Origin of the sequence: Saccharothrix obliqua (assembly GCF_019375475.1) — a bacterium.
Classification (GTDB): Bacteria; Actinomycetota; Actinomycetes; order Mycobacteriales; family Pseudonocardiaceae; genus Actinosynnema; species Actinosynnema obliqua.
This window is the reverse complement of the sequence record NZ_JAHXGQ010000012.1, coordinates 57,672-115,342: the sequence shown is the minus strand read 5'-3', so window position 1 is coordinate 115,342 and position 57,671 is coordinate 57,672. Positions and strand designations below refer to the sequence as shown.

The following is a 57,671-nucleotide window of genomic DNA, read 5'->3' as shown; positions in this document are numbered from 1 at the left end:
ACCTGCCGGCCGACCACATCGTCCAGGTCCACCTCGCGGGGCCGAGCGACCACGGCGACTACCTGCTCGACACCCACGACCGACCGGTGCCCGACGAGGTCTGGCCGCTCTACGAGCTGGTCCACCGCCGCACCGGCGGGGTGTCCACCCTGCTGGAGTGGGACGCCGACATCCCGCCGTTCCCCCGACCTGGTCGCCGAGCCGGCGAAAGCCGCGGACGTCCGCGCCGGGCGGCGCCCGGCGGGAGACCGCGCCCATGGCTGCACCTGGACTTCGCCCTGCTCGACGCCCTCGACGCCGCCGACCACGGCCACCGCCCCGCCGTCCCGGCCACCGCCGACACCTACTACGCCGTGGCCCGCACGCACTACCGCGTCCGGGTCCACGTCCTCGAACCCTGGCAACACGCCTTCCTCAGCCACCGCACGGACAACCGCGACCTCCCCCGGTTCCAGGCCTCATCACCTGGCTCCCCCTGGCCGTGGACGCCGGCATGGCGACCGCCGTCCTTGACGAGTAGGCGGAACCCCGCGCTCGACGTCGCCACCGGTGACGACGTCGAGCGCTGCCAGGAGATCAGCACTCGGCCAAGGCCCTGCCCCACCCGCGTCGGCGGGGTGGGCCGGAGCGAGAACGCCCCCAAGACCGGTTTCCCCGCACCGACGGGGGTCCGGGCGACGCTCCGGCTTTGAGGACAAGCCTCAATGGCGTTCCAGGCAGCCGTGTCCCCGCGCGGCGTAGATCAGGGATGAGCCCTCGGCCAACTTGACCGTCAGCTTCCCGCAGACGAACACCCTGCCGGTCGAGTTGATCGTGATGGTGCCCTCCCCCGCGTACGGCACTCGCGGCCGGCAGTCGAAACCGCCGACCTCCAAGCTGGGCCCGTCACCCACGGGACCGCCGTAGGCGCAGTGCACGTGTCGAGGATCGGCCTGCGCGGTGGTCGCCAGGCCGGTGACCAGGACACCGGCGGCGAAGGTCGTCATCAGGCTCTTCGTCAGGTTGCGCATGGGTCTCTCCTCCGAGGTGTGCATCGCCCGCGGACCGCTGCCCCGCGGGCGTGGCGAATCCGGGCCCGGGTACCCCTTGGCCGGGCGATGCCGACAGCTCCGCGGCGAGTACACCCGACCGGGACGGCGGGTTCACCCGTTGGACAACGGCCGCCGGCCAACGGCGAAGCCCGCGGTCAGGGGGCTGCCGGGCACGATCCGCACCACCGCCGTCATCGCGTGGCAGGGTGATACGGTGATCCACATGAGTGGCATCTAGGAACTCTCGGGTGTGAATGACCGGCGTCGTGACGGAGCGGCGCGGGTTTGCGCCGCCTTCGCGGCGACTCCCCCTCGCGCTGTTCGCGCGAACCCGAGAACCGGAGCCACTTCACCATGTCCTTCCCCACGCCTGGTCCCCGCGTGCCCGAAACCGCCCGGTCGCGGTGGCTGACGCTGACCCTGCTCGCCTTGTTGCAGTTCCTCATCGCGGTCGACGTCACCGTGGTGAATATCGCGTTGCCCGCCATCGGTGACGAGTTCGACGTCGACGCACGTCACCTCACCTGGGTGGTCACCGGCTACACCGTCGTCGGCGGCGGCCTGCTCATGGTGGGCGGCCGGATCGCCGACCTGTTCGGCAGGCGCCGGACGCTGCTGGCGGGCGCGGCGTTGTTCGGGGTGGCCTCGCTGGGCGCCGGCCTCGCACCGGCCCTGCCCCTGCTGGTGCTCGCCCGGTTCGGTCAGGGCGCGGGCGAAGCACTCGCCCTGCCGGCCGCCATGTCGATCCTCGCGCTGCTGTTCCCCGAGGCGCGGGAGAGGTCGCGGGCGCTGAGCGTCTGGGCCGCGGTGGCCAGTTGCGGCCTGGTGCTCGGGTTCCTGCTGTCCGGGCTGATCACCGAGCTGCTGCACTGGCGGTGGATCTTCCTGGTCAACCTGCCGCTGGTCGTCGTCGTGGTGTGTGGTTGCCTGGTGCTGCTGCGCCCCGACGGGCCGGTGACCCGCACGCCGGTCGACCTGCCCGGCGCGGCGCTGCTCGTCACCGCGCCGCTGCTGCTGATCTTCGGGGTCATCCGGTTCGGCGACCAGGACCCGGACCTGCTGCTCGCGGGCGCGGCGGTGGTGGCCGGGCTGCTGTGCGCCGCGGCGTTCCCGCTGGTCGAGCGGAGGGCCGCGCACCCCCTGGTGCCGCTGTCCTTCTTCCGCCACCGCGACCGCGTCCTGGCCAACGGGGCGACCGCGTTGTTCAGCGCGGCGCTGTCCACGTCGTTCTTCCTGCTGACGCTGCACCTCCAGGAGCAGCGCGGCCTGTCGCCCATCGCGGCGGGCGCGGCGTTCCTGCCGCTGGCGGTGACCCTCATCGGGGCCACCGTGGTCGTGCCCGGCATCATCGCCCGGCTGGGGTTCACGTGGACCGCGGTGCTCGGCATGGCCACCGCGGGACTGGGCATCGGCGTGCTCGCCCTGGTCCCGGACACCTCGGCGCTCGTGGTCTCGGTGCTCCCCGGCACGGTGCTCGTCGCGTTCGGCATGGGCGTCGGGTTGGTGGCGTTGCAGAACGCGGCGCTGCACGGCGTCACCGATGCCGACGCGGGCATCGCCTCCGGGGTGCAGCGCTGCGCCGACCAGCTCGGCGGCGCGAGCGGCGTCGCCCTCTACGTCGGGGTCGGCTTCTCCCCGTTGCTCGGACCGGGCACCGACCCTTTCCTCGTCTCCTACGGATTCGCGCTCGTCGGCATCGTCCTGGTCATCGCCACCGTGCCGGTGTTGTCGCGGCCTCGGTCACGGTGAGGCGGATCGGCACGCCGATGACCGGCGTGCGCGGACCGGTGGTGAGCAGGTCCAGCGCGGCGTTGTACACGCCCGGCCGCAAACCCGTCGCGTCGACGGTGACGTGCACCTGCCCGGTCGTCCCCGGTGGGATGGCGGCCGGTGACGCGGGCGTCGTGAGCCACGGCAGGTCGGTGTGCACCGGGGACGGCGTCTGGAACAGGCTGACGTTCGCGGGTCCCTGGCTCGGGAACGGGCCCGCGTAGCGCGGGTGGGTGTACACCCAGACGTTGCCCGACGCGTCGGCCTCGATGCCACCGGCGTTGTAGGGGCTCGCGATCGGCGCCCAGCCCAGGACGTCCCCGGCCTGGCAGCTGGTCGGGTTGATCAACTCGATGCGCCCCCTGCGGTCGTTGTAGTTGCCGGTCGCCTCGTAGACCCAGAGGTGGTCGTGGGGCCCGAGGGCCGCGCCCGCCGGGTAGTAGTTCGGGTCCCACCGGCTGAACCTGATGTCGCACGAGGAAACCAGCGCGCCCGCGTCGGCGTGCGAGGCGCCCTTGACGGTCCACACCGTCCTGTTGTCGATCAGGTGGAACACGTCGGTGCGCGGGTTGTGCGCCAGGCCGCTGCGACCGCCGACGACGTGGGGCACGGTGGTGAGGTGCGTGCTCACCTCACCCGTGTTCGGACGCACGCAGTGGATGACGGCGCCGCCGTCGAACGTCGACTCGTTGACGTAGCAGAGCTTGTCGCCGACCACCGCGGGGTCCGCCGGGTTCTCGGTGTCGGGCAACGTCGTGCGGTCGCGCACGACGCCGTCCGGGGTGAGCCGGACCAGTTGGTGTGCCGAGGGCACGGTGATCCACACGTCGCCCCCGAGTTCGGCGACGCCGGAACCGCCCTCGACACCGGCGGCCCTGGGGTCCCAGGAGCGCAACGTGCCGGACGTGCCGGGCCGCGGCGGCGTCGAGCCGCCGTCGACCTCCCTGGCCGACCAGGTCCCGGCCGAGGTGCCGGTGTTGCGCACCGACGCCGACCCCGTCGCCCTGCCGCCGGCGGGCACGGTGATCTCCAGCGTGCCCGCCGGTGGTTCGAGGATGGGCGACCTGATCGCGAGGTCCGCCGTGACCGCGCCGTGCTCCGAGGTGGACCCCGGTGTCAGGACCTCGGTCGCGTAGCCGGGCGCGCTCACCGTGACACGCGGATCGGTCGCCGCGACCTCCAACTGGTAGCGGCCTTCGTAGTTGGACGTGGCCGTCGCGGTCCGGCCGCCGGTGGTCGTGCTCAGGACGATGTCGGACTGCGGTTTGCCGGTGTTGGCGTTGGTGATCACGCCGCGGGCGATCGCGGTGCCGGGCACGTGCAGCCGCACCGCGGCGGTGTCCGACAGCTTGTTCTCGTTGTCCGACCACACGACGGCGCTGGTGCCCCCGGCGTTCTCGATCCCGACGAGGGCGGTCGCGCCGCGTTCGGCGGCCTGGTCGAGGCCCCGGTACTGGAGCAGGATCACACCGTTCTCGCCGAACACCAGTTCCGCGCTCAACCTGCTGCCGGGCACCGACTTGAGCGTCACGTCACGCCATTCGACGATGTAGCGGCGGTTCGGCGCGACGCCGTCGGTCCCGGTCCAGACGCCCGCCTGGTCGTCCACGACGAGGTCGTCCCAGAACGCGTACACGGCGGCGTTGGGCCGGTTCGGCGCGGGAATCCGCTTGGGCGGCTGCACGTCGCCGTCGTTGATGAAGCTGAGGTAGCCGTCGACCTCGTGCACGGCGTCGCGGTACGTGGTGCCGTAGAACGTCAAGGGGAACGGCAGTTGGAGCACTCGCGCGTCGAAGTCCCCTTTGAGGGTGGTCTTCGTCGTTCCCTCCACATAGGACGGAGCAACGGCGGTCGCGGTGTAGCCGTAGGTCTCGGTGCCGGTCGCGGGCGCCGCGATCGCCGGCGCGGCGAAGGCGACCAGGGCCAGGGCGGTGGCGGCAGGCAGGTGGCGCATCACGCACTCCTGTCGAAGGGGTGGAGTGGCCGATCCCACCTACCGTGCCGAGTGCGCACCCCTGTGCACAAGGCACCTGACGGACGCCACGCCGCCGCCGAAAGCACAGCACGACTGTGCCGGTCGCGATCCAAGACGCGAGGACCCCGCGGAAGTCCCGGGCACGTGAGCCGGACTCGGATCGGTCCCGCTCGGTTCACGGGCGGCGGAACCGGGTCGCTATCGTCCCACCACAGGTAAATCCGACGGAGGTGGCTGTGGGGCGGAGACCCGGGTGGCGGCACGTACGCGTCATCGGCTTCGTCGCGATCGGTTCCGTGACCACACTCGTGTTGTTGCCCATCGCGATCAACGTCGGCACCGGCGGGACCGCGCCCGGTCTCCTGGGCGACTACCAGGGCTGGCTCTGGCCCGCGGTCGCGGTGCTCACCGCGCTCACGGTGGTCTTAGGCGCATGGGAGCGGTTGCGCGAGCGCGACAAGCCCAGATTACCGGGCAAGTGGAATCACCCGGCGAACCGCGCGGCGGCTCTCGACCGGGTGGAGGCGTGGACCAGGCGTCGCCGCGCCGGCTCGCTGGTGGTCCGCGTCCAGGTCGAGCTGGAGCTGTCCGCGGAACCTGACATGATTGTGCGGCCGGTGGACTGGGTGGACGACGTCGACAAGCCCGGCGTCGATGCCTACGGCAGCGGGCAGGTGGCCGCGTTGTTCGAGGACACGCGCCACGAATTGCTGATCCTCGGCGCACCCGGCGCCGGCAAGAGCACCCTGCTGCTCGACCTGTGCCTCGCCTTGCTCGCCGGCGCGCGCGACGATCCGGACCGCCCCGTGCCGGCGGTGGTGGACCTCGCCTCGTGGTCCGTCTCGGGGTACCGCCGCCGCGCGGAAGGCCGCGAGCCGGCGGAGTTCGGGAACTGGGTCGTTCACCAGGTGGCCAAGCGGTACGGCATCCCGGCCGGCAACGTCTGGGCCTGGCTGAAGAACCAGCGGATCGCCTTGCTGCTCGACGGGCTCGACGAGGTCTTGGCGGAGCATCGCAGCCGGTGCGTGGACGAGATCAACGCCTTACGTGCGGAGTTCGGGGTCCAGGTCGCCGTGTGCTGCCGCATCCAGGACTACGACCGGCTGAAGAACAGGCTGGAACTCTACGCGGCGTTCCGGATCGAACCCCTGAGCCGTTCCCGGCTGCTCGACTACTTCGACTCGGTGCGGCCGGCCCTCGACGGCGTGGAGGCCGCTCTCGACCACAACAAGGCGTTGTGGGACTTCGTCAGCACGCCGCTGATGCTCAACATCATGGCACTCACGTACAGCCGATCCCTGTCCACCTCCACCCACGGGCACCGGCGGCTGTTCGACGACTACATCGTGGAAATGCTGGTGCGGCGGCGAACACCCGACGCGCCGTTCACCGATCAGCAGGTCCTCCGGGCGTTGCGGTTTCTCGCCCGGCTCGCCGGGAAGTCGTGGAGCGACGTGGCCACCCGCCGACGTCTCGGGCACCGGGCGGGGTGGCTGGACTTCGTCCGAATGGACTCGATCATCGCCACCTACACCTGGTTCGTGCCGACTCTCCTGATCGGGATGAGCGCAAGCAGTGCGGTAGTGGTCGGCCTCCGGTACGGGGCGTGGCCCGCAGTTGCCGCTAGTGGCTGCCTCGCGTTGCTGCTGTGGATGTCCGACCCGGCGATCTGGGCGGAGCTGCCGGTCGGCCCGCGGTCGGCGGTCAGGTGGCGCGAGCTGGTGATCGGCCTCGGTGCGGGCCTGGCGGTCGGCGCACCGGCGTGGATCGCGGCGGACTGGTTCGAAGGTCTGCCCTCGGTCATGCCGCCTGTCCTGGTCTACGTGCTCGTCGTGCTCGTTTCCCTGGTGTTCGCCGGGTTCAATGCGGTCACGATCGGCATGTCCACAGGCAAGACCTCGCTCCCGTTGATGTTGTTGACGGGTCTGGTCACCCTGCCGGTGGTGGCGATCATCCGCGACGGCATGTCACCGGAGATGTTCGGCAGCATCGCGACCGGACTGGTCCTCGGCCTGGCGTTCGTGGCCGTGGGCGTCGCCTGCGGAACGCCGTGGCCGGAGATCAAGGTCCTGCACGACATCCGGCCGGGCACCTGGTGGGGCTTGGCCGTGGTGGCGGTCATGTTGCTCGGCGGGGGCACCGGCCTGGCGCTCGCGTGGATCGGCGGCGCCCGGTTCGACGGACCTCCGGTGCTGACGCCGGTGACCGGCTTGCTCATCGGCATGGCACCCGCCCTCCTGCTCGCCACCAACACCCCACCGCTCGACGCCTTGGCGGACGCCCTGGCGTGGCTCTTCGTCAGACCTCTGGCCGCGACCGAGTTGCCCTGGCGCCGAACGGCCCTGCTGAGGTTCGCTGCCGAGCGGATCCTGCTGGTCCAGGACGGCCGCGAGTACCGGTTCGTGCACCGCCTGATCCGCGACCACCTGGCCGAGTGCGATCCGGTCGAGCTGGACCACCGCGTCAGTCGGCGGCTGGCCGATGACCTGTCCAGTCGGTGATCCCTCCGCGAAGATGTAGCGAGTGGGATGGGACGCGCTCAAGCAGTGGGGTGATGACGCGGTTCGCGTCGAGCCGCTGACCGGCGGGGCCGGTGTCAACGAGGTGTGGAGCGTGCGCGTCAACGGGCACCTCGCGGTCGGTCGTCTCGGCCGACGCGGTAACGCCGACCTCGCCTGGGAAACCGACCTGCTCCGCCACCTCGACCGGGCGGGAATGCCCGTGCCGGTGCCGATCCCGACCGCGGACGGTCGGCACTTCGCCAACGGCCTGGTGGTGATGACCCACGTCGAGGGCGGACCACCGGAGTCCAAGGCCGACTGGCGTCGCGTCGCCGCGGCGCTCCGCCAACTGCACCGGCTCACACACGGCTGGCCCCAACGCCCGGGATGGCGATCGTCAACCGACCTCCTGCACGCCGAGACCGGCACAAGGGTCGACCTCAACGCGATGCCACCCGAGGGCGTCGCCCGGTGCCGAGCGGCGTGGGGGCGGGTCGCCGGTCGGCCCACGTGCGTCGTCCACGGCGACCCCAACCCGCGCAACATCCGCATGACCGCGGATCGCGTCACGTTGATCGACTGGGACGAAGCGCACGTCGACGTGGCCGACCTCGACCTGGCCCTGCCCCACAACGCCGCCGACCTCGACGACAGGGCGTACGACACGGCCGCCCAGGCACGAGCCGCCTGGGAAGCCGCCGTGTGCTGGGACCCCACCGGGACCGACGAGTTCGCCGTCAGGCGGCTCGCCGAGGTCCGGGCGGTCTGAGTCCCACGAGAATTGCGGCGTCCTACCGGGGCCTCGTCCGGTCGGGCTATGGTGTCCCCGCCGGGGGGCGTTTCCGCAAGGCGTCGAACAATGATCCGCACTATTGCGGAACTGGTGCGAAGTCGTATCCGGAAGAGGTGCGGTGAGGAATCCGCGACGGTGGTGGCAGGAGGTCGAGGCGGACGACTGGGCCGCGTTCGCCACGTCCGACGACCTGATGCGAGAGCAGTTCACGGCGCTCCTGGCCGCATTGGAGGAACTCTCGACGCGCGGGCCCATGGCCACGCTCGCGGACATCTCCGCACAGGCCAGGGCAGTCGGTTACCACGACCCCATGCCGGAAAAAGTCCTCCGCGAATCGTTGGACAAGTTGGCGACATGGGGATTCGTCGAACCGTTCCGGGACTACGCCGCACCGGTCCGCAGCCTCCAGGGCTTGATCGGCAGGCAGGAGGCGTGGGCGCTCACCCGCAAGGGACGTGGCATCGTCGCGGCAGTGCGCTCGGCCGTGGTCGACGCCCGGCGTGCCCTCCAGTTGCCCAGCAGGCTGCTGGACGGCGTGGACGGCACGATCCGCGCGTTGCTGGAGCACGCCGAGACCGACCCCGGTCGCCTGCCCGTGGACCTCGATGACGTGCGCACGCGGACCGACGAACTCCGGCGCGTCACCGCCGACTTCTACGACGCGCTCGCCCGCATCGTCCAGTCCGACGTCACCGACGACAGCGTGTTCGGCGACAACCGGGACCGCGTCATCGAGGCGCTGCGGCAGTTCCCCCGCGAGTACGAGCGGGCCCTGAAACGGGTGAAACGCGCGTTGGAGGACCTCGAAGCCGCCGGACACCACGCCATCGCAGAAGACGCCGTCGCCCACGCCGGCCTGGTCGACGCCGCCGAGCAGCAGGGCTGGGTGGCGGACCGGGTGCGCAGGCTCGCCGACTTGGCGGCGTGGTTCCACCAGGATGGCGGCGTGCACCGGTTGATCAGCTCGGCCACCGGCGCGGTGCACACGCTGCTGGTGGCCATCGACCGCCGCTACACGGCCCGTCGCCGGGGCTCCGACCTCGGGCACGACTTCCGGCTGCTGGCACGCGGCCTCTACCGCCAGCCGACCGACGAGGAGGCCCGTCGCGTGTACGCGGCGGCTTTCGGCGACTGGCCGGCGTGGCACGCGGTGCCCCGGCTGGTCGAGGAGGACGTGGCGCACGGCACCCTCACCGACGCGGGTCCGTGGAGGCACCAGGTCGAGGTGACGCTGCGCGAGCACGAACGTCACGGTCCGGCCGGCGGTCGACCGCGCAAGCTCGCCGACACGAGCCGGGACCGCGCGGCGGCCGAGGCCGAGGCGGCGGCGGAAGCAGCGCAACGCAGGCACCTCACCGCGTTGCTCGCCACCGACGGCGAGGTGGCGTTGGACCACTTCACCGGGTACGCGTCCGCCGCCGTGGTGGTCCTGCTGCGTGCGGTGGAGGTGGCGCTCGCCCAGCTCGACCCGGACACGGGTATCGGCCAGGCGTACGCGGACGGGGCGAGCGCGCGGGTGCTCGTCCGGGTCGGCATACCTGGTCGCACCGTCCGCGTACGGCTCGCGGACGGTGTCCTGGCCGCACCGGACGTGCGGGTGCGCGTGATCCCGTCGGGCGACCGCGACGTCCACAAGATCCAGGAGGGCGGTGTCGCGTGACCACGACCCGAGCACTGGCACCGGAACTGCGCGAGCCCGCCCGCCGGTTGGTCGCCACCGGACGCATCCGGGCCGAGACGGACGCCGAGTCGTACCGCGCCGCCATCCGGGGGCGGCGGCAGCTGACCGACTTCTTCCGATCGGAACTCGGCTGGGAACTGGAGATCGTCGAGTCGGCGGAACTCGTGCGGCTGCACAAGCGCCGGGCCGACGTGCCCGCCGGGCGAGGCCCCCGACTGCGTCGTGATGGCCGTGAGGCGCACCTGGCGTCGAAGGAAGTCCTGGCCCTCGTGGCGCTCGTGTGCGAGCAGCTGTGGCGCAGGCCGAGGATGAGCCTGCGTGAACTGATGCAGGCCATCGCCCAGGTGTGCGCCGCGGAGGAGCCGACCGGTGGCCTGCCGCGGTTCAAGGTCGTGGCGACCGACGGCACCGGGAAGGCCGATGCGCGCACCAGCCGGCTCAACCTGGTTGACGCCCTCAAACTCCTGGTCGCCGAGGGTTCGATAGCGGTGGACGCCGACCTGGAACGGATCGCCGGGCAGGACGACGGCGACCTGGTGGTCAGCGCGTCGCGGGAGCGGCTGGCCATGAAGTTCTCCTCGCTGTCGCCCGCCCTCCTCGGTCTGGACGCCTTGGAGCCGGAGCGCCACGTCGCCGCGCTGTCCGCCGACGTGCTGACAGACGACGTGACGGCGCACGACGAGCCGACGGTCGACGACCGGCGGTTGCTCGCGATGCGCCGCCTGATCGACGACCCTGCCGCGGACCCGCTCGACGACCCGGCTCCGATGCCCTACCTGCACACGCCCACCGGTCGCGAGCGGGCGCTGGAAGTCGTCGCCGCCCTGGGTTTCTCCACGACAGCGCGTCGTGACTGGTGGGAGGTCACCGACCCCAGCGGGGTCGGCACGCTCGTCGCCTTCCCCAATGGTCGTCGCAACGAGCGGCAGGCCGCGCTCGCGCTACTAGACGCCGTGAACCGACGACCCGATCCCCGATCGGCGCTGGGCATCGCCGAGATCGTCGAACTGTTCGAGCACGTGCGGACGACACTGCCCCGCTGGGCCGCGGCCTACGAGCACCGGCTGCCCGCCCTCGCTCGCGCGGCGGCGGCCGAACTGGTGGCGGTGGGGCTGCTCGTCCCGTTGCACCACGACACCTGGCGGCCGACACCGGGTGTCCACCTCTGGAAGGTCAGAGTCCAGCAGAACGCCGCGGAACCGACCGAGGAGCCGACCGACCGATGAACACCACCAAGAACCCGGTCGGTGGGCTGGATGCCGTGCGGGACCTGCGGACGGTCGGCGTGCCGGCCGTCGAGCAGCGCTGGCAGCCGGCCAGGGCGGGTGTCGTCAACTCCTGGGCGTGGTCCAACGAAGTCCTTGTCTTCGCCGATGGGTGGATGACCCTGACCGGCCCCAACGGGTCGGGCAAGTCGCTCACCGCGTCGATGCTCATCACCCTGTTGTTGGACGGGGACACGTCGCAGACCGCGTTGTCGGTGTCGGGCAAGGCGGCGGGAACGTTGACCAGCAGGCACACCGACCGCAACGAGCGCGAGGACCGCACCGGGGCGTGGTGGCTGGAGTACGGCCGCCACGACCCGGGGACCGGCGAGACCTCGTACCTCACCACGGGTTTGTGGTTACGCGCCGTCGGCGGGAACCTCCAGCGCGCCTTCTTCATCAGCCCCGGCCGGGTCGGTGAGCAGCTCGTGCTAGAACGCGACGGGAATCCCGTGCGGATCGACAACCTAGCCGCTCAACTCGCGGCCACCGACGGAACACTGTTCACGTCGGCCCAGGCGTTGCGCTCGAAGGCGGCCAATCACCTTGCCGCGGTGAACGACGAGCCGGGCTACCGGAACGCCGTGCGCACCACCCTCTTCGACCCGCTGGACGAAGTGCAGTTCGAGGCCCTGATGGGCGTGCTGCGCAGCCTGCGGAGCCTGCGCACGGCCGAAGCGATCCCACCCGCGCAGATGCGTGCCGTGCTCACCGAGGCGCTGCCCGCGCTGGACCCGGACCGGTTGACGGTCATCGGCGAGGCGATGGAGCGCATCTCCGAGTTGGAGACCCAGCTGGCGGACATGCGTGACGAGGCCAGGCAATTGGCCGCCACCGACAAGCGCTACCAGCGCTACGTCGCAGCGCTCGTCGATGTGGAAGCAGCGCAGCTCACCGCGGCCAACACCGAGTTCGACGCCCAGACACGTCGCACCCGTGAGGCCACCGCGAAACTGGAAACCGCGCAACACCGGCAGCGGGAAGCAGCCGAGCAGCTGAAACTCCTGAACACCCGCATCTCCACCCTCGAAGGCCGTCTTGAAGCGGCGAACACCGCCTTGCGCGACCACGCCGGAGCGGAACTCCCGCACATGGAACGCCGTGCCGCGGAACTCGCGCGGGACGCCGAACGCGCCGAGGATCGCGCGGAAGGCGCCACCGCCGATGCCGATGCCGCGGCCGAACAGGCAGCGGAAGCGACGATGACGGCCGCGGAAGCCGGGGATCACCTGGCGACCCTGTCGGACGAGCTGCGTGCCACCGCCCGCGCCGTGGGTGCCGACTCCGCTCTTGAGCAGCTGGTCGCGACGACGGCCCTGCTCCGCACCGGCCACACCCAGATCGCGGAAGCGGACGTGGTGCGGACGTGCGCGACCCCGGTGGCCTGGTCGGAGGCTCGTGTCGCCCAGGTCGACAGCGTCGACAACGCGCTCAGGGAACACATGACGGCACAGCGGGGCGAACGGGCGGTGGCGGAGGAGTTGCGCCGGGCCGAGAGCCGGGACGACGAGGCACGCGTCAAGGCCGAGGAGTCGGTTCGCCTGCGCCGCGAGGCCGAGTCCGCCGTGCTGGAGTCGATCGCCGAGTGGGAGGTCTCCGCCCGGCACCTCGGCCGGGTGCCCGGCGAGCTGGTCGAGCCCGGTGACGGTACGCGGCTTCCCCTGGACGTCGACCGCATCACCGCCTGGCTCGCCTCGGCCGCCGACGACGCCCGCGCCCGGATCGACCTGGTGGGTCGACGCCAGGCCGCGGCAACGGCCGGTGCGCTGGTCGCCGAAGCCGTCCGCGCGTCCCGACGAGCAGGTGACGAGCACGACCGCGCTGTCCGCTCGGTGGAGGTCGCGAAGTCCGCTCTGCTCGTGGCACGGGAACAGGTGCTGGCCGAGGAGACGAGCGCGGAGGGGGAACGTGTCGCAGCCGACGAAGCACACCGGAGAGAGGTCGACGCGGCTCGGCAAGAGGTCGACGCAGCGGCAGAATCCGCCGCGGCGGCCGCCGCGGGTGCCCGCCGGGCCGTCACGTCGTGGGTCGAGCAAGCGCACCGGTGGCGCGCGGCTGCCCGTTTCGTGCACGCGGTCGACCTGCCCGCAGCGGACGACTTCGACGTCGATCCCACCGTCGTCCGCTTGGCGGTCGTGCAGGCGCACGCCCAGTCCGGGATCGGGCTCGGGCACGCCGTGGTCGAGTCCCGGCACGCCGTCGAGCAGGCCGAGTCCGCCGTCACCGCCCTGACTCGGGAACTGGTCGACGCCCGTCGAGCCGCCCCGGTGCCGCCGGCCTCTCCGTGGCGTGACCGCCGGCCGGAGGACGGCGTCCCGCTGTGGGCGTTGGTGGACTTCGCCGACCACCTCTCACCGGAGGAGGCGGACCGGCTGGAAGGCGCGCTCCTCGTCGGCGGGCTGCTCGACGCGCTGGTCACGCCGGACGGCCGGGCAGTCGCAGGCGACCTGGTCATCACCGCCGACCAGCCGGTGTCCGGCCGTGCGCTCGGTGAACTGCTCGTCGTCGAAAGCTCTCCGGCGATCCCGGCTGAACGCGTTCGGGCACTGCTCCAGGCCATTCCGATCGGGGACGGCGTCGAGCACGGCCGGTTGCGCACGGGTGTCCTGACCGCCACGGGGCCCGCCGGCTACCGGACGAAGTTTATCGGTCGCACCACTCGGGAACAGGCTCGCCTGAAGCGGGTCGATGAGCTGGAGACCGCGCTGGCTGCCGCGCGGCACGACGCGGACGCCGCCCGTCGGGAACTCGCGTCCCGGGAGGCCGACGTCCTCGCCGCGGCGGCCGAACGCGACTCGTTCCCGTCGCACGAGGAACTGGTGGCCGCACGCCTCAAGGCCGAGCGGCAGCACCGGGTCACCGAAACAGCGCGAGGCGAGGCGGCCAACCGGATCGCACGGGCCGAGCTGACGAGGCAACGGGTTCTCGCCGACCTGGACGCCGCCGCGGCGAGGCGGTCGACCAAGATCGCTGCCGCCGAACAACACCTGCGGCACAACGAGGACATCGCTGCCCAGTCCCGGCGCGAGGTCGAGATCGCGGAGCAGGTGGTCGCTGAGCGCCGAGCCGCGGAGGACGAGACCTCGACGGCCCTCGCCGCCTCCGAAGAGGCGCAACGGGAGGCCGACGCCGAGCGCGCGTCCTTCCCCTCGATGTCCGGTATCCGGTCGGCGCTCATGGTCGAGGAGCGTTGTGCGGAGGACCTGCGCCGGTCGCAAACCGCCGTCATCGAGGCGACCGACCGCCACCACGAGGCGGGGCGCGCGGTTCACGAAGCACTGCGCGAACTCAACCACCGGGCCACGTTGCCGGACGGCACGCTGCTGCCGACCGAGCGGACCGCCTTGGCCGCCCACCGCACCACCGCGGCCAACCTCGGGCACCACGTGGCGCTGTGGGGGCAGGCGGCGATCCGGGTGATCGGGCTGTTCCGCCAGGCCGCTCGTGCCGACGGCCTCGCGCGACAGCGGGCGGAGGTCCTGGCCAGAGCCCGCACGGAGGCGGAGGAGGCGCGGCTGACCGCCGTCCGCGAGGCTTCCGCCGTGGCCGAGGCCCGCGAGTTGTACGGCGCGGAGTACGAGCAGTTGCGCGCCACCCGGGAACAGATCACCGACCACCTCGCCACGGCCAAGAAGGACGCCGAGGCCGTCGGCGAATCGGGGCGTCGGGCAGGGGAGGCAGCCGCCGCCATGCGAGCCACGCTCGACGGGATCGCCCCGCAGCGGGAGGCCGCCGAACAACGGCGCGACACCAGGCTCCGGCAGTTCGGCGCGCTCGTGGACGAGGGGTTCGCCGAACTGCCCGATGACCTGCCCCGCACCTCGACGGGCGGACCCGCGCACCTCACGGCCGCGCTCCAGTGGGCGAGGCGCCTGCTCGCCGACCACCCCGCGACCGGCGACCGGCTCGGCGCGCTGGTGCAGGCACGCGGCCGTGCCCTGGCCCAGTTGGAGTCGAGCGTGCGCACGACCAGCACCGCGCTGGCGCGGTTCGACCGGCAGGTCGTGCTGGTCACCGTCGACGGCACCGAGTGGCGGCGCGCCGTGGTCGCCGATCCGGGTGCGACCCGGGGCGAGGACCTGCACGTCGCGGTGGGGAAGCTGGAGGCGACCGCCGAGCAGTTGGAGGACGACCTCCGCGACGACGTCAAGCGCACCCTGAAAACCAGCCTGTTCACGGAGCTGCGGCAGGACATCCAGCTCCGCCTCCAGGCCGCCGCGGAGCTGGTCCGCCAGATCCGCAGGACACTCGACGGCGTCCGGACCGGGGTCGCCCGGGTCGGTGTGCAGGTGGAGTGGAGCGTCAGGGAGGACGAGGACGCCCGGCGGATGGTGGAGCTGATCTCGCAACCGCAGTCGGACGACATCTTCGAGGACATGTACACCGTGCTGAGGCAGCGGATGAACGAGAAGGCGGGCGACTCCTGGAAGGACCGGGTCGCGCACACCTTCGACTACCGATCCTGGCACGACTGGAAGATCCAGGTCACCCACTCGTCGTTCGCCGATCAGCGGCAGGAGAGGTTCCGCGAGGTGACCGCGCGGTCCAACCCGCTGGATTCGCTGTCCACCGGCGAGCGCAGGCTGGCGACCATGCTGCCGCTCCTCGCCGCGGCGTGGTCCATGTACTCCGGCGAGCGCTACCACGGCCCCCGCTGGGTGTCGATCGACGAGGTCGACGCCGCGTTCGACGAGCCCAACCTGCGTCAGGTGCTCGCGCTGCTGCGTTCGTGGGAGTTCGACCTGCTGGCGACCGCGCCGTTCATCACGCCCATGCTCAAGAAGGAGAGCGGGCAGGTGGTGATCCACCAGGTCGTGACCGCGGGGAAGCACCGCGTCACCGTGCCGTGGTTGTGGACGGGGCATGGCGAGGCCGAGCCGCTGACCCTGGAACTGAGGGCGTGATGGCGGCCGACCTCGGCGTCCTGGCCGCCGATCGGGACCTGCTCCCGTTGTGGGCCGCCGTCCACAAGCGACTGTGCGCCGGTCGCCGTCCCGGGACGATTGCGCGTGTCCGGGTCGAGGGGTTGCCGAGCCGCGGGCTGGCCGTCTTGAGGGGCTGGGTCGACACCACGACGCGCCGTCGACGCGACCGGTCCGCCGTGGTCTCGGCCAACGGTGTGACCGTTGTCCCGTTGCGCGAAGTGCTGTCCGCTTTGGAGCTGTCGGCCGACGACCTCCAGCGGCTGGTGGAGGAGGCGGTGGGACGGCCTGTTGTCGACCGGGCAGCCGCGCGACGAGCCGCGTCGGCACAACGCCGAGACCTGTGGTCCGACGCCGAGGCGGCACTCCCCTCGTTGCCGGGCCTGGTGGGCAGGATGCGCGCTGCCGGGACGGACGACGAGGCGGCCGTGCGGCAGCTGATCGCGGCCCTGGCGAAGGTGGTGCCGCTGCTGCCCAGAAAGCCGCCGACCAGTCTGGCCAAGCTGTCCCACGACTGCGCGGGCGATCCTCACTACTTCGACCTGGACCGGCTGCCCGGCACGCGCCTGGTCGCCGCGGTGGCGGAGCTGACCGGCGTGCCCGAACCCCGACGGCCCGACCTGGTGCGGGCGATGCTCGCGCAGGCCGGGATCCTCGCGGACCGGCTGTCCGCCACGGTACTGCTCCACCAGGTGCGCGTGCGCGGGACCGGTCCGGTCGACCGGAGGCTCGGCGACGCGACAACCCCCGTCGCCCTCACCCTCCTGGACTTGACGGTGCACCCGCCGACCTTCGCGCCGCAGGTGCTCACCGTGGTCGAGAACCCGTCCGTGCTGGAAGCGGCCATGGTCCACGACAGCCCGCACGCGTTCGCCTGCACCAGCGGGCACCTGGGCAGCGTCGACCACGCGTTGCTGCGACTCGCGGCCGAGCAAGGAGTGCGCCTGCGGTACGCGGGCGACCTGGACGGTCCCGGGCTGACCATCGCGAACGCGGTCGCCCAGACCTACGGCGCCGAACTCGTCGCCATGTCGGCCGACACCGTCCTCCAGGCCGGGCACGAGCCGTCCGGTGTGGCACTCGACGAACCTCCGGCGTGGATCGACCAGCGGTTGCGAGATGCGCTCGCCTCATCGGGCCGCGTCGTCTACCAGGAGCACGACGCGGTGCTGCGTGAGCTGTTCAGGTAGAGGTGGCCCGTCCAGCGCAACCGGAGCGGCCGGGTCGGTGTTCTCTCGGTGTGCCCACAAGTGGCGGGAACCTGGACGCGGAGGTCGGTGCGGTGCTGGCGTCGTTGCGGCGCAGCGGGGCTGTGCTGGTGAACGTCGGGCACGGCCGGGATCCGCTCAGCGCGGCTCGGGCGGCGGCGTTCGTCGCTGCCTGGCAGGACGTCGGGCAGGTCGGCCTGGTCGTGTCGTGGCCCGCCGTCGCGGCCTCGTGGTTGCGGCCGGCCCGGCGGCTGGTGTCCGGCGCACCGGACGCGTGGGTGGTGGCCGACTCGCCCGAGGGGTGGGCCGGGCTCAGCCCGCGGCTCGCGAGCACGCCGGGGTGGCGTGCCGACCGCACCTTCGTGTTCCCGGGGCTGCCTGAAGCGCCCCGCCGGTTCGAAACGGAGAGTCGTGGACACCCATGAGACCCCGGTGGGCACCGTCACCCTGGCCGCCTCGGCGGAGGGTCTGACGGTGTGCACCTTCGCCCCGCCCGACGTCGCGCGGGAACGCTACCCGGAGGCCACCGCCGACCCCGCCGTGATCGAGCGGACGCGCCGGGAGCTGGATGATTACTTCGCGGGCCGCTTGCGCGAGTTCACCGTGCCGGTGGACCTGCGTTACGCGAGCGCGTACCACCGCACGGTCCTGGCCGGGCTGGGCGGCGTGGGGTACGGCCGTACGACCACCTACGGCAGGCTCGCCGCCGACCTGGGGCTGCCGACGAGCGCGGCCCGCGGGGTGGGCGGTGCGATGGCGGGGAACCCGGTGCTGATCGTCGTGCCATGTCACCGGGTGCTGGGTTCGGGCGGTGCGCTCGTCGGCTACGCGGGCGGGCTGGAGGTCAAGCGGCGACTGCTCGACCTGGAGGGCACGCAGACCGCGTTGGACTTCGGGACGTGACCTACCGACTGCTCGGTCCGGACGGGAAGCCTTACCCGTCAACGGTTCCGGGCACCCTGGGTGGGCACCGGCGATTGCGCGTGTACGGGCGGTTGGACTGCCCGAACGCCCTGCGTTGGTTGGCACGCGGGCACTACGCGCGGCACCGGGTGTTCTTCGCGGACGAGGTGACGGCACGGCTGGCCGGGTTCCGACCCTGCGCGGTGTGCCTGCCCGAGGAGTACCGGGCGTGGCTCGGGTCCTGAGCCCCCGGTGCTCAACCGGCGTCGTCGGCTCCGGTCCGCGATGCCGCACCCTTCCGAACGGCTGGAGTCGCGGTGCAGCGCACAACGGCTCACCGAACCGGCCGGCTGCTCGCGGTGATGGGCATGGCGGTCTCGCTGATCGGGTTCACCGCCCCGGCCGGGGCGAGCGCCGGCGCGGCTCCTCGGCTGTCGTTTGACGCATGTTCCAGGCGACACGGGCCGGGCTGCGGCGGGATGATCGGTGGGTGTGGTCGAGCAACAGCGTGTCGGGCCGGGTCGATGGTCCGGTGGTGCAGATCGGTGTGGTGCTGGGCAACGTCATCCTGGACGCGGATCGCGTGCGGTCGGCCTACACGTCCCAGGTATGCGCACTGGCACCGGACGCCTTGGAGGGTCGAGACGAGGAGTTGGCCGTCCTATCGGCGTTCTGCACGTCGACGGAAGAGGGCTACCTGTGGTGGCAGGCGGAGGCGTGGTCCGGCAAGTCCGCGCTGCTGTCCTGGTTCGTCCTGCACCCCCCGCCGGGAGTGCGCCTCGTGTCGTTCTTCGTCACCTCCCGGCTGCCCGGCCAGAACAATCGGCGCGGCTTCGTGGACAACGTGCTGGACCAGCTCTACGACATCACGGGCGAGCCCCCACGCACCGACCTCACCGACACCACCCGGGAGCCCCACCTCCTGCGCCTGCTCGCCGAGGTGGCGCAGCAGGTCCGGCAGCGGGGTGAGCACTTCGTGTTAGTGGTCGACGGCTTGGACGAGGACCGCGGGGTGGACGGCTCACCCGACGCGCACAGCATCGCGGCGCTGCTTCCCCGCGGTGGGGTGCCCGTGATCGTGGCGGGCCGGCCCGACCCCGACCTGCCCGACGACGTGCCGCCCGAGCACCCGCTGCGCACGTCCGCGCGGGTCGAGACCTTGTCCGCCTCACCGAAAGCCGGCGCCGTGCGCGATGTGATGATCAGGGACCTCAAACGACTCCTGCGCGGCAGCCAGGTCCAGCAGGACCTCCTCGGGTTCGTCACCGCGGCCGGTGGCGGCCTGACCGCGCACGACCTCGCGGAACTGACCGGCACGTCGTCGTGGCAGGTCGAGGACGACCTCCGCACCACGGCCGGACGCAGTTTCTCCCGCCGTCCCGACAATCCCCCGGTCTTCGTCCTGGCCCACGAACAACTGCACGCCCTCGCGTCGGAGATGTTCGGCTCCCGACTGCGTTCCTACCGCGAGCGGCTTCGCACGTGGGCCGACGGCTACCGCATGCGCGGGTGGCCTTCCGACACGCCGCGCTACCTGCTGCGGGGCTACGCTGCCACGCTGATCACGATCGGGGACGTGGCACGCCTCCTCGACCACGCCACCGACACCCGCAGGCAGGAACTCGCGCACTCGGCGTTCGGCAACCACAACGCCTCCGTGGGCGAGATCGAGGCGGCACAGGCGGTGTTCCTCGATGAGGACGAGCCGGACCTCATCGCGCTGACGCGGCTCGCCGTCCACCGCAGAAGCCTCCAGGAAAGCGCCGACTGGATACCGCAGTCGCTGCCGCAGGTCTGGGCCAGGGCCGGCCGCGTCGAACACGCCGAATCCCTCATCGTGATGATAAGCGACCCCATACAGCGCATCCGCGAACTCATGGCGACGGCAGTTGCCCTGCACCATCGCGGCCACACGCGACGAGCATCGCAGCTCCTCGACAGGGCCGAAGGAATGGTTCGCGCGGTCAACCAGTATTGGGGAGTCTGGCTGCACCACGAACTTGCCGATGCGGCCACGGGGATCGGCGACCACGACAGGGTGCGACGTGTGGTGGGCGATGTCCGAGACGCACCGTCCAAGGCCAGGGTGTTCGCCTCCATGGCGCTGGTGGCATTGGGTTCCTCGGCTCGTGAGCAGGCTGAGGAGTGGTTCACCAGCGCTGAGGATGCCCTCGCTGCCGGTCTGGACCCCACCGGTCGCCGCGGGGGTCGCCTGAGCCCCCTGGCTTTCGCGACGATGGCAGCCGCCGCAGCGGCCTTGGACCACCCGGAAAGGGCGTCCGAGTTGGCCGGCCTGATCACCGACCCCGGTCGGGCCTATCCGATCCGGTCACGGGTTGATGCGTCGGCGGTCGCGGAAGTGTTGATCAGAGGCGGGTTTGACGATGCCGCGACCTCGCTCGCTCGAACCCTCGACAGGGCCGAGGACCGCGAGGCGACATTGCTGCGCATCACTGAGGTGATGGCTGACAGCGGCAGATTGGACGAGGCAGAGGCGATCGCCCGGACTGCCGAGGACGTGCGGTACCGGTACGCGCGGCTCGCCGCGGTCGCCGTCGCAGCAGGCAGGAACGACGCGCCCGCTCGGGCGAACCGCCTTGTGACCGAAATCAAGGACACCCTTCATGGCATTCCCACCGGGAGTAGCCGCCGGTTCACCGTCATGGCGGTCGCGGTGGCCGTCGCGGACGCCGGGCACCACGACGAGGCGGAAACCGCGGTTTACGCCGAACTGCTCCCGAACGGGGACTTCGGAGGTGCCCTGGCGGTGGCCGCGACCTTCCTGCGTCACGGCGACACCGACCGGGCCCTGGCCGTCATCGAGGCGACCGAGCAGGCCGCGCGCTCGACCTCATCCGATGTCGACGAACGCAGCATCTTGCAATGGATTGACGTCATGACGGACTTCCGAGACGTCGATCGCGCCGAACCGCTGGCTCGGTCACTCCGGGATGCGGACATACGGGCGGCAGCATGGGAACGTGTGGCCGAAGCTCATGCCGCCACCGGTGATCTCCACCGCTTCGCCAACGCGTTGGAGCAGACCACGCACCCCTCGCGACAACGACGGCCCCGCATGGAGATGATCCGCATACTTCTGGCTCGCGGCGACAATGACGAGGCCGTCGGGCTCGCGAGAGCGGCCACGGCCATGGCGCACCGTGCGGAAGCACTCACCTTCATCGCGGAAAGAACTCGCGGCAAGGCTCTGCTCGACGAGACGATCAGCCTCGCGTCCGACACAGACGACATCAAGGAGCAAGCGGCCATACTGCTCTCGGCCCTCCGCACCGCCGCCAACATGGCAGACCGGATCACAGCGGAGCAACTTCTGCGGCGGCTGAAGACCATCGAAGAGAACCTCCCCGATCGATCCCGGTACGCCGTGCCAGTCCCGTCCCTACCTGATCACCTCGGAACCCTGGTCGAGATCGCGGAGAGGGTCGATCGCTTTTTCGACCCCGACCGGAGTGTCGAGCGGGCACCGGCGGTGCGTTCCGGTATGCCGCCACTGTGGGCTGGGTCCTCGTCACTTCCGTTCCGGAAACAGCTCGCCAAGGCGCTCACGATAGGGAACTGGATGGAGATCGTCGACCGCGTCGTCGAGGTCGAACCCGCCGCCTACCCCGCCATCACCGGCGAACTCGATCGACTGCACCGCAAGCCGGCGCCTTGATCGCGTGCCGCGATGCGCGTCCGGGTGTACTCGCAGCAGGTGGCGCGATGATGTGTTGCACCGCCGGGCTGAACCCCACCGAACGACGCACCGCCCGCGAGTCGAGGCGGCATAATCGCCGTCGTGGGTGGCTTGACTGGACGTTACCTCGTCGGCCGGTACCTGCTCGTGGACCCGATCGCCGAAGGTGGGAGCGGTTCGGTTTGGCGGGTGTGGGACTCTGATTCGGGCCGCTACCTCGCGGCCAAGCTGCTCCGGCCCTCCGACGCGGGGTCGTTTGGTGCGCTTCGTCCGGGAGCAGTCGCTGCGCGTCGTCCACCCCCACGTCGTGGCTCCGGCCGGGTGGGCGGCGGAGGACGAGCAGGTGCTGCTCACCATGGAACTCGTCCGCGGCGGGGATGTCGCGCGCCTGCTGGGTGACTACGGGGCGCTGCCCCTGTCGTTCGCCGCGGTGCTGGTGGACCAGCTGCTCGACGCGTTGACGGCGGTGCACTCGCACGGCATCGTGCACCGGGACGTGAAACCGTCCAACCTGCTGCTGGAGCCCACCGGGCGGAACCGGCCCGTGCTCCGGCTCGCGGACTTCGGCATCGCCGCGGTGCTGGGTGAGCCGCGGCTGACCTCGGCGGGCCTCGCGGTGGGCAGTCCCGGCTACGTGGCACCCGAACGCCTGCTCGGCGCACCTCCCGACGTCCGCGAGGACATCTACGGGGTTGGCGTCGTCTGCTGCCGCCTGTTGACCGGGCAGCCGCCGTCGCCCGAAGTGCTCCGCTCATTGCCAAAACCGTTGCGGGCACTGGTGTCGGCGATGTGCGCGCAGTCACCGGACGACCGCCCGGAGTCGGCGGCGATCGCCCGGGAGGAGTGGCGGAACGCGGTCGAGCGCGCCGGGGCCGAGCCGATCGACCCCGCGGACCCGCACGCGATCGAGGTTTTCGAACACGTGGCACCGCTGCCGGAAGGGTACGGGCCGGACGGCCCGCTGACGCCGCCGGCCCCCACCGCCCCGAGCGCCCCGGCGGCAGAGCCGTCACGACGCGCGCGGCGGGCGTTGTCCGTCGCCGGTGCCCTGGTGCTGGCCGCCGGGCTCACCACGTCGATCATCCTGTCCACAAAGGACCATTCCAGCTCGGTGTCCCAACGCCTCGGGCACACCACCACGGCCAGCAGCACCACCACCCGCACCACGACCGGCACAACCCGCACCACAACCAGCACCACGACCAGCACAACCAGCACCACGACCAGCAGCACCACGACATCGGACACCTCCGCACCGGCGGAAGACAACCTGCTGTCCGACCCGGGTGCCGAGAAGGTCCCCGCGGCCTGGACTTCGTTCGGCTCAGGCGTTGTGAGCCAGGTCAACGCCCCTCGCAGCGGGACGAAGGCCCTGCGGATCACGTCGTCCGCCGAGCAGGAAAACAGCGCGGGAGCCACCACCAAGCCCGCCCACTCCCCGACCGTCGCGAGCACGACCTACCACGCCGCCTGCTGGGTCCAGTCACTCGACGCGGTGGGTGCCATCCTGCAAATCCAGGAGTACACGGCGGACTGGAAGCGCGTCGCCGATCCCGCACCGTCGCCGAAGGTCGTCCTCGACCCCGGTGAGTGGAACCGCGTCTCCGTCACATACACCGCCCGGCAGAGCGGGAACCAGTTGCCTGTCACGGTGTTCTCCAACAACCTGCGCGACGGGGCAGGAGCGCTGTTCGTCGACGACTGCTCCCTGACCGCGGGGTGAGCGCGACCCCTGGACGTCCGAGGGTCGCGCTCGGGGCCACCTACCCGGGCCGGCCGCCGAAGTCCGGCAGTCGCCGCGGGTCCACCCACTTGATCCCGTCCAGGGCGTCGCCGCGGGGCGTGAAGGAACCCGCACCGACCCGGTGGGAACCCGCCCACTCGGCCGTGACGCCCACCTTGACCGCCCGTGCACCCCGCGGGTCGATCCAGCACTTCGCCATCATCAGCTCCTCATCTTCACTAGGTTTACTGCTGTAAATTTACAGCAGTGCAGTAGTGAAGTCCAGAGTTCGTGATGGAGGAACGGCGGGAGGCCGGCGGAGTGTCAGAGCTGCTCGACGTTGGCCGCGTAGTGGGCCACCGCGTCACCGGTGCGACCGGCGCCGTACACCTTGAGCACGGCCGCGATCTCCGGGTGCCCGGCCTCGATCGACGCCGCCGCGTCGAGGATCTCCTCGGCGCTCGCCACCGCGCGGAACAACGCCTGCACGGAGCGCACCGCCGCACGCGTGGTCAACGTGCCGCCGGTCGTCGAACCGCGGGTCACCACGGCCGCCTGGCCGGCGATCTCGGCCAACCTCGCCTCGACGTCGGCCGTCGCGACCCGGTTGGCGGCAACCAGCCCGCCCAGCTCGACCAGCGCCTGCAACCGCTGGACGGCCACCGGGTTGCCGATCTTCACCCGACGCGCGCTCGCCAACTGGGAGATCATGGGCGCGGACAACCCGAGGACGCCACCGATCCTAGCCTGGGTCAGCCCGAGCTGATCAGCGATCCGGCCGACCAGCACACCCAGCGGTTCGCCGTACATCGCGGCCTGCTGCTCGCGGTTCCGGTCGAGAACGACGGTCGCGTCCAGGTCGGACCCATCCTCCTGCGCCACTCGAACTCTCCCCTCGATCCGCACCCGTGCAGCCCGGTGCAAACTTCACTACCGCGAAGGGAGGTTAACACCGATACCGTCACATCGAAACGCGGACGTCCGGCGGATCCGCTGCTCCGCACGCGGTGAGTTGGCGGTGCACCCGGTCGGCGTCGGCTTCACGCCCTTGCCGCCGGAACAGCACCACCGCCTCGTGCCACGCGGCACGCGCCTCGTCGTGCCGCCCGAGCGCGACGAGCGGGTGGCCCAGGTTGTCGAGGGTGTTGGCGACCTCGTACGTGTAGCCGAGCGCCCGGAACCGCGCGAGTGCCCGCGTGTAGTGGTCGACCGCCTGGTCGTGGTGGCCGAGGCGTTGCGCGATGTAGCCCAGGCTGTCCCGGGCGTTCGCCTCGCCGGTGGGGTTGCCGTGCTCGCGGTGCAGTTCCAACGCGGCCCGGCAGTGGGCTTCGGCCGTGCGGTAGTCGCCCAGGCGGGCGGCGTACCAGCCCGCCGAGTTGAGCGCGCGGGCCTCGCCCACCGGTTGACCAAGGGCCCGGTGCAGTTCCAACGCGCGGTTGGCGTGCTCCAGCGCCCGTCGAACATCTCCCAGGCGCTCCAGTATCCACGGGAGGTGCCGGTGGGTGAGCGCCTGCTGCGTGGGATCGTGCTCGGCCAGCGACAGGGCCTGGTACAGGTGGTGGATCGCTTCCTCGTACCGGCCCAGCCTGCCGTGGGCGGTGCCGAGCACCCGGTGGGCGACGATGCCGGCGGTGGGATCCGCGAGCCGGGCGGAGGCAGCCACCGCCGCCTGCCACACGGTCAGCTCTTCGTTGCGGTGCCCCCGCCGCGTGTGGAACGTGGTCAGGGTCCAGGCCAACTGCCACACCACGTCGTGCCAACCGCGGGCGCGGGCCGTCCGCTGGGCGGCGAGGAGGTGGGGGTGCTCGACGTCCAGCCAGGCCATCGCCGCCGACTGGTCGGGCAACGGCTGGAACTCCACGTCCGGGGCGGGCGGGTCCAGCCGGACGGGCTCGGCGTGGGGGTCGAGGATGCGCTCGGCGTGGTAGGCGCTGTGCAGGTAGAAGTCCACCACTCGGCGCAGCGCCGCCGTCCGCGTCGGCTCGGCCAGCTCCTCGGCCACGGCGGCGGCGTACTTCCGGATGACGTCGTGCATCGCGTAACGTCCCCGAGCCTTCCGCTCCACCAGGGAGGCGTTCTCCAACGCCCTCAGCACCCGGCGGGTCTCCCGCGGCGGCAACCCGGCGAGCGAGGCCGCCGCGGGCAGTCCGACGTCGGGTCCGGGAGCGATGCCCAGCAGGGCCAGCACGGTGCGCTGCCGGGAAGTCAGGCCGCGGAGTGACCACGAGAGCACCGAAGGCAGGCCGGCTGCGGTGTCGGTATCGCTGGACAACGCCTCCAGGCCCAGCTCACGCAGCTCGGCGGCGAGTTCGGCCAGGGTGACGGACGGCCGGGCGGCGGCGTGCCGAGCGGCGATCGACAACGCGAGGGGGTAGTGCCCGCACAGCCCGACCAGGTCGCCGGTCGCACCGCGTTCCGCGTCGACCCGCGCTCGGCCCAGCCGTCCGACCAGCACGGCGTACGCCTCGTCGTGGGGCAGCACGTCCAACTGGAGGCAGCACGCGCCGTGCCGGATGACCAGCGACTCGGGCTTCGTCCGGCTGGTGATGAGCACGGTGGAGGTCCGCGTGCCGGGCAGCAGCGGTGTCACCTGGTCCGAGTTCGCCGCGTTGTCCAGGACCAACAGCACGCGCTTGTCGGCGACGAGGCTGCGGAACAACGCCACCATGGCGTTCAGCTCGTCGGGGACGCGGTCCGCCGCGACGCCGAGCGCCGTGAGGAAGTCGCGCACCACCTCCCGCGGTGCCACCGGGCTTTCCGCGGGGCTGAAGCCACGCAGGTCCACGAACAACTGGCCGTCCGGGAACCGGTCGGCGTGGCGGTGCGCCCAGTGCAGCGCCAGCGACGTCTTGCCGATGCCCCCGGCGCCGGTCAGCACGGAGATCCCGGTCGTCCCGCCCTCCAGCGTCGCGGTCAGCACGTCCAGTTCGCCCGCGCGTCCGACGAAGTGCGGCGGCGGGGGCGGTAGCTGCCGCGGGACGAGGCGATCGGGGGCCGGGGCGGGCGTGGTCAACGTGATGTCGGCGTTGAGCACCCGCCGGTGCAGCGCCTGCAACTCGGGGCCGGGGTCGACGCCCAGCTCCTCGACGAGCCGATCGCGGGTCGCGCGGTAGTGGGCCAACGCGTCCGCCTGCCGCCCGGACCGGTACAACGCCACGAGGTACTGCGCGGCCACCCGCTGGTCGAGGGGGTGCTCACGGGCGCGGACCGCCAACCCGGGCAGCAGTTCCGCGTGCCTCCCCGCTCGGAGCGCGAGGTCGGTGCGGTGCAGTTCGGCGGCCTCGCGCTCCCGGTCGAGCGCGTGGCGCACCGAGCCGATCCAGGGCGTGTCCAGCCCGGCGAAGGGCTCGCCCCGCCACAACGCCAGCGCTTCCTCGACGGCGGCCAACCCCGGCGGCTCCCCCGCGCCGCGGTTGCGGGCGAGCAGGCCGCGGAACCGGTGCAGGTCCACCGAATCCGGCGGCACCGCCAGCTCCCACCCGCCGGCCCGGCGCACGATCGCGGTGTCCGGCAGGTGGTCGAGGGCGCGACGCAGCCGCGAGAGGTAGCTGTACAGGGTTTCCCGCCACCGGTGCGGGACGCGCTCGCCCCAGGCGCGGTCGACCAGGCGATCCGCGCTGACCACCCGGTTCGCGTCCACCACCAGGGCGACGAGCACGCAGCGCTGCTGGGCGTGCCCCAGGTCGACCCGCGTCGCCCCCGCCCACGCCTCGACCGCGCCCAGCACGCGCAACTCCCCCATCACCGACTCCTCCGGACGACGGCGGTGTGCCTCGGAGGTCCAGCGATAGCACGGGGAACCGGGCGCTCGAACGTCATTGGGAGCTTCGTACCCGATCGGCTCCCGCTCGACGGCTCAGCCGGAGGGCGAGCCACTGCGGCTCTGAACGCCCGCGAAGCCGGTGCGTCGACGTCACGCGGCACGAGGTGCGTTCGCCGGGGAACGACGGGATCGGCTGAACCGTCGCATCATCGGCCGTTCGACCGCGGCGTGCACCGTGGCCGCGACGGCGAGCGACACGGCCAGGAATCCCAGCACCACCAAGAGCGCGACGGGCGTGCTCCACGCAGCACCACCGAGCAGCCGGTGCCCGTAGGACAGCACGAGCCAGTGCACCATGTAGAACGCGAAGGACGTCTCACCCAGCCACTGCGCGACCCGGCCGCGCAGGACCGAGCGCCGTCCGCTCAGGTCGGCTCGCGCGCCGGCACCGATGAGCAGCGCCAGCGGCACGGCCGTCGCGGCGGCGAACTGGTACGGCGTGGGCGCGACGAGTGCCACGGCGTACCCCGCACCGACCAGCGCCGTCGCCCACCACAGCCCGACGTCCACCCACCGACCGGTCGCGACCAGTCGGGCGACGACCATGCCCAGCACGAACTCCAGGGCGCGGACCGGCGGGAACACGTACAGGAACCAGAACGACGCCATCGACGTCCCGGGGTCCCACGGCACGCTCGGGCTCGCCGGCAGCACGGCGCCCGCGACGGGCACCACCAGCACGCACGCCGCCGCCAACGCACCCGCCGCCACCCACAGCCGTTGCGGGCGGATGCGGCGCACCAGTGGCAGCAGCACCGGGAACGACAGGTAGAACAGCACTTCGCAGGCCAGCGACCAGCTGACGTTGTTCATGCTGGAGAACACCTCGCGCACCGGCACCCACGTGTGCACCAGCAGCAGGTTCGGCAACGCCTGGTGCCACCCGAAAGCCGGTCCGGCCGCCACCATGAGCAGCACCGCGGCCACCCAGGTGACCACGTGGTTGGGGTAGATCTTCACGAACCTCCGCCGCCAGAACCGGCGCGCGGTGTCGTCGTCCCGCGCCGACCAGGTCAGCACGAAACCGCTGAGGATGAAGAAGAACGACACCCCGGCGAACCCGAACTTGTTCACCGCCGCGTAGTACGCGCCACCGACCGCGGTGTCGGCGAACACCCCTTCCAGCGACACGTGGAAGGCGAACACCATCAGGGCAGCCGCGAACCTCATGCCGGTCAACGACGGTAACCGCTGTTCGATCCCCCGCACGTTCCCTCCCGGTGGGCTTCGGGCGTGCCTCAGCCGGGCAGCCGGACGGATTGCGCGTGGTGGAACACGTCCGCGGCGTCCCACCTGGCCTTGACCCGCTGCAACCGCGGGTAGTTGTCCTTGAAGTAGAGGTCGTGCCACGGGACGGCGGACCGGTTGTGCGCCGGGTCGCCCAGGTCGATGTCCGGGTAGTTGATGAAACAGCCGTCCGTCACGTCGTTCGGCACCGGAACGCCGCCCGTGTCCGCGTGCACGTCCGAGTACAACTCCCGCAGCCACGCGATGTGGCGGTCGTCCTCGGCCGGGTCGGTCCACGCCACGCCCCACAGCAGCTTGAGCACCGAATCGCGGTGCGCGACGGCCGTGTCGCCGGGCGCGACCGCGTTGACGCGCGCGCCGTACGACGCCATGGAGACCCTGGCGGTCGGGTAGCCGTAGTCGGGTCGCGTGAAGTGGTGGTGCAGCGCCGACACCTGCGTCTCGTCGTACCAGGACCGCAGGTAGCTCGACTTGAAGTCGCTGCGGCTGGTGGTGTCGTTGGCCCACAGGCCCTGCCACCCGGTGCCGTGCAGCCACGGCAATGCCCGCCGCTCGACCACCCGCGGCGGCGCGGCGACACCGTCGCCGACGGCGGCGACGAGGTCGTCGATCACCCGGTCCGGCGCGGCCAGGCCGCCGTCCACCTGCACCGCCAGCGTGCACGGGCCGGTCTGCCGGGGCACCAGGTTCAACCGCGCGAAGACACCCGCGAGCGGGTTGCCCGGTGCGGCGTTGGCGGCGCACCAGCGCGCGTAGTTGCCGAGCAGGCGGTGGAAGCCGTCCTCGCCCAGCGACGCCCAGGGCCACTCGACCCGGCCGACCCACACCGACGCCGGTGGTCGTGGCAGCAGGTCGGCGGGGTCGGCGCCGCTCGCGCCGGTGGTGCGGAACCAGTACCTGGTGACGATGCCGAAGCTGCCGCCCCCGCCCCCGGTGTGCGCCCACCACAGGTCGCGGTTCGGGTCGTCGGGTTCCCGCGTCGCCACGACCTTGCGCACCCCGTGCGCGTGATCGGCGACGACGACCTCCACCGCGTACAGGTGGTCGACCACCAGGCCGTGCAGCCGGGACAGCGGGCCGTACCCGCCGCCGGCGACGTGCCCGCCCGCGCCGACCGAGTAACACGAACCGCCGGGCAGGGTGACGCCCCAGCGCTTGAACAGCGTGGCGTAGACGTCGCCCATGACGGCTCCCGCCTCCACCTCCACCGCGCGCAGGCGCGGGTCGTGGCGGATGCCGGTCAGGTCCGACACGTCGATGACCACACCGACGCCGGGTTCGGCGGCGAACGCCTCGTAGCAGTGCCCGCCGCTGCGCACGGAGAGCCGCAGCCGGTCGCGCAGCGCCCCGCGCACGGCGGTGACGACCTGGTCGGGCGTGCGGACCACCACGACGCGGTCCGGCGTGGCCACCCAGCGGTGGTTCATGCCGCGCACCAGGTCGCCGTACCTCCGGTCGCCGGGTGTCACGACGGCCGGTTCCCCCGCGCTCGCCGCCGCCGGAGCGGCGGTGGCCACCACGCCGGCAGCCACCGCCGCTCCGGCGAGGAAACCCCGCCGCGACAACGCTTCCCCCATCGTCCCCCCCCCCAAGTTCCTCACCCCGTGACGGGGTCACCCTCCTCCGCCGCGGCGGAGGTCACCCGGTTCAGCCGCTTGAGCAGCAGACCCAGCGCGATCGCGACGACCACCGCGCCCACCGCCGCGTACAGGGCGGCGGACTGCGCCGAGCCCAGCGCCGCCGCCCGGTCGACCCCCGCGCCGATCAGGTCGCGCGACCGCAGCGCCACGACCGTCGTCAGCACCGCGATGCCGATCGCGCCGATCACCTGGTTGCTCATCACCAGCAGACCCGACGTCGCGCCCGCCACCTCGTCGGTCGTCCCCATCGTCGCGATGACGAACACGGAGACGATCGCCAGGCCGAGCCCCACGCTCGCCACGCCCGCGGGCAGGATGAAGGTCACCACCAGGTTGCCGTGCACGTCGAGCGCGGTCGCCCACCAGACCAGGCCGACCGCCTGGACGACCAGGCCGGTGAGGAGCAGGTTGACCGGCCCGCCGACGCGACCGAGCAGCCTGCCCGCGAGGTTCGTGCCCAGGAACAGGCACAGGTCGAGCGGGATCATCACCAGCGCGGCCGAAACGGGTCCGTAGCCGCGCGCGTCCTGGAGGTGCACGGAATTGCTCACGAACACGCCGTAGAGCGCGAACCCGACCAGGCCGCAGGCGACCACCCCGAGCACCAGCGCGGGCGCCCGGAACAACGCCCGGGGCAGCAACGGCGTCGTGGCGGTGCGCTGCCGCACGACGAAGGCGACCAGCAGTACCGCGGCGGCGGCCAGCGAGACCAGCACGGCGGTGCCGCCCCACCCGGAGACGCCGCCCCGGATCGCCGCGTACACCACCAGCGACAGGCCGACGGTCCCGGTGAACGCGCCGAACACGTCGAGACCGCCACCGACCACGGGCCGCACGGCGGGCAGCAGGCGCAACCCGAGCAGCACGATCACGAGGCCGATCGGCAGGTTGATCAGGAACACCAGGCGCCAGTCGACGCCCGCCAGCAGGCCGCCGAGCAGGACGCCCACCGGTCCGGCGACACCACCCACGCCGCCGAAGATCCCCATGGCCTTCGTCCGGTCCGGCCCGTCCTCGAACAGGTCCGTGACCGTGGCCAGGGCGGCGGGGCTGGCCATGGCCGCGCCGACGCCCTGGAGCACCCGGCCGGCGACGAGCATCCAGGGCTCGACGGCCACCGTGCACAGGGCCGAAGCCGCGGTGAACAACACCACGCCCCACAACAGCATCCGCCGCCTGCCGACCAGGTCGGCGGCGCGGCCTCCCAGCAGGACGAGGCCACCGAGCACGAGCATGTAGCCGTCCATCACCCAGGCCAGGCCCTCCGGCGAGAAGCCGAGGTCCGCCCGCACCGACGGCAGCGCTATCGCCACGATGCCGGTGTCGAGGATGACCATGAACTGGATGACCACCAGCAGCCAGAAGATCGACCAGGGGTCGCGCCGCGCGCCGTTACCACTCGTTGTACCCACCTCGGACAGGGTTGTCGCACCCGGACGAACCCGGCATCACGTGTTCGCGCGATCCGGCAGCTCGACGGACTGGCCGTGCCGGAACACGTCGTGCGGGTCCCAGCGGCCCTTCGCCCGCTGGAGCCGCGGGTAGTTCTCCTTGTAGTACAAGGTCTGCCAGGGCACGCCGGACCTGTTGTGGCGCGGGTCGCCGAGGTCGGTGTCCGGGTAGTTGACGTAGCAGCCGTCCGTGGCGTCGTCGGGCACCGGCACGCCGCCGGTCTTCGCGTAGACGTCGGCGTACACCGCGCGCAGCCACGCCAGGTTGACCTCGTCGTCCTCCTCCTTGTCCCAGAACGACTGGTACAGCGCCTTGAACACCGAGTCGCGCTGTGCGACGGCGGTGTCGCCCGGCGCGGGTGAATTGGCCCGGCCGCCGAACGAGATCAGCATCGCCATCGCGTTGGGGTTGGCGATGGCGTCGCCGGTCACGTGCCGGTGCAGCGCGGCGATCTGCTCGTCGGTCAGCGCGCGGCGGTGGTAGGCGGACTTGTGCTCGCCCCGCAGCGTCGGGCTGATCAGCACGGGCGTGTTGGTCGCCAGGTAACGCGTGCCGTTGAGCCAGGGGTACCGCTGCGGCGTGGCGATCTCCACCATCGGCCCGAACTCGCCCACCGCGAAGTCGACCGGTGCGGGCGTGACGTCGATGCCCGCCGTGACGTCCTCCAGGAACCGGCGGAGCAGGTCCTCGGAATCCGGTCGGGTGCCGTCGAACTGCGCGACGACCAGCGCGGCGCCCGCCGAGCGGTGCGGCAGGACCAGGAACGCGGCGAGCCCCGCGTACGGCTCGTCGGGATCGCTGTTGGCCTCGTGCCAGGCGCCGAAGTTGCGCACCAGCGCGGAGAACTCGGCCTCGCCGAGCGCGTCGTAGGGCAGCGCGACGGCGTTGAGCAGGATCTCGGCCGGCGGGGCGGGCAGCAACCGGGCGGGGTCGTCGCCGGTGGCGTCCGGTGACCGCATCCAGTATTTCGTGACGATGCCGAAGTTCCCGCCACCGCCACCGGTGTGCGCCCACCACAACTCGCGGTTGGGGTCGTCCGGTTCGCGCGTCGCGACGACCACCTCGGCACGGCCCCGGTCGTCGACCACGACGACCTCGACCGCGTACAGGTGGTCGACGGTGAGGCCGTGCTTCCGGGACAGCGTCCCGTAACCGCCGCCGACGATGTGCCCGCCCGCGCCGACGGAGAAGCACGTGCCGCCGGGGATCGTGACGCCCCAGGTCCGGTAGAGCCGCTCGTACGCCTGGAGGAGCGTCGTGCCGGGCTCGATCGCGAACGCGTTCATCCGCTTGTCGAAGTACACGCCGCGCATCTCCGACAGGTCGATCACGACCTGCGCTTCGGCGTGGTAGACGAAGTCCTCGTAGCAGTGCCCGCCGCTGCGGACCGAGATCCGCGACCCCTCCCGCACCGCGCGCTGGACCGCCCGGACCACCTGGCGGGTGTCGTTGACGATCTCGACGTACCGGGGCCGGGCTCGCCAGCGCTGGTTGTTCCCCGACACGAGGTCGCGGTAGCGCGGCTCGTCGGCGCTCACCCGGACCGCCGCCGCCACGCTCGCCGCCACGCCCTCCGGCTCGACCACGCGCAGTTCCGTCGACTCCATCGATCCCCCACTCCCCACTGTCATCACCAAGGCAACGCGGTCCACGCACGTTGCTGCATTCCGGGCACGGCACAGGTTTTCCGATCACGTGCAGTCACACATCACGCGTTCACGCGATGCCGATCGGCTGAACGCGGCTCGCTTTGCGCGAGATCACGTGAACAAGCGATGGCAGCGGCACCCGGCCGGACCACCCTGGGCACGACACCGCTGCGACGCGAGAGGAGCCGGCCGTGACGGTCACGCTGACGCACACCGTCCCGTTGCCCGTGGACGAGGGCGGCGGGCAGCCGGGCTTCGACCGGATCTGGCAGTCGATGCTGAGCAAGGCGGAGAACCCCGTCGAGTACGTGCCGTCGATCACCGCGTGCCGGGTCGTCGAGCGGTACGCCGACGGGTTCCTGCGCGAGGTCGTCTTCTGGGGCCGCGACCGCGTGCTGGAACGCGTGACGCCCCAGCGCGAGCGCGGCCGGATCCTGTTCGAGGTGATCGACCACCCCGAGATGGTGCTGATCACCAACGAGCTGATCGCGGACGCCGAGGGCCGCTACAGCTTCACGCTCACCTACGTCCTGTCCGAGGGGCGGGTGTCGAAGCTGCGCGCGGAGAACGAGTTCATCGACCGGTTCGCCGGTGTCGTCCGGGAAACCGCGGAGACCACGGTTTCCCAGCTCGGCCGCACCGCGTCGGGCCACCGCTGACCACAGCGCCACACCACGAGGAGAGAACGCACATGTCCGATCGGTTCGCCGGCAAGGTCGTCCTGATCACCGGGGGTGGCTCCGGCATCGGGCGCGCCGCCGCCCTCGCGTTCGGCCGCGAGGGGGCGGCCGTCGTGGTCTCGGGACGCGACGGGGGCAAGCTCGCCGGCACCGTCGCGGAGCTGGAGGCGGTCGGCGCCAAGGCGCTCGCGGTGCGGGCCGACGTCCGGAGCGACGCGGACGTCGCCCGCCTGGTCGAGACCGCGGCGACGCACTTCGGCGGGCTCGACATCGCCTTCAACAACGCGGGGGTCAGCGGCGTCGGCCTGCTGGACCTGGGCGAGGAGGAGTGGGCGCGGATCGTCGACACCGTCTTCGCGGGCGTCTGGCGGTCGATGAAGCACGAAGTCGCCTACATGCGCGAGCACGGCGGCGGCGTGATCGTCAACAACGCGTCGAACGTCGGCCTGCACACCCGGATGCCGATCATCGGCGTCTACGGCGCAGCCAAGGCGGCGGCGGCCGTCCTGACCCGGGCCGCCGCGCGGCAGCACATCGCCGACGGCATCCGGATCAACGCCGTCAGCCCTGGCCCGACCGCGACGGAGCTGTCCAAGGCACCGGGCCAGACCGACGAGGAGCGGGACGCCGCCTACGCGCCGATGATCCCCCGCGGCCGGATCGGCACGCCGGAAGAGGTGGCCGACGTGGTGCTGTGGCTCGCGTCCGACCAGTCCGCCTACGTGATCGGGCAGGACGTCGTCGTCGACGGCGGCGTGACCGCGTAGCGGTGACCAGGGGTCTTGCCGCGGTGGTCCCCCAGGCCGCGGCAGGACCCCGCCCTCAGCCCACCGAGTCGTGCTCCAGCACCCGGCGGGTGAGTTCGACCCGGCTGGACAGGCCGAGCTTGGCGAACGCGTGCCGCAGGTGGCTGTCCACGGTGTGCGGCGAGAGGAACAGCCTGCCCGCCGTCTCGCGGTTGGTCAGCCCTTCCGCGACCAGCCGCACCACGCGCAGCTCCGACTCGGTCAGGCTGTCCCAGCCGGTCGCCGGCCTGCGCCCCGCGGCGGCGGCCAGGGGCCGCACCCCGAGCCCCCGCAGCCGCCGCCGGACCCGCCCGGTGTCCCGGCGCGCACCCGTGGTCGCGTAGCGGGCCAGGGCCTCGTTGAGGAACCCCACCGCCGCGTCCCGGTCCCGCGTGACGCGCGCGCCGTCCTCCAGCGCCGAGGCGAGCGCGAACGGCCGGGGGCTCTCCCGGTACGCCCGCACGGCCAGGTCGAACGCGGCCGGGTCGCCGGTCAGCAGGCCCTCCGCGTGGGCGGCGGCACCGGTCAAGGACGCCACACCGGGGTTGTCCGCGGCCAGGGAGCGCACGGCGTCGACGACGCCCTCCGCCTGCCGGCGGCCCCCGGCACGCAACGCCAGGCGCACCAGCTGCGGTCCGGCGCCCGGGTCCCGGACCAGCAGCAGGACCCGTTCGTCGAGCTTCTCGACGATCCCGCGGACGGCGAGCCACGCCTCCGTCCGCTTGCCCAGCGCGTCGAGCACGAGCGCCCGGGTCCACCGCAGGTTCTCCGACACCACGCCGATGCCGGAATCCACCAGCGCCCGCACGCGCCCCAGGTGCTCGCGGGCCTCGGTCAGCGCGTCGCGGCGCACCGCCGCCCGGGCCAGGACGGCCTCCAGCGACGACGCCATCGCCCGGATGTCCAGCCGCTCGGCCACCCGCAGCCCGGCTTCGGCCTCCGCCTGCGCGTCGGCCACCCGGCCCTCCGCCACGTGCAGCTCGGCCAGGTAGTAGTGCCACAGCGGCAGCGACCAGCCGGTGCCCAGGCGTTCGGCCTCGCGCCGGCCGATCTCGAACACCGCCGACGCCTCGGTGAACCGGTCGGCGGCGGCGAGCGCGGGTGCGAGCCACAGCCGGGGGTGCCGGTGCCGGGCGTCGCCGCCGAACCGCTCGGCGATGTCCACGGCCCGGGTCGCGATCACGATGGCCGCGCCGAGGTCGCCACGCGCCTGCGCGCCGACGCTCTGCGCGGCCAGCCCGAACACGACGGCCGCGTGCTCCCCCGTCGCCTCGCCGAGTTCGGCCGCCCGGCCACCCGCCCGGTCCGCGCCCACGAGGTCGTCGGCCTGGAGGTGGCCGTGCGCCTGGATCGCGTGCAGGTGCGCCCGCGCCCGGTCGGGCACGCCCGGGCGGTCCAGCGCGCGGCGCGCGTACTCCAGCACGACGCTCTCGTGGCCCGCGTGCTTCACCGCTTCGGCGAGGCCGAGCAGCACCTCTGCCTCCACCTCGGCGGGCAGCGTCTCGCGCAGCACCCGCTCGCCCAGCTCACGTGCCCGCACGACGCGGCCCGCGGCGGCCAGCAGGCGCACCGCCTCGGCCGCGGCCACCGGCCGGGCCGGGTCGGTCTCCGCCATCAGGTCGACGGCCTGGAGCACCATGTCGGCCGCGACACCGGGCGCGGCGTGCGCCACCGATCGCGCGGCCTCGCGCAGCAGCGGCACGGCCCGTTCGTCGGTCGTCCCGCTGCGCACGAGGTGGCAGGCGGCCTCCACGACCGCACCGCTCGCGCGCAGCAGCAGCGACGCCTCGCGGTGCAGGGCGCTGCGGACCGGACCGACGATGCCGTCGTAGACCGCCTCGCGGAGGATGTCGTGCCGGAACGCCAGCCGGGCGTCGTCGTCCACCAGCATCCCGCTGTCCACGGCTTCCTCCACCACGCCGAGCAGGTCGCCCGAGGGACGGCCGGTCACCCCTGCGGCCTCGTGCACGGTGAACGGCCTGCCGAGCACCGCCGCGGCCTCCAGCAGCCGCCGGTAGGACTCCGAGCGCCACCGCATCCGCTGTGCGACGGAGGTCAGGAAGGTGGTGGGCAGGCCGGGCGCGACGGCCGAGGCGACGCCGTCCGCGATCCGCACCCGGCCCTCCTCCCGCAGCGTCCGCAGCAACTCCTCCAGCAGGAACGGGTTGTTGCCGGTGCGCACCGCGAGGTCGAGCAACCCCTGGTCCGGTTCCGCCGCCAGCGAGGCGCGCACGACCTCGGCGACGGCCGCATCGGACAACGGGTGCAGCTCGACCCGCCGCGCGCCGTCGTCGACGAGGTGCCCGACGACGTCGCCGACCGGGGAACCCGCGCCTGCCGGCCGCCGGGCGATCAACCACAGCACCGGTGCCGTCCGCAACGCGGGCACCATCACGCGCAACGCCGCCAACGTCAGCTCGTCGGCCCACTGGGCGTCGTCCAGGACGATCATCAACGGCCGGTGGCGCACGTGGCGCTCGACCAGTTCGGTCAGGCGCTCCACCAGCCAGTACCGGTTGTGCTCGACCGAACCGAGGTGGACCAGCTCGGCGGCCCGCGCCTCGTCGAGCACCGGCGGCTCGCCGGAGCGCAGGCCGCCGAGCAGCGGCGCCAGCGGCAGCTCGACGTACTCGGCCGCCCGGCCGAGCGCGACACCGACACCGGCGGCGCGGGCGCGGTCCACCGCCGCCGCGAGGACCCGCGTCTTGCCGATGCCCGGCGGCCCCTCGACCACCAGGCAGCCGCCGTCACCCCGGACGACCGCCGCGAGCACGTCGTCCACGGCCGTCAGCACCGACTCGCGTTCCACCAGCGGAGTGATCGCCGAGCGCAAGTCCCACCCCCTTGCTCAGGCCCCCGACCAGACAGTACGACGTCGGTCGGAATCCGTCCCCGACTATCCCGTGAACCGGTGATGCCGACTCCCGGAGGCGGGCAGAAGACTCCACCCCATGAGAGAACTCTCCATCGCGGTCGTCGGCGGGGGCATCGCCGGCCTCGCGACCGCCGCGGCGCTGCACCGGGTCGGGCTGCGGTGCGACGTGTTCGAGCAGACCCGGCACCTGCGTGAGATCGGGGCGGGCGTGCAGCTCGCGCCGCAGGCCGTGCGCGTGCTCCGCCGGCTCGGCGTGGGCAGCCACCTGGACAAGGTGTCCGTCCACCCCCGGATGGTCGAGATGCGGCGCTGGGACGACAACGCGGCGATCAGCCGCACCACCCTCGGCGAGGAGTGCGCCGAGCTGTACGGCGCGCCGTACCTCACCCTGCACCGCGCGGACCTGCACCGGGGCCTGCTGGAGGCGGTGCCCGAGGGGACGGTGCACCTGGGCGCGCGGTGCGTCTCGGTGACCGAGCACGCCGACGCCGTCGAACTCCGGTTCGCCGACGGCACGACGCGCACCGCGGACGTGGTCGTCGGCGCCGACGGCATCCACTCCGCGGTGCGCGAGGTCCTGGTGGCCGACGAGCCGCGCTTCTCCGGCCAGGTCATCTACCGGGGCCTGATCCCGTCCGGCCGGTTGCCGTTCCTGGTGGCCGAGCCCAAGGTCGTGCTGTGGCTCGGCCCCGGGCAGCACGCGGTGTGCTACCCGGTCTCGCGCGGCGCGTCGATCAGCGTCGGGTTCACCGTCCCGGCGGCGTCGGGCGAGGTGGAGTCCTGGTCGGCGAAGGGCGATCCCGCGGACGTGGTGGCCGCGTACGCCGAGTGGAACGAGGAGGTCCGCGCCATCGCCGGGGCGGCCGACGAGGTCGGCCAGTGGGCGTTGCACGACCGCGACCCCATCACGCGCTGGAGCACCGACCGCGTCACCGTCGTCGGCGACGCCGCCCACCCGATGCTGCCGTTCCTGGCGCAGGGCGCCAACCAGGCGGTGGAGGACGCCGTCGCGCTGGCGGCCTGCCTGGGCGCGACCACCGACCCGGCCGCCGCGCTGCGCCGCTACGAGACCGCGCGGCGCGAGCGGACCGCGCTGATCCAGACCCGGTCACGCGCCAACACCCGGGTCCTGCACCTGGCCGACGGCGAGGAGCAGCGGGAGCGCGACCTCGCCCTGCGGGCCCGGGCCAACCTGCACGGCCAGGCGTGGCTGTACGGCTACGACGTGGAACGCGAACTGCCGCCGGTCTGACGCGTTCGCCGTGCCGGCGCCGGCACGGCGAACCCGGATCAGTCGACCAGCGCCTGGTTCACCAGCTGCCGGAAGCGCGCATAGATCGGGTACGTCTTCACCGGCGCGAACGACGAGAAGAAGATCGCGATGGTCCGCTCGACCGGGTCGACGGAGAACACCGTCGTGTAGCCCGAGTACCAGGAGATCTCGCTCGGGCTGATCAGCAGCTTCGTCCTGGCCTGGTCGACGACGGTCTGGAAGCCCAGCCCGAAGCCGAGCCCGTCGTAGGTCGGCTGGCCGAACATCACCCGCCTGCCGACCGCCGCCAGGTCCGCGCCGCCGGGCAGGTGGTTGCGCGCCATGAAGGCCAGGGTGCGCGAGCCGATCAGCCGCGTGCCCTCCAGCTCGCCGCCGTTGAGCAGCATCCGGGTGAACCGGTGGTAGTCCGACAACGTGGTGAACAGGCCGCCGCCCGCCGACAGGAACGTCGGCCTGCTCGTCGGCAGCACGCTCAGCTGGTCGTTGCGCACCGCCCGGCCGCCCTCGGGGTTCGGCGAGTACAGCGGCACGACCCGGTGCGTGTCGGCCTCGTCCACCCAGAAACCGGTCTCGGTCATGCCCAGCGGGTCGAGCACCAGGTCCGCCAGCACCCGGTCGATCGTCTTGCCGGTCACCACCTCCAGGACCCGGCCGAGCACGTCGACGGACACCCCGTAGTTCCACGCCGTGCCGGGCTGGAACAGCAGCGGGAACCCGGCCCACGCCTCGCACGCGCCGGCCAGGTCCACGTCGGGCGGCGCGTCCCAGACGTAGCCGGACTGCGCGTACATGAACTCCACCGGGTGCGCCAGCCAGAAGCCGACCGTCAGCCCGGACGTGTGGGTGAGCAGGTGCCACAGCCGGATCGGCTCGACCGGCGCGTCGGTGTTCGGCGCGTGGACCGGGCCGTTGCGGTACACCCTGGTCTCGCCGAACGCCGGGATGAACCGGCTCACCGGGTCGTGCAGGTCGAACGCGCCGCGTTCGTAGAGCATCATCGCGGCGACGGAGACGATCGGCTTGGTCAGCGAGGCCAGCCGCCAGATGGTGTCGGCGTCGACCGGCAGGCCCTTCTCCACGTGGCGGTACCCGCGGTGCGCGACGTGGACGACCTTGTCGTTGCGGCTGACGAGCCCCGCCCAGCCGGGCAGCCTGCCGTCGGCGACGTAGGCGTCGAAGTGGTCGTCGAGCCTGGCCAGCCGGTCGGCGGCGAAACCCGACTCCGCCGGGTCGGCCTCGATCTTGATTTCCGCCACGAATTCCTCCCGGTCCGGGTGCGCGAACTGCACCGCCAGCCTCGTCGTGCTCGGAAAAGGGCGTAAGACCCGTCGGTGCACCGCCTGCGGGCATAGCCGAACGGTGCGCCTGCGCATGTCATCCGACCAGGTACGACGAGGTCGTCACGGTCCGGATCACGCGGGACGAAAGTGGTCTTGTGGCGGACTCGCCGAATTCGTTGACTGAATCGGGTCAGGTCTTCGGCCGAACGAGGAGAACGCGTGAGCGAGATTCCTGCGCACCACTCCCGGGTGCGCGACCAGTACCCGCTGCCGCTCGCGGCGCTCGCCGAACCGCCCGAGCGGTACGCCGAGCTGCGGGACAAGTGCCCGGTCGTGCGGGTCGGGCTGCCCAGCGGGGACCACGCCTGGTTGGTCACCGGTTTCGACGAGGTGGCGGCGGCGATGACCGATCCCCGCCTGTCCCGCGCCGCGTTGCGCGAGCCCGGCGCGCCCAGGGTCGTCACCGGTCCCGACTTCGGCGACAACCCGTTCAACCTGCTCAACCAGGAGGGCGCGGACCACGCGCGGCTGCGCAGGCTGATCGCGCCCGCGTTCACGCCGCACCGGGCACGCCAGTGGCACGCTCGGATCGAGCAGATCGCCGACGAGCTGGTCGACGCGCTGGTCGCCGGTCCGCGCCCGGCCGACCTGCACGGCGGTTTCGCCGCGCTGTACCCGATCCAGGTCATCTGCGAGATGGTCGGCGCGCCGTTCGAGGACTGGCCCCGGCTCCAGACCTGGACCGAGCGGCTGGTCAGCATCACGGCGGGCACGCCCGAGCAGCGGCTGGCGGCCCGGGAGGAGGCCGCCGCCTACGTCGCGGCGCTGGTCGCCGAGCGCCGGGCGGACCCCGGCGACGACCTGCTCAGCGCACTCGTCACCGCGCGCGACGACCAGGACCGGCTGTCCGAGCGGGAACTGGTGTGGCTCGGGGTCAACCTGCTCGTCGCCGGCCACGACACGACGGTGAGCGCCTTGTCCCGCGGCCTGTACGCCCTGCTGCGCCACCGCGAGCAGTGGGAACTGCTGTGCGCGCGGCCCGAGCTGACCGACCGCGCGGTGGAGGAGCTGCTGCGTTACGCCCCTCCGTCGGAGATCGGCTTCATGCGGGTCGCGACCGAGGACCTCGTCCTCGCGGGCACCCCGGTGGCCAGGGGCGAGGGCGTCATCCCGGTGATGCACGCGGTCGGCCGCGACCGGAGGCACGTCGCGGACCCGGACACCCTCGACATCACCCGCGCCGAGACGCCGCACCTCGCGTTCGGGCAGGGCGTGCACTACTGCCCCGGCGCCGGGGTGGCCCGCGTGGAGCTGCGGGTGGCGCTGGCCACCCTGGCCCGCAGGCTGCCCGCGCTGCGCCTCGCGGTGGACCCCGGCGACGTCGAGTGGGTCGGCGGGCTGCTCACCGTCCGCCCGCGCACCCTGCCCGTGGACTGGTGACCCGTGGGCGGCATCACCGGCTGGGTGGACTGGGCGCGTGACCTGGGTGCGCGTGAGGCCACGATCACCTCGATGACCGACACCCTGGCCCACCGCGGCCCGGACGGCGCGGGCACCTGGTCCTCGCCGCACTGCCTGCTCGGCCACCGCGGGCGCGCCGCACCCGACCCCGGCGGCACGCAGCCGATGGCCTCGGGCGACCACGACCCGGCCGCCGTGATCGCGTTCAGCGGCGGCATCCGCGACCACGACCGGCTCCGCGCCCACCTGACCGCCCGCGGCCACCGCTTCCGCACCCGCACCGAGGCCGAGGTGCTGCTGCGGGGCTACCTGGAGTGGGGTGAGCGGCTGGTCGAGCACCTGGCGGGCGTGTTCGCCTTCGCGGTGTGGGACGACCGGGAGCAGTCGCTGCTGCTCGCCCGCGACCACCTCGGCGTGCAGCCCCTCTACTACGCCGAACTGCCCGACGGGCTGCTGTTCGGGTCCGAGCCGAAGGCCGTGCTGGCGCACCCGGGCTTCCACGCGCGGGTCGGCGCGGACGGGCTGACCGACGTCTTCGTCGTCGGCGCGCGCCGTCCCGGCGACGCCGTCTACACCGACCTGAAGGAGGTCGTGCCGGGCTGGACGCTGCGCGTCGACCGCAACGGCCTGCACCACCGGCGGTACTGGGCGTTGGAGAGCGCTCCCCACGAGGACGACGCGGCGACCACCGCGCGCACCGTCCACGACCTCCTCGACGAGGTGGTGCGTGCCGAGTCGGCCGCCGACGTGCCGCTGGGGGTGCTCGTCTCCGGCGGCCTGGACTCCAGCGCGCTCGCCGCGCTCGCCGCACGCCACCGCGCCGGGCCCCTGCACAGCTACTCGGTGGACTTCGCGGGCAGCGACACGGATTTCCGCGCGGACGCGTTGCACGTGAGCCGGGACGAGCCCTACATCGCCGCGGTGGTCGAGCACCTCGGCACCCGGCACCGGGGCGTGGTGCTCGACGCGCCGTCGTTGCTGGACGAGTTGCGGACCACGCTGCGGGCCCGCGACGTGCCCGGCGTGGGCGACCTCGACGTCTCGCTGCACCTGCTGTTCCGCGAGGTGCGCCGGGACGCGGCGGTCGTGCTGTCCGGTGAGGGCGCGGACGACGTGTTCGGCGGGTACCCGTGGTTCCTGGCCGAGGCCGAGCGCCCGACGCGCAACTTCCCCTGGTCCGCGGGCGTCACCGACCGCAACGCGATGCTCTCCGCCGACCTGCGTGCCCACCTCGACCTGGACTCCGCGGTGGCCGAGCGGTACGCGGCGGCGCTGGCCGAGGTGCCCGCCCTGCCCGGCGAGCACGGCGTGGACCGGCGGATGCGGGAGGTCTTCCACCTCCAGCTCACCCGGTTCCTGCCGTTCCTGCTCGACCGCACGGACCGGATGGGCATGGCGGCGGGCCTGGAGGTCCGGTTGCCGTTCTGCGACCACCGGCTGGTGGACTACGCGTGGAACATCCCCTGGTCCGTGCAACGCGTCGGCGGCCGGGAGAAGGGCGTGCTGCGTGCCGCCGTGGCCGGGCTGCTGCCGGAGAAGGTGGTGAACCGGCCCAAGAGCGGCTTCCCGGTCGGGCAGAGCCCGAAGTACCTACACGCGGTCCGCGACGCCGTGCGCGAACTGCTCGACGACCCGTCGTCACCGGCGCGTCCCCTGTTCAACGAACACGCGATGCGGGAACTGGTCGACGGCGAGCGGTGGTCGGCGGGCACGTTCACCCCTCCGCCGTGGCTGCCCAGGGCGTTGCTGCTGGACGCCTGGCTGCGGGAGTACCGGGTCGACGTCGTGCTGTGACCCGGCGGGTGCGGCGACCGGCCGGCGTGCCCCGGGCCGGTCGTCGCTCCGGTCAACCCACCTGGTCCAGGCTCCGCCGGACCACCGACCGGATCGGCTCGGGCAGCCGGTCCCAGTTGCGCTCGTCGTCCAGGTCCAGCACCCGCGACAGCTTCCACCCCAGGTACTGGCCCAGCGCCGCCAGCGGCGGCAGGGTGTCCACCGGGCGCACCGAGACCTCGTGGCCGGGGAACAGCGGCGCGATCCGCCGGGCCAACGCGTCCGACCACCGCGCCTCACCCGACCCGTCGGTGGTCACCAGCACCACGACCTGCTTCCCCCGCACCACGAGCATGTAGTTGAACACCGCGCCGCCGGGCAGTTCCTCGGTCCACAGCGCGTCCTCCACGTCGTTCTGGCGAACCCCGTTGCCCTCCAGCACGAGCAGGTCCTGGGTGCGGCCCAGGGTGCGCAGCACCGGCAGCGCCAGCCCGCACGCGCACGGCGCGTCGTCCACCTCGACCAGGTCGCCGGTGCGGTAGCGGATCAGCGGCCGGGCCGGGATGTCCAGCGTGGTGACCACCAGCTCACCCCGGTCGCGCGCGCCGGTCACCGGGCGGGCGCCCCGCTCGTCGACCAGTTCCAGCAGGTAGCTCTGCACCTGGAGGTGGAGGCTGCGGTGCTCGCAGGTGACCGCCACCGTCCCGGCCTCGGACGAGCCGTACGACCCGACGTACGCGCGGGCGCCGGTCAGCCGCTCCAGGTGCGCCAGCAGCATCGGGCCGGTCTGCTCGGCCATGAGCAGCAGCCGCTCGAACTTCGGCGCGGGCAGCCCGGCGCGGTGCGCGAACTGCACCATCTCCAGCAGCCGGGACGGCGGGCCGATGAACACCGTCGCGCCCAGTTCGCCCACCAGCCGCAGCACGCGCGTGTAGTCCCCGGTGATGTTGTCGACCCAGGGCCGGAACGACATCACCCCCAGGTACTCCATGATCTTCTCGAACTGGTAGGCGGCGGGTGCGAACGGCGCGTTGATCAGGATCAGCGCGACGTCCGCCGGCTGGATCAGCCTGCCCCACATCTCGCCGATGTTGATCGTGTTCACCACCAGGTCGTCGACGGCCTTCGGTGCCGCCGCCGGGTGACCGGTGGTGCCGGAGGACTCGTAGTAGTGCAGGAACTCCGACAGCTCGCGGGTGAACGCCTTCCGCCCGTGGTCGCTCAGCTCGCGCTTGCCCAGGAACGGCAGCCGCCCGAACACGTCGTCCAGCACCGCCGCCGGGTCCACCGCCGCGCCCGCGCCGAGCGCGGCGCGCACCTCGGCGGGGATCACCCGCTCGTACATGGGCGAAGCCAGCGCCGCCGACAACGCCGAGACGAGCTTGCGCGCGTACAGCGCGCGCAGGTCGGCCCGACCGGCGAACACGTCCCTGACCAACTCGGTGTGCACGAGCTGCAACCCGCGACCGCGAGCCAGTTCACCCTCGTCACGCAGCAACAACATGGTCGTCTCCCAACGTCGGAACGGTCGGCGGCCGGCGCCTCGCCCGGCCGTGCTCGGCGGCCCGCGTCACCGCGCCGCGTCCTGGTCCGCGACACCGGCCGCCCGGCGCAGGTCGCCGCCGCGCACCAGCTCGACCACCACCCGCACGTCGTGGTCCATCCGCCGGTCGGTGTCCGCGAACGGGACCCGCTCGCGGAGCAGGGCGTGCGCGGCGCGCACCGCCGGCGCGGCCGAGGCGGCGCCCCGGAGGTCGATCGCCTGGGCCAGGGCGATCAGGTGGATGGCCGCGACCTCGCGGCACAGGCCCACGACCGTGCGGGCGCCCCGGGCCGCGGTCGTGGCCATGCTGACCTTGTCCTGGTTGTGCGCCTCGGTCGACCGGGAGAACACCGTGGCGGGCGCGGCGCCGCCCAACGCCTCAGCCGTGATCGACGAGCACGCGATCTGCATCCCCTTGAACCCGTGGTGCAGCCCCTGCCGTTCGTCGCCGTCCGGCTGCCACGCCACCAGGTTCGGGGTCAGGCCGGCGTTGAACTTCTCGTCCACCACCAGCGCGAGCTGCCGGTCGAGCAGGTCGGCCACGTTCGCCGCCGCCACCTTCAGGCTGTCCGCCGCCTGGCCGACGTGGCCGGCGTAGAAGTTGCCGCCGTGGTGGACCCGCTCCTCGTCCGCCGCGAAGAGGGGGTTGTCGGTCGAGGAGTTCGCCTCGACCTCCACCCACCGCGTGGCCCATCCGACGGTGTCACGCAGCACGCCCACGACGTGCGGCGCGCAGCGCAACGAGTACCGGTCCTGGATGTGGTGCCGCTGCACGGCGAAATGCCGTTCCCCCAGCGGTTCCCGGCGGTCCAGCAGGTCCTCGTAGCTCGTGGTGAGCCGGGAACCGCGCAACAGCGCGCGGATCACGGCCGCGCTGGCGGCCTGGCCGGGGTGCGGCTTGGCCGCGTCCAGGTACGGGTGGTAGTGGGACGCGTTGCCGCGCAACGCGTCGCAGGCCATCGCCGTCGCCAGCTCGGCGGCGAAGGCCAGCTCGCGCGCGTCGTGCAGCGCGAGCGCCGCGAACGCCGCGGTGAACGCGGTGCCGTTGATCAGGGCGAGCCCTTCCTTGGCCGCGAGCACCAGGGGTTCGACGCCGCACTCGGCCAGCGCCTCCCGCGCCGGCCGCACCGCGCCCCGGTGCCGGACCTCGCCCTCGCCGATGAGGGCGGCGGCCACGTAGCAGAGGGGCACCAGGTCGCCGCTCGCGCCGAGCGAGCCGCGCTCCGGGATCACCGGCAGGACGTCGTGGCGCAGCAGCGCCAGCAACGCGTGCACGACCTCGGGCCGCACCGCCGACGGTCCGCGGGCCAGCGAGTTGGCCCGGATCAGGACGGTCGCGCGGACGACGTCGGGTTCGGCGGCCGGACCCGTGCCGTTGAGGTGGTACCGCACCAGGTTCCGCTGGAGTTCCGCCGCCTTCGCCGCCGACACCTGGCGGTTGGCGCTGTCGCCGAACCCCGTCGTGACGCCGTAGACGGGTGTCCCGGCGTCCAGCAGCCGGTCCTTGAACCGGACGGACGCCACCATCCGCTTCTCGGCCTCGGGCGCCAGGTCGACGGGGTGCCGCCCGCGGGCGACGGCGACGATGCGGTCGATGGTCAGGTTCCCGCCATCGAGCACCACGGCGGTCGGCTTCCCGGTCATGTGTCGGGTCACGGTCGGGCCAGGGCGAGATCGGGCGCGGCGGCCAGCCCGGTGCCCAGCGCGGCGGCGATCCGGCGCAGCTGCCCGGTGACGGCGGCGAACGCGGTGAAGTCCAGCGACTGGTCGCCGTCGGACAGCGCCCGCGCGGGATCGGGGTGCACCTCGATCAGCAGCCCGTCCGCGCCCGCGGCGAGCGCGGCGGCGGACATCGCGCCCACGTAGCGGGCGGCGCCGGCCGCGTGGCTGGGGTCCACCACGACCGGGAGGTGCGACAGCTCCTTGGCCACCGGCACCGCGCCGAGGTCCAGGGTGAACCTCGTGCTCCGCTCGAAGGTCCGGATGCCGCGCTCGCACAGCACGACGTCGGACGTGCCGTGCGCGAGCAGGTACTCGGCGGCGTGCAGCCACTCGGCCACGGTCGCGGCGAGCCCGCGCTTGAGCAGCACGGGGACGCCCGCCCGGCCCAGCTCGACCAGCAACGGGTAGTTCTGCATGTTGCGCGCGCCCACCTGGAGGACGTCCGCGGCGCCCGCGACCAGCTCCACGTCCCGGACGTCCAGCACCTCCGTGACGACCGGCAGGCCGATCTCGTGCCGTGCTTCGGCCAGCAGGGCGATCCCCTCGCGCCCGAGGCCGTGGAAGCTGTAGGGCGACGTGCGGGGCTTGAACATGCCCACCCGCAGCATCGCCGCGCCCGCGTCGCGGACCGCGCGCGCGGTGTCCAGCAGGACCCGCGGGTTCTCCGCCGAGCACGGCCCGGCGATCACCACGGGCCGGTCGCCGCCGATCTCCACGCCTCCGACGCGCACCACGGTGCGCGTGCCGTTCGCCCGCGCACCGGCGAGCGGGTGCGGTCGGTCGCCGTCGAGCACGGTGCCCACGTGCTCGCACGCCGCCAGCTCCGCCACCAGTTCGGGTCCGGGCCCGGTGACGACGAGCAGCAGGCGGGTCCCGCTCGGCCGGATCTCCGCGGCGCCGCCGAGTTCTCCGATCCGGGCGACCAGGACCGCCAGGTGTTCCTCGGCGACCCGCTCGTTGGTCAGGGCCAGGTACTTCGCCATGCGATTCCCCCAGGTGGTAGGGCGGTGCGCGAGTGGATGACGCCTCACGCGAGGCGCTTGCCGGACCAGCGCGGCCGGGCGCCCGCCGCGTAGGCGGCCCGGAGCCGTTCGGCGTCCCGGATCAACTTGCCGTTCGCGGTGCGCGGGAGCGCGCTCACCACGTGGAAGCGCACGGGCACGGCGGGAGCACCCAGGTGCGCGCGGCACCAGCCGGTCAGCTCGGCGGGCCCGACCGCGCCGGTGACCGCCAGGTGCGCCTCCAGCACGCCGTCGTGCACCACCACGGCCTCGGTGACGCGGTGGTGCGCGCGCAGCACGGCCTCGACCTCCAGCAGGTCGACCTCCCGACCGGAGACCCGCGCGGTCGAACCGACCCGGCCCCGCAGCCGCAGCACGCCGGCGGCGTCCCGGTCGACCAGGTCGCCGGTGCGCAGCCAGCCGTCGGCGTACCGCCCCCCGCCACCGCGGAGGTAGGGCGACGTGTCCTGGCGGACGTGCAGCTCGCCGTCGACGACCCGCACCACCACGCCGGGCGCGGGTGCGCCCACGGCCGGTGGCGGGTGCGCGCCACGCAGGTCGGCGGCGATGACGCCGACCTCGGTCATGCCGTACGCCTGGCCGATCGCCACGCCGTGCCGCGCCGCGAAGGCGTCCCGGACGGCGGGGGTCAGCGCCTCGCCGCCGGACACCGCGAGCCGCAACGCGGGCAGGCGGGTCGCGGCGCGGGACAGCTCCGCGAAGTGCCGCGGCAGGCCGAAGACCGCGGTGACGTCCTCGGCGGTCGACGCCGGTGTGCCCGCGTCGCGGCCGTCGGTGAACACGACGGTCGAACCGGCGTGCAACGCGTGCAGGACGCCTCCGATCAACCCCAGCGAGTGGGACATGGGGTGCAGCAGGAGGAGCCGGTCACCGCGGGCGGGCATCCCGTCGAGCGAGGCGAACCGGCGCACCTCGGCCAGCAGCGAGTCGCCGACCCGGCCGACGACCTTGGGCACGCCGGTGGCGCCCGAGCTGAACTGGACCAGGCAGTGCGCGGTGTCCGGTGCCCGACCGCCGGCCGCCGGCCGGACGGTCACCTCGGACTCGCGGCGGAACGCGGTGGTCGTGCGCCCCGGACCGCCGAGCCTGATGTGGTGGCTCGGCGCGCACGACCGCAGCAGCTCGTCCACCTCGGGGCCGGTCAGCCACGGGTCGACCAGCACGACCTGCACCTCCCGCGACCACAACGCCAACAGCAGCCACAGCTGCGTGAAACTCGGCTGCGCCCGCAACGACACCCGCTGCCGCGGGCGGACACCGTGCCCGTCGAGCAGCCGCACCAGCTCCGCCACGCGCTCGCGGACCCGGGCCCGGGTGACCCGCGTGCCCAGTCCCGTCCACACCACGTCCTCGCCCGCGCCGTCCAGCAGCGGTGCGCCCCACCACGTCCCCGGTCCCATGCCGCCCCCAGCGGATCGCCGTCGTCGCCTACTGCTCCACGCAGAACTCGCCGACCGGCCACCCGACGTGCCGCCGGTCCGTCGCCACGTGACCGAGGAGCTGGTCACCGGGCTTCAGCTCGGTGACGTTGCAGACCGCGCCACCCGGGCCGAGGACGCGGACGTGCCAGTCGTCCTGGACGGTGAGGCTCACCGGTGTCCCGTCCTCGGCGACGGCGTCGATGGCGAGCAGCGGCCGGGACTCCAGCTTCGCCCGGCCGACCGCGACCCGGCGCGTGCGGCCGTCGGCGGCCACCGCCAGGACCGTGCTGCCGGACCGCAACTCGGACAGGTAGTTGGTGCGGTTGTCCATACCCAGCACGTAGGAGTGCAAAGCACCCGCGTTGACCCGGAACGGCCGGGTCGGCATGTAGGGCAGCGGGTGGGTTTCGCTGGCGCACAACACGAACCCGTGCGCGAACGAGCCGACGAGGATGCCCTCGTCCTTCTCGAAGTGCGAGGTGGTGTCCACGCAAACCCGGTCGCCCAGCCCGATGTGCTTGATCGACACGACGGAGAGCTTGGTCAGCGCCAGCTCCGGCGTGCGCGCCCCGAGCACGTCCGCCAGCTCGAACACCTCGGTGACGTGGGACGGCGCGAACAGGATGCCGTCCGAACCCTTCTCCAGGACGTCGACGATCACACCGGCCTCCTCGACCGAGGCCGCCTCGCAGACCAGGCGGCCCTCGCTGCGGTCGGCCGCCGCGATCACGATCTCCAGCGGGATCTTGGTGGGGTCGCGGAACTTCACGACGGTCCAGGGCAGCGCGATCGCGGCGGCGCAGGCCAGGCGCAGCGTGCGGTCGTCGACCACGTGCACGTGCGCGGCCAACCGCTGCTGCTGCTCGACCGGGAGGGCGCGCACCCCGTCGAGGTCGTCCTCCGACTCGACGGGGACGACGCGGATGTCGGCGGTGTCCGGGTCCGCCGCTCCCGTCGTGATCCTGCGGACGGTCGGGGGAAGCGTGGCCAGCACGGTGTCGTCGTGGTCGAGCACGCCGTCCAGCCGGGCGTGCACGGCCGCGTCGACGACGGCCTCCCGCTGCTGCGGCGCGACGGTGCGGAGGTCGATCCAGGCGAATTTCACGGTGTACCTGCCAGGGCTCGGGTGGATGCGGGAACGGGCGCCGCGCCGCGCCGGTGCACGAGCGCGGCGAGAGCGCGAACGGCGCTCGCGGGGTTCGGGTGCTCGAAGACCCGTCGACCGACGGCGAGGCCCGCGCACCCGGCGTCCAGCACCGCGCGCGCGTAGCCGGCGAGGTCGCCCGCGCCGGACGGGCCGCCCGCGACCAGCACCGGGATCGGGCTCGCGGCGACCACTTCGGACAGTCGCCCGAGCGGGTCCGCCCAGCTGCTCTTCACCAGGTCCGCGCCCAGGTCGGCCGCGATGTTCACGAGGTGCGCCAAGGCGACCGCGTCGTGCGGGTCGACCACGCGCGGACCACGCAGGTAGACCATCAGCAGCAGCGGCACGCCGAGCCGGTCGCACTCGGTCGCGACCGCGCCGGCGTCGGCCAGCTGGCGGGCCTCGGTGTCGGAGCCGATGTTGAGGTGGACGCTCACGGCGTCCGCGCCGAGCCGCACCGCGTCCTCGACGCCCGCGACCAGGACCTTGGCGTCGGCGTCCGGCGCGTGCCGGGTGCTCGCGCTCAGGTGGACGACCAGCCCGGCGCCGTGGAGCGCGGCGGGGTCGATCGAGCGGACCCGACCGCGGTGCACCACGACGGCGTCGGCGCCCGCGCCGGTCAGGGTCGAGACCAGGTCGGTGAACGCACCGCCGGTGGTGACCGGGCCGTCGGACACCGAGTGGTCGAGCGGGACGATCAGGTGGTGGCCGTCGCCGTGCCGGGAGAGCCGGCGCAGGCGCAGCGCCTTGCCGGGTGGAATGTCGAATCGCACTCGGGACCTCCTCGGTGGTCCGGACGCTCGGTCCCCGTCGCCGGAGCACCGCGGCAACCAGCATCCGGGCCGTCCCGGAGATTCGAAAAGACTCGTTGTACCTGGTCGTGGGCGGCAATCCGTTCGCGCGGCGACCATAGCCATTCGGCGCGGGCCGTCCAGCGTGCCGGCGCGGTGCGGCGCTTTTCGGCCGTTTGGCTTACCGAGGACGCGCCACCTGCGACAACCGTGCGCGACGAGCAGTTGGGCCAAGCGTGTGAATAGCCACCTGATCGGCATAAGGCGAACATTGGCGGGGTACGATCTGCTCGGGGCTGCCGAGGGGATGACGCACTCTCCGCACGCCCTGCGGCACGTTCCGGGGGGAGACGCGATAATGCATCACAATTCGGAGCCCAAGATCGGGCTCGTCGACGTCGCGGTCGGCCTGAGAAATGATTTACAGCGGTTCGGGCTGGAACAGATACTGCATTCGTTGGACGCGGTGGGGAGAGTCCGCTCCTACGCGTCGGCGCTCGACGCGGTGCGGACCAGCCCGCGCTCCCCGGTGATCATCCTCGCGCTGTGGGAGATCGCGGAGGCCGAGTACGTGCCGCCGCCGGACCAGGACAGCAAGGTGCTGCTGCTGATGGACAGCTCCAACCCGCGGCACGTCCTCGACGCGGCCACCATCGGCGGCAGCGGGTTCCTCGACGTGCAGGAGCTGGACGGCCGGACCCTCGACGACGCGTTGCGCCGCCTGGGCTCCGGCGAGGTCCCGATGCCCGCGCGGCTGGCGCGCGACCTGCTCGCCAAGGTGCGGGACAGCTCCGAGAGCGAGCGGGCCGTGAGTTCGAAGAAGGTCACGCCGCGGGAGCACCAGGTGCTGGTCCTGATGGTCGAGGGGTTGAGCAACAAGCAGATCGCCCGCCGGCTCGGCATTTCCGAGCACGGCGTCAAGCGGTTGGTGGCCAGCATCCTCGCGAAGCTCAACTGCGCGAACCGGACCCGTGCGGTCGTGAAAGCGATCCGGGACGGCCTCTACACGCCGGGGGACATGCCGGCCTCCTGTTCCCTGCACTAGCCGCCACACCGGCGGAATCGCCCCCTTCGCCAGGCGACGTCCGGCGGTGTACGTGTGCAGGCCCCTATCGACGTCCGCGTGCCCCGGAGCACGTGCCGCTCCCCTGTTTCGCTTCGCGCGCGGCGGCCGTCGGGGCACCTCGCGCGGTGGGGACGGCGTTGGTGCCAACAGGGGTACCGGACGGGATCGCGGTCGCTACGGTCGGGTTGAGCGGTACCACACCGGTGAAGTTCGTCCGCTGCCGGACTTCCTCGTTTCGCAGGAGGTCGAAATACATGCGGATTCGGCGCGTCTCCTTGATCGCTGCCGTTGTCGCGGTTGTCGGATCGTTCCTCTCCGGCCCGGCGGCGGCGGTCGAGGCGGAGGCGGGATCGCAGGTCGAGCCTTACATCATCGGGGGGCGGGTGGTCACCACCCCCTATTCGTTCTTCGCGTCGCTGCAACGCAATGGCAGGCACTTCTGCGGGGCGTCGCTCATCGCTCCGCAATGGCTGGTCACCGCCAAGCACTGCGTCCAGGGTTCCTCCGGGGGTGACTTCTCCGCGCGGATCGGGTCGCTCAACACCGGTTCCGGCGGTGAACTCGTCACCGCGAGCCGCGCGATCCTCGGTGAGAACGACATCGCCGTGGTGAGGTTGTCGCGGGCGGCCACCTCGCGGCCCATCAGGATCGCGGCGAACACGCCCGCCGTCGGCACCGTGAACAAGCTCATCGGGCACGGGCAGACGTGCGGCACACCCGGCTGCGGCGGCGCGTCGCCGCAGCTCCGCGAGGTCGACACGACCACCGTCGCGGACTCCCGGTGCACCGCTTCCTTCAAGCGGGGCAAGGAGATCTGCTTCCAGGGCGCACCCGGCACCAGCGCCTGCTACGGCGACTCCGGTGGTCCTTCCGTGCTGGACGGTGAACTGACCGGCGCGACCAGCCGGTCCGGCAACAACAGCCGCAACTGCCTGGACGGTCCGGGCATCTACAACAGCGTTCCCGGCTACCGGGCCTGGATCGACCAGGTCACCGGTGGCGCGGTCACCGCGTGGGAGGCGACCCTCTAGGCGTCAGCCGACCCGGGCCGCAGCCCGGGTCGGCGATGCCACGTTCGGCGGCATAACCGTTGCGGTGCAACAGAAGTACGCCGGGTGGGCTACCCTGACGCGCCGTGACGCCTCTCGACCTCGCGCTCCGCTTCGTCGAAGCACTGGTCTGGCCGCTGTCGGTCCTGGTCGCCGTGATCATCGTGGTCCGCGTGACCGCGCCCCGCGCCGCACGACCCGCGCCACCGCCGCCGCGGCCGGTGGCCCAGCACGCGGGTGACTCCGTCGGCACCGCGATCGCCGAGGTCGAGGCGCTGACCGGCCGCGGCGGCGGGCCACCTCCCGACGCCACCGTGCACCTGGGCGAAACGGTCCGGCTGACGCCGACCGACCACCGGGACGCGGAGTGGCACGTGGTCGAGCACCTGCGCGCGGGCCACGTGGTGATCATCGACCTCTCCGCGCTGGACGAGACCGCCGCGACCCGGCTCGTGGAGTTCTGCGGCGGGTTCACGCTGGGCGGCGGCGGCACGTTCTTCCAGATCTCCGGCACCGTCGTCCTGCTGACGCCCGAACGGTCGAGGTGACACCGCGTGGCCGAGCGCAACACGCCCACGGGCCAGGAGGGGCAGCGGCGACGCGACCAGAGCATCGCCGCCAACGAGGAACTGCTCAGGATCAACCACACGTTGCGGGAGTTGGAGAGCGCGGTCCGGATCGCGCGCCGCCGGAGGTTGACCGCGCGCTGGTCGATCGCCCTCGGTCCACTCATGTTGTTCGTGCTGTACGTGTTGTACTGGCTGCCGTGGTTCACCCGGGACCAGCTACGGCCCGTCTACATCATCTGCGCGCCGGTGGTCGTGTTCTTCGTGGGTGTGGCGATCCACCTGGGCCGGAACCCGGGTGGGCCGGTCGAGTCGGTCACGGACGGCCCCGCGCGCAGGCGCACCGAGTCGGAACTCGAACTCGCCCTCGCCCGGCAGCAGGACCTGCGCAAGCTCAAGGTCGCGCACGGGTTGTACGACGCGACGACCAGGCGGTTGATCTACAAGGAGGACGCCTACGCGGAGATTGAGAAGCTGCGCGGGGAGAGCCGGAAGTACCGCCACGTCAACAACCTCATGCAGGGCGTCCTCATCGTGGGCGCGCTCGGCGCGACCGGTTCGTCGGCGATCGCGGCCGAACTCCAGGCCCTGCGCTGGGTCACGTTCGGCATCTCCGTTGCCGTCGGCCTCGCGAGCGGGTTCATGGGGTACTACAAGTACAAGGAACGCAGCTTCTACCTCCAGCAGACCGCCGACGCCATCGAACAGGAATGGGAGGCGTTCGAGGTCGGTGTCGGGCGCTACAAGCGCGCGAGCAACGAGGAACAGGCGCTGGAGGACTTCGTCGAGGAAGTCCACCGCCTGAAGTCCGAGCAGCGCAAGCGACAGCAGAACCTGGAACAGCCGCCCGAGGTGCGCGGCAGCGGCGAGGCTTGACAGTTCACCAGGTGACGGGCAGCCGGTCCAGGCCACGTGCCATCCGGCCACGCCGCCAGGGCAGCTCCTCCTCCCCCACCGCGAGCCGCAGGGTCGGGAAGCGGCGCAGGAGGGTGCCCAGCGCCACGCGCAGCTCGGCCTTCGCCAGTTGCGCGGCGACGCAGTAGTGCAGGCCGTAGCCGAAAGCCAAGTGCGGGTTGGGTTTGCGGGTGAGGTCGAGTTCGTCCGGGCGCTCGAAGACGCGGTGGTCGCGGTTGGCGGCGTCGAGCTGCACCATCACCGCGTCGCCCGCGCGGATCAGGACTCCGCCCAGTTCCACGTCCTCCAGCGCGATGCGGGTGAAACCGGCCGACGTCACCAGGGGGTTGAAGCGCAGCAGCTCGTCCACCGCCCGGTCGACCAGCCCGGGTTCGGCACGCAGGGCGGCGAGTTGGCCGGGGTGGGTCAGCAGGGTGTAGACGGCGTTGCCGAGTTCGCTGGTGGTCGTCTCCAACCCGGCGTACAGCAGGGTCACGCCGAGCCCGACCAGCTCGGCCTCGCTCAGCCGGTCGTCCTGGTCCCGCGCCTGGACGAGCGCGTCCAGCAGGTCGTCACCGGGTTCCCGGCGACGGGCGGCGACCAGGTCGGTCAGGTAGTCCTTGAGCGCGGCGAACGCGGCGTGGATCTCCTCGCTCGAGAAGGCGGTGGTGGCCAGGGCGACGTCGATCCAGGCGGCGAACCGCTCGCGGTCGGCGATCGGCACGCCGAGCATCTGGCAGATGACCGCCACCGGCAGCGGGATCGCCAGACCGCTGATCAGGTCGGCGGGCGGACCCTGTTCCGCCACGCGGTCGAGCAGGTCGTGGGTGACGTGCCGGGCGTGCTCGGTCAGGCGGTCGACCTGGCGGGGGCTGAACGCGGCGGCGACCAGGCGGCGCAGCCGGGTGTGCTCGGGCGGGTCCACGGTGTGCAGGGTGGGATCGGTGTGCCTGCGCGGCGAAGCACGCGGCACGTCGCGGTTCAGCAGCGCGGCACGGCTGAACCGCGGGTCGCCGAGCACCGCGCGGACGTCCTCGTGCCGCACCGCCAGCCAGGCTTCACCGCCGTAGGGCAGGGAAATCCGGCTGAGCGGTTCGTGGTCCCGCAGGTGGGCGTACTCGGGTTCCAGCGCCAACGCGGTCGGTTCGCGGAACGGGTACGCGCGGGTTGTCCGCATTCGGTGTCCCCAATCGCCGGTGTCGCCACCAGTAGTCGTCGTGCGGTGGCCGCGAGTTCCCCGGGAACCGGCGGACGTCCGCCGACGACTCGTAGGACGCGAGCACCGCACGAGGACTGGAGCGGCATGGGCTGGTACGAGGACGACGACCTGTGGGTCGGGTTCGCCGACGTGATGTTCCCGCCCCGCCGCTGGGCGGAGGCGGAACGCCTGGTGGCCGAATCGCCGTTGTTGAAGGTCTCCGCCGGGGACCGGGTGCTGGACCTGGCGTGCGGACCCGGCACCCACGTCGTGCCCTTGGCCCGCCACGGCGCGGTGGTCACCGGGGTCGACCTCAGCGAGGCGATGCTCGCGCGGGCACGTGCGGCGTGCGAACGGGCCGGGGTCGAGGCCCGGCTGGTACAGGCCGACATGCGTGCGCACGTCGAGCCCGGCGCGTACGACCTGGTCGTCAACATGTACACGTCGTTCGGCTACTTCACCGATCCCGGCGAGAACCTGGCCGTGCTGCGCAACGCGCACGCCAGTCTCGCACCGGGTGGCCGGCTGCTGGTCGACGTGCTGGGCAAGGAGGTCTTCGCCGGCTGGGTCGGCCGCCCGCAGGCGGTGGACGTCGACGGCGGCACGGTCTACATGCGCGACACCGTCCTGGACGACTGGACGCGGCTGCGCAGCGACTGGACGTGGGTCCGCGGCGACGAGGTGCGGCGCACGTCGCTGCACTCCACCCTCTACAGCGCCGCCGAGCTGCGCGGCCTGTTCGAGGCGGCCGGGTTCACGGGGGTGGAGTGCTTCGGCGACTTCGACGCCACCCCCTACGACAACCACGCCCGTCGCCTGATCGTCCGGGGCACGCGGGCCTGACCGGTCAGGAGGCGCGGACGAAGCAGGTGCCCCGGGCGCGGGGGAACAGGTCGGGCGCGAGGCCGATGGCGAAATCGCGGACGAGCACGTCGACGTCCACGTAGGACTTCGCGCGGCACTCCTCGAAGTTCTCGTCGACACCGGCGATGAAGTTGTTGTCCCGGAAGGGTTTGAACTGCTTCGTGCGCGGATCGCCGTCCAGGGTGGCCCGGGTCATCGCCATGGGGTCGTAGACGATGAAGAAGTCGGCGTCGGCCGCGGTGCCCACGGCCTTCTCGAAGTCGTAGGGCTGACCGTTGGGGCCGGGGTTGTCGGGTGCGAAGACGTTGCCCACGCCCAGTTGCGTCAGCAGGCGGCCGACGAGGGTTTCCGCGCCGTGGCCGTGGAAGAACTCGCACCCGCGTTCGGCGGCGACGCAGAGGTAACCCGCCTTGCGGTCGGCGATCTTGCCGGAGACGGTGGAGACCACCTCGTCGTACTTGGCCTTGATGCCGTCGAACTCGGCGTTCGCGGCGGCTTCCTCGTTGTAGAAGGCCGCCACCATTTTGATCCACTCGGCGGAGGCCAGGGCGTGGCGCTCCAGGCGGTTGGACACGCTCACGCCGGGCATCCCGGCGGCACGGGCGGTGCTGATGTCGTCGAAACCCTTCCCGAACCCTGACATGAGGACGACCTGGTTCTTCAAGCCCAGGACGGCTTCCTTGTCCAGCTCGGTGTACTCGCCGATCGACACCGGCTTCCCGGCGGCCTCGACCACCCCGGCGTACCACTTGTCCTTGGCGGCATTGCCCAGCAGTTGCCCGCTCAGGCCCGTGATGGTGTTGTTCTTGCCCAGCCGGTCGACCATCGCCAGGGCGTTGAACGAGGTGACCGCGACGTTGGTCACCGGCACCTGGACGAACAACGCCCCCGCCAGGTCCCCGGTGGCCTCGGGTTGGGGTGTGCCGCACTGGTAGAGCACGTACTTCAGGTCGGGGCCGCCGACGTTCTCGGTGTCCGCCAAC

43 protein-coding genes (2 of these 43 cut by a window edge) are annotated in these 57,671 nt (G+C 72.4%); 23 read left to right on the top strand and 20 right to left on the bottom strand.

What is annotated here, in order from left to right; all coding sequences use genetic code 11:
• Positions 1–692, top strand: the 3' portion of a protein-coding gene (locus KZQ38_RS30395) for an MbnB/TglH/ChrH family RiPP precursor modification enzyme (RefSeq protein WP_308258681.1). The gene continues 400 nt to the left of window position 1, outside the view; the window shows 692 of its 1,092 coding nt (coding positions 401–1,092); the start codon falls outside the window, past its left edge; its stop codon occupies positions 690–692.
• Between the two features lie 9 nt (positions 693–701).
• Here the strand turns inward: KZQ38_RS30395 and KZQ38_RS30390 are convergent, their stop codons facing one another.
• Both KZQ38_RS30390 and KZQ38_RS36640 read right to left on the bottom strand, forming a co-directional pair.
• Positions 702–1,010, bottom strand: a complete 309-nt coding sequence (locus KZQ38_RS30390) for a hypothetical protein (RefSeq protein WP_219446921.1) — start codon at positions 1,008–1,010, stop codon at positions 702–704.
• 132 nt (positions 1,011–1,142) lie between these two features.
• Complete coding sequence (locus tag KZQ38_RS36640; protein WP_257902576.1) at positions 1,143–1,265, bottom strand: hypothetical protein; 123 nt, start codon at positions 1,263–1,265, stop codon at positions 1,143–1,145.
• Positions 1,266–1,412: 147 nt separating this feature from the next.
• On the opposite strand from KZQ38_RS36640, the gene KZQ38_RS30385 reads away from it, so the two are divergent.
• Positions 1,413–2,780, top strand: a complete 1,368-nt coding sequence (locus KZQ38_RS30385) for an MFS transporter (RefSeq protein WP_308258670.1) — start codon at positions 1,413–1,415, stop codon at positions 2,778–2,780.
• Here the strand turns inward: KZQ38_RS30385 and KZQ38_RS30380 are convergent.
• Entirely contained in the window at positions 2,737–4,755 is a 2,019-nt protein-coding gene (locus KZQ38_RS30380; protein WP_219446918.1) for an NIDO-like domain-containing protein, read from the bottom strand. The genes KZQ38_RS30385 and KZQ38_RS30380 overlap by 44 nt on opposite strands.
• 317 nt (positions 4,756–5,072) lie before the next feature.
• Here KZQ38_RS30380 and KZQ38_RS30375 point away from each other — a divergent pair, with 317 nt between their 5' ends.
• The 11 genes from KZQ38_RS30375 (at position 5,073) to KZQ38_RS30325 (ending at position 23,469) form a co-directional block, all read left to right on the top strand.
• The gene (locus KZQ38_RS30375) at positions 5,073–7,277 is read left to right on the top strand and encodes an NACHT domain-containing protein (protein ID WP_219446916.1); all 2,205 of its coding nucleotides are present in this window, start codon (positions 5,073–5,075) and stop codon (positions 7,275–7,277) included.
• A 22-nt stretch (positions 7,278–7,299) separates the two neighbouring features.
• Complete coding sequence (locus tag KZQ38_RS30370; RefSeq protein WP_219446914.1) at positions 7,300–8,046, top strand: phosphotransferase enzyme family protein; 747 nt, start codon at positions 7,300–7,302, stop codon at positions 8,044–8,046.
• 142 nt (positions 8,047–8,188) lie between these two features.
• Positions 8,189–9,730, top strand: a complete 1,542-nt coding sequence (locus tag KZQ38_RS30365) for a DUF2397 family protein (RefSeq protein ID WP_219446912.1) — start codon at positions 8,189–8,191, stop codon at positions 9,728–9,730.
• Positions 9,727–10,977 carry a DUF2398 family protein gene (locus KZQ38_RS30360; protein ID WP_219446910.1) on the top strand — a complete coding sequence of 417 codons (1,251 nt, stop codon included), beginning with the start codon at positions 9,727–9,729 and terminating at the stop codon, positions 10,975–10,977. Before KZQ38_RS30365 ends, KZQ38_RS30360 begins: the two co-directional genes overlap by 4 nt.
• Entirely contained in the window at positions 10,974–15,920 is a 4,947-nt protein-coding gene (locus tag KZQ38_RS30355) for an SbcC/MukB-like Walker B domain-containing protein (protein WP_219446908.1), read from the top strand. The genes KZQ38_RS30360 and KZQ38_RS30355 overlap by 4 nt, the downstream gene beginning before the upstream one ends.
• A complete protein-coding gene (locus KZQ38_RS30350) occupies positions 15,920–17,128 on the top strand; it encodes a TIGR02679 domain-containing protein (protein WP_219446906.1) in 1,209 nt (402 codons plus the stop codon). Before KZQ38_RS30355 ends, KZQ38_RS30350 begins: the two co-directional genes overlap by 1 nt.
• 50 nt (positions 17,129–17,178) lie before the next feature.
• Complete coding sequence (locus tag KZQ38_RS30345; RefSeq protein ID WP_219446904.1) at positions 17,179–17,571, top strand: hypothetical protein; 393 nt, start codon at positions 17,179–17,181, stop codon at positions 17,569–17,571.
• A complete protein-coding gene (locus KZQ38_RS30340) occupies positions 17,558–18,049 on the top strand; it encodes a methylated-DNA--[protein]-cysteine S-methyltransferase (protein WP_308258669.1) in 492 nt (163 codons plus the stop codon). The genes KZQ38_RS30345 and KZQ38_RS30340 overlap by 14 nt, the downstream gene beginning before the upstream one ends.
• Positions 18,046–18,294, top strand: coding sequence for an Ada metal-binding domain-containing protein (locus tag KZQ38_RS30335; RefSeq protein ID WP_219446902.1), 249 nt, complete (start codon positions 18,046–18,048; stop codon positions 18,292–18,294). The genes KZQ38_RS30340 and KZQ38_RS30335 overlap by 4 nt, the downstream gene beginning before the upstream one ends.
• A gap of 200 nt (positions 18,295–18,494) precedes the next feature.
• Complete coding sequence (locus tag KZQ38_RS30330; protein WP_219446900.1) at positions 18,495–21,725, top strand: P-loop NTPase family protein; 3,231 nt, start codon at positions 18,495–18,497, stop codon at positions 21,723–21,725.
• A 280-nt stretch (positions 21,726–22,005) separates the two neighbouring features.
• Positions 22,006–23,469 carry a protein kinase domain-containing protein gene (locus KZQ38_RS30325; RefSeq protein WP_219446898.1) on the top strand — a complete coding sequence of 488 codons (1,464 nt, stop codon included), beginning with the start codon at positions 22,006–22,008 and terminating at the stop codon, positions 23,467–23,469.
• Positions 23,470–23,509: 40 nt separating this feature from the next.
• Here the strand turns inward: KZQ38_RS30325 and KZQ38_RS30320 are convergent, their stop codons facing one another.
• From KZQ38_RS30320 to KZQ38_RS30290, 7 genes are all read right to left on the bottom strand, one after another.
• Positions 23,510–23,689 carry a hypothetical protein gene (locus KZQ38_RS30320; RefSeq protein ID WP_219446894.1) on the bottom strand — a complete coding sequence of 60 codons (180 nt, stop codon included), beginning with the start codon at positions 23,687–23,689 and terminating at the stop codon, positions 23,510–23,512.
• Between the two features lie 104 nt (positions 23,690–23,793).
• Entirely contained in the window at positions 23,794–24,351 is a 558-nt protein-coding gene (locus KZQ38_RS30315; protein ID WP_257902574.1) for a hypothetical protein, read from the bottom strand.
• 79 nt (positions 24,352–24,430) lie between these two features.
• Positions 24,431–27,211 carry an AfsR/SARP family transcriptional regulator gene (locus tag KZQ38_RS30310; RefSeq protein ID WP_219446891.1) on the bottom strand — a complete coding sequence of 927 codons (2,781 nt, stop codon included), beginning with the start codon at positions 27,209–27,211 and terminating at the stop codon, positions 24,431–24,433.
• 171 nt (positions 27,212–27,382) lie between these two features.
• On the bottom strand, positions 27,383–28,501 hold the full coding sequence (locus KZQ38_RS30305; RefSeq protein WP_219446883.1) for an acyltransferase family protein: 1,119 nt from the start codon (positions 28,499–28,501) through the stop codon (positions 27,383–27,385).
• 29 nt (positions 28,502–28,530) lie between these two features.
• Positions 28,531–30,117 (bottom strand): FAD-binding oxidoreductase, encoded by a 1,587-nt coding sequence (locus KZQ38_RS30300; protein ID WP_219446881.1) that lies wholly within the window; start codon positions 30,115–30,117, stop codon positions 28,531–28,533.
• A gap of 20 nt (positions 30,118–30,137) precedes the next feature.
• Positions 30,138–31,592, bottom strand: coding sequence for an MFS transporter (locus tag KZQ38_RS30295; RefSeq protein ID WP_219446879.1), 1,455 nt, complete (start codon positions 31,590–31,592; stop codon positions 30,138–30,140).
• 36 nt (positions 31,593–31,628) lie between these two features.
• On the bottom strand, positions 31,629–33,239 hold the full coding sequence (locus KZQ38_RS30290) for an FAD-binding oxidoreductase (RefSeq protein WP_219446877.1): 1,611 nt from the start codon (positions 33,237–33,239) through the stop codon (positions 31,629–31,631).
• Between the two features lie 233 nt (positions 33,240–33,472).
• On the opposite strand from KZQ38_RS30290, the gene KZQ38_RS30285 reads away from it, so the two are divergent.
• Positions 33,473–33,940 carry an AtaL-like protein gene (locus tag KZQ38_RS30285; RefSeq protein WP_219446863.1) on the top strand — a complete coding sequence of 156 codons (468 nt, stop codon included), beginning with the start codon at positions 33,473–33,475 and terminating at the stop codon, positions 33,938–33,940.
• 32 nt (positions 33,941–33,972) lie between these two features.
• Positions 33,973–34,728 carry an SDR family NAD(P)-dependent oxidoreductase gene (locus tag KZQ38_RS30280; RefSeq protein WP_219446862.1) on the top strand — a complete coding sequence of 252 codons (756 nt, stop codon included), beginning with the start codon at positions 33,973–33,975 and terminating at the stop codon, positions 34,726–34,728.
• A 55-nt stretch (positions 34,729–34,783) separates the two neighbouring features.
• Here KZQ38_RS30280 and KZQ38_RS30275 read toward each other — a convergent pair whose 3' ends face one another.
• Positions 34,784–37,555 carry an AAA family ATPase gene (locus KZQ38_RS30275; protein WP_219446858.1) on the bottom strand — a complete coding sequence of 924 codons (2,772 nt, stop codon included), beginning with the start codon at positions 37,553–37,555 and terminating at the stop codon, positions 34,784–34,786.
• A gap of 142 nt (positions 37,556–37,697) precedes the next feature.
• Here KZQ38_RS30275 and KZQ38_RS30270 point away from each other — a divergent pair, with 142 nt between their 5' ends.
• Positions 37,698–38,873 (top strand): FAD-dependent monooxygenase, encoded by a 1,176-nt coding sequence (locus KZQ38_RS30270; RefSeq protein WP_219446856.1) that lies wholly within the window; start codon positions 37,698–37,700, stop codon positions 38,871–38,873.
• Between the two features lie 38 nt (positions 38,874–38,911).
• On the opposite strand, the gene KZQ38_RS30265 is transcribed toward KZQ38_RS30270, so the two are convergent.
• Positions 38,912–40,183: a serine hydrolase domain-containing protein gene (locus KZQ38_RS30265; protein ID WP_308258668.1), complete on the bottom strand. Its 1,272-nt coding sequence runs from the start codon at positions 40,181–40,183 to the stop codon at positions 38,912–38,914.
• Between the two features lie 210 nt (positions 40,184–40,393).
• On the opposite strand from KZQ38_RS30265, the gene KZQ38_RS30260 reads away from it, so the two are divergent.
• Together KZQ38_RS30260 and asnB are read left to right on the top strand one after the other, a co-directional pair.
• The gene (locus tag KZQ38_RS30260) at positions 40,394–41,614 is read left to right on the top strand and encodes a cytochrome P450 (protein WP_219446854.1); all 1,221 of its coding nucleotides are present in this window, start codon (positions 40,394–40,396) and stop codon (positions 41,612–41,614) included.
• Positions 41,615–41,617: 3 nt separating this feature from the next.
• Entirely contained in the window at positions 41,618–43,429 is a 1,812-nt protein-coding gene (gene asnB, locus KZQ38_RS30255; RefSeq protein ID WP_219446852.1) for an asparagine synthase (glutamine-hydrolyzing), read from the top strand.
• 52 nt (positions 43,430–43,481) lie between these two features.
• On the opposite strand, the gene KZQ38_RS30250 is transcribed toward asnB, so the two are convergent.
• From KZQ38_RS30250 to KZQ38_RS30225, 6 genes are all read right to left on the bottom strand, one after another.
• A complete protein-coding gene (locus tag KZQ38_RS30250; protein ID WP_219446850.1) occupies positions 43,482–44,912 on the bottom strand; it encodes a phenylacetate--CoA ligase family protein in 1,431 nt (476 codons plus the stop codon).
• A 66-nt stretch (positions 44,913–44,978) separates the two neighbouring features.
• The gene (locus KZQ38_RS30245; RefSeq protein WP_219446848.1) at positions 44,979–46,595 is read right to left on the bottom strand and encodes an HAL/PAL/TAL family ammonia-lyase; all 1,617 of its coding nucleotides are present in this window, start codon (positions 46,593–46,595) and stop codon (positions 44,979–44,981) included.
• Positions 46,596–46,603: 8 nt separating this feature from the next.
• A complete protein-coding gene (gene aroF, locus KZQ38_RS30240) occupies positions 46,604–47,656 on the bottom strand; it encodes a 3-deoxy-7-phosphoheptulonate synthase (protein WP_219446847.1) in 1,053 nt (350 codons plus the stop codon).
• A gap of 44 nt (positions 47,657–47,700) precedes the next feature.
• On the bottom strand, positions 47,701–49,095 hold the full coding sequence (locus KZQ38_RS30235; protein ID WP_219446846.1) for a class I adenylate-forming enzyme family protein: 1,395 nt from the start codon (positions 49,093–49,095) through the stop codon (positions 47,701–47,703).
• Between the two features lie 28 nt (positions 49,096–49,123).
• A complete protein-coding gene (locus KZQ38_RS30230) occupies positions 49,124–50,221 on the bottom strand; it encodes a 3-dehydroquinate synthase II family protein (RefSeq protein ID WP_219446844.1) in 1,098 nt (365 codons plus the stop codon).
• Positions 50,218–51,033 carry a 2-amino-3,7-dideoxy-D-threo-hept-6-ulosonate synthase gene (locus tag KZQ38_RS30225; protein ID WP_308258667.1) on the bottom strand — a complete coding sequence of 272 codons (816 nt, stop codon included), beginning with the start codon at positions 51,031–51,033 and terminating at the stop codon, positions 50,218–50,220. Before KZQ38_RS30225 ends, KZQ38_RS30230 begins: the two co-directional genes overlap by 4 nt.
• 376 nt (positions 51,034–51,409) lie before the next feature.
• Here KZQ38_RS30225 and KZQ38_RS30220 point away from each other — a divergent pair, with 376 nt between their 5' ends.
• The 4 genes from KZQ38_RS30220 to KZQ38_RS30205 all read left to right on the top strand — a co-directional run bounded on the left by KZQ38_RS30220 (position 51,410) and on the right by KZQ38_RS30205 (position 54,608).
• Entirely contained in the window at positions 51,410–52,096 is a 687-nt protein-coding gene (locus KZQ38_RS30220) for a response regulator transcription factor (RefSeq protein ID WP_219446842.1), read from the top strand.
• Between the two features lie 275 nt (positions 52,097–52,371).
• The gene (locus KZQ38_RS30215; RefSeq protein ID WP_219446840.1) at positions 52,372–53,148 is read left to right on the top strand and encodes a S1 family peptidase; all 777 of its coding nucleotides are present in this window, start codon (positions 52,372–52,374) and stop codon (positions 53,146–53,148) included.
• Between the two features lie 104 nt (positions 53,149–53,252).
• Complete coding sequence (locus KZQ38_RS37320) at positions 53,253–53,714, top strand: cell division protein SepF (RefSeq protein ID WP_219446839.1); 462 nt, start codon at positions 53,253–53,255, stop codon at positions 53,712–53,714.
• Positions 53,715–53,720: 6 nt separating this feature from the next.
• Entirely contained in the window at positions 53,721–54,608 is an 888-nt protein-coding gene (locus tag KZQ38_RS30205; RefSeq protein ID WP_308258666.1) for a DUF4231 domain-containing protein, read from the top strand.
• Between the two features lie 4 nt (positions 54,609–54,612).
• Here KZQ38_RS30205 and KZQ38_RS30200 read toward each other — a convergent pair whose 3' ends face one another.
• Complete coding sequence (locus KZQ38_RS30200; RefSeq protein WP_219446837.1) at positions 54,613–55,803, bottom strand: cytochrome P450; 1,191 nt, start codon at positions 55,801–55,803, stop codon at positions 54,613–54,615.
• Between the two features lie 126 nt (positions 55,804–55,929).
• On the opposite strand from KZQ38_RS30200, the gene KZQ38_RS30195 reads away from it, so the two are divergent.
• Entirely contained in the window at positions 55,930–56,667 is a 738-nt protein-coding gene (locus KZQ38_RS30195) for a class I SAM-dependent methyltransferase (RefSeq protein WP_219446834.1), read from the top strand.
• A 4-nt stretch (positions 56,668–56,671) separates the two neighbouring features.
• On the opposite strand, the gene KZQ38_RS30190 is transcribed toward KZQ38_RS30195, so the two are convergent.
• Positions 56,672–57,671, bottom strand: the 3' portion of a protein-coding gene (locus tag KZQ38_RS30190) for an ABC transporter substrate-binding protein (RefSeq protein WP_219446833.1). It continues 200 nt past the right edge of the window; the window shows 1,000 of its 1,200 coding nt (coding positions 201–1,200); the start codon falls outside the window, past its right edge; its stop codon occupies positions 56,672–56,674.

What these genes read in the sequence shown, in the direction of transcription:
- KZQ38_RS30220 (WP_219446842.1), top strand. Translation starts at nt 51,410, where the DNA reads ATGCATCACAATTCGGAGCCCAAGATCGGGCTCGTCGACGTCGCGGTC.
- KZQ38_RS30390 (WP_219446921.1), bottom strand. Translation starts at nt 1,010, where the DNA reads ATGCGCAACCTGACGAAGAGCCTGATGACGACCTTCGCCGCCGGTGTC.
- KZQ38_RS30355 (WP_219446908.1), top strand. Translation starts at nt 10,974, where the DNA reads ATGAACACCACCAAGAACCCGGTCGGTGGGCTGGATGCCGTGCGGGAC.
- KZQ38_RS30270 (WP_219446856.1), top strand. Translation starts at nt 37,698, where the DNA reads ATGAGAGAACTCTCCATCGCGGTCGTCGGCGGGGGCATCGCCGGCCTC.
- aroF (WP_219446847.1), bottom strand. Translation starts at nt 47,656, where the DNA reads ATGGCGAAGTACCTGGCCCTGACCAACGAGCGGGTCGCCGAGGAACAC.
- KZQ38_RS30200 (WP_219446837.1), bottom strand. Translation starts at nt 55,803, where the DNA reads ATGCGGACAACCCGCGCGTACCCGTTCCGCGAACCGACCGCGTTGGCG.
- KZQ38_RS30290 (WP_219446877.1), bottom strand. Translation starts at nt 33,239, where the DNA reads ATGGAGTCGACGGAACTGCGCGTGGTCGAGCCGGAGGGCGTGGCGGCG.
- KZQ38_RS36640 (WP_257902576.1), bottom strand. Translation starts at nt 1,265, where the DNA reads ATGCCACTCATGTGGATCACCGTATCACCCTGCCACGCGATGACGGCG.
- KZQ38_RS30235 (WP_219446846.1), bottom strand. Translation starts at nt 49,095, where the DNA reads ATGGGACCGGGGACGTGGTGGGGCGCACCGCTGCTGGACGGCGCGGGC.
- KZQ38_RS30245 (WP_219446848.1), bottom strand. Translation starts at nt 46,595, where the DNA reads ATGACCGGGAAGCCGACCGCCGTGGTGCTCGATGGCGGGAACCTGACC.
- KZQ38_RS30195 (WP_219446834.1), top strand. Translation starts at nt 55,930, where the DNA reads ATGGGCTGGTACGAGGACGACGACCTGTGGGTCGGGTTCGCCGACGTG.
- KZQ38_RS30300 (WP_219446881.1), bottom strand. Translation starts at nt 30,117, where the DNA reads ATGGGGGAAGCGTTGTCGCGGCGGGGTTTCCTCGCCGGAGCGGCGGTG.
- KZQ38_RS30320 (WP_219446894.1), bottom strand. Translation starts at nt 23,689, where the DNA reads ATGGCGAAGTGCTGGATCGACCCGCGGGGTGCACGGGCGGTCAAGGTG.
- KZQ38_RS30280 (WP_219446862.1), top strand. Translation starts at nt 33,973, where the DNA reads ATGTCCGATCGGTTCGCCGGCAAGGTCGTCCTGATCACCGGGGGTGGC.
- KZQ38_RS30215 (WP_219446840.1), top strand. Translation starts at nt 52,372, where the DNA reads ATGCGGATTCGGCGCGTCTCCTTGATCGCTGCCGTTGTCGCGGTTGTC.
- KZQ38_RS30310 (WP_219446891.1), bottom strand. Translation starts at nt 27,211, where the DNA reads ATGGGGGAGTTGCGCGTGCTGGGCGCGGTCGAGGCGTGGGCGGGGGCG.
- KZQ38_RS30350 (WP_219446906.1), top strand. Translation starts at nt 15,920, where the DNA reads ATGGCGGCCGACCTCGGCGTCCTGGCCGCCGATCGGGACCTGCTCCCG.
- KZQ38_RS30330 (WP_219446900.1), top strand. Translation starts at nt 18,495, where the DNA reads ATGTTCCAGGCGACACGGGCCGGGCTGCGGCGGGATGATCGGTGGGTG.
- KZQ38_RS30250 (WP_219446850.1), bottom strand. Translation starts at nt 44,912, where the DNA reads ATGTTGTTGCTGCGTGACGAGGGTGAACTGGCTCGCGGTCGCGGGTTG.
- KZQ38_RS30380 (WP_219446918.1), bottom strand. Translation starts at nt 4,755, where the DNA reads ATGCGCCACCTGCCTGCCGCCACCGCCCTGGCCCTGGTCGCCTTCGCC.